The organism is Citrobacter sp. Ce006 (assembly GCF_030336535.1).
GTDB lineage: Bacteria > Pseudomonadota > Gammaproteobacteria > Enterobacterales > Enterobacteriaceae > Citrobacter > Citrobacter europaeus.
The window spans coordinates 591,132-647,796 of the sequence record NZ_JAOWDO010000073.1; the positions used below are offsets into that span (position 1 = coordinate 591,132).

Annotated in this window: 57 protein-coding genes and 1 pseudogene (1 of these 58 running past the window's edge); 16 read left to right on the top strand and 42 right to left on the bottom strand. The window is 53.5% G+C overall.

The window, feature by feature from the left end:
- The 9 genes from tuf to fkpA all read right to left on the bottom strand — a co-directional run.
- The coding region (gene tuf / locus OGV94_RS21470) for an elongation factor Tu (RefSeq protein ID WP_049014834.1) at positions 1-1,169 on the bottom strand (1,169 nt) is incomplete at its 3' end.
- Positions 1,170-1,238: 69 nt separating this feature from the next.
- The gene (gene fusA, locus OGV94_RS21475) at positions 1,239-3,353 is read right to left on the bottom strand and encodes an elongation factor G (RefSeq protein WP_003023659.1); all 2,115 of its coding nucleotides are present in this window, start codon (positions 3,351-3,353) and stop codon (positions 1,239-1,241) included.
- A gap of 96 nt (positions 3,354-3,449) precedes the next feature.
- Positions 3,450-3,920, bottom strand: coding sequence for a 30S ribosomal protein S7 (gene rpsG, locus OGV94_RS21480; protein ID WP_016154763.1), 471 nt, complete (start codon positions 3,918-3,920; stop codon positions 3,450-3,452).
- Between the two features lie 95 nt (positions 3,921-4,015).
- Positions 4,016-4,390, bottom strand: coding sequence for a 30S ribosomal protein S12 (gene rpsL / locus OGV94_RS21485; protein ID WP_003023654.1), 375 nt, complete (start codon positions 4,388-4,390; stop codon positions 4,016-4,018).
- Between the two features lie 125 nt (positions 4,391-4,515).
- Positions 4,516-4,803, bottom strand: coding sequence for a sulfurtransferase complex subunit TusB (gene tusB / locus OGV94_RS21490; protein ID WP_047408236.1), 288 nt, complete (start codon positions 4,801-4,803; stop codon positions 4,516-4,518).
- A 7-nt stretch (positions 4,804-4,810) separates the two neighbouring features.
- A complete protein-coding gene (gene tusC / locus OGV94_RS21495; RefSeq protein ID WP_047408233.1) occupies positions 4,811-5,170 on the bottom strand; it encodes a sulfurtransferase complex subunit TusC in 360 nt (119 codons plus the stop codon).
- Positions 5,170-5,556, bottom strand: coding sequence for a sulfurtransferase complex subunit TusD (gene tusD / locus OGV94_RS21500; RefSeq protein ID WP_003023646.1), 387 nt, complete (start codon positions 5,554-5,556; stop codon positions 5,170-5,172). The genes tusC and tusD overlap by 1 nt, the downstream gene beginning before the upstream one ends.
- The gene (locus OGV94_RS21505; RefSeq protein ID WP_003023643.1) at positions 5,556-6,278 is read right to left on the bottom strand and encodes a helix-turn-helix transcriptional regulator; all 723 of its coding nucleotides are present in this window, start codon (positions 6,276-6,278) and stop codon (positions 5,556-5,558) included. Before OGV94_RS21505 ends, tusD begins: the two co-directional genes overlap by 1 nt.
- 167 nt (positions 6,279-6,445) lie before the next feature.
- A complete protein-coding gene (gene fkpA / locus OGV94_RS21510) occupies positions 6,446-7,264 on the bottom strand; it encodes an FKBP-type peptidyl-prolyl cis-trans isomerase (RefSeq protein ID WP_003023641.1) in 819 nt (272 codons plus the stop codon).
- A gap of 232 nt (positions 7,265-7,496) precedes the next feature.
- On the opposite strand from fkpA, the gene OGV94_RS21515 reads away from it, so the two are divergent.
- The gene (locus OGV94_RS21515) at positions 7,497-7,715 is read left to right on the top strand and encodes a protein SlyX (RefSeq protein ID WP_003023639.1); all 219 of its coding nucleotides are present in this window, start codon (positions 7,497-7,499) and stop codon (positions 7,713-7,715) included.
- A gap of 198 nt (positions 7,716-7,913) precedes the next feature.
- On the opposite strand, the gene slyD is transcribed toward OGV94_RS21515, so the two are convergent.
- From slyD to kefG, 4 genes are all read right to left on the bottom strand, one after another.
- Positions 7,914-8,525 carry a peptidylprolyl isomerase gene (gene slyD, locus OGV94_RS21520; protein WP_008786294.1) on the bottom strand — a complete coding sequence of 204 codons (612 nt, stop codon included), beginning with the start codon at positions 8,523-8,525 and terminating at the stop codon, positions 7,914-7,916.
- A 94-nt stretch (positions 8,526-8,619) separates the two neighbouring features.
- The gene (locus OGV94_RS21525; protein ID WP_016154768.1) at positions 8,620-8,820 is read right to left on the bottom strand and encodes a YheV family putative zinc ribbon protein; all 201 of its coding nucleotides are present in this window, start codon (positions 8,818-8,820) and stop codon (positions 8,620-8,622) included.
- Between the two features lie 8 nt (positions 8,821-8,828).
- Positions 8,829-10,634, bottom strand: coding sequence for a glutathione-regulated potassium-efflux system protein KefB (kefB, locus tag OGV94_RS21530; RefSeq protein ID WP_286524353.1), 1,806 nt, complete (start codon positions 10,632-10,634; stop codon positions 8,829-8,831).
- On the bottom strand, positions 10,634-11,185 hold the full coding sequence (gene kefG / locus OGV94_RS21535) for a glutathione-regulated potassium-efflux system ancillary protein KefG (RefSeq protein ID WP_003023629.1): 552 nt from the start codon (positions 11,183-11,185) through the stop codon (positions 10,634-10,636). Before kefG ends, kefB begins: the two co-directional genes overlap by 1 nt.
- Positions 11,186-11,317: 132 nt before the next feature.
- Between kefG and OGV94_RS21540 the strand changes: the two genes are divergently transcribed.
- Positions 11,318-13,219, top strand: coding sequence for an ABC transporter ATP-binding protein (locus tag OGV94_RS21540; RefSeq protein WP_103276735.1), 1,902 nt, complete (start codon positions 11,318-11,320; stop codon positions 13,217-13,219).
- Positions 13,220-13,271: 52 nt separating this feature from the next.
- On the opposite strand, the gene OGV94_RS21545 is transcribed toward OGV94_RS21540, so the two are convergent.
- A complete protein-coding gene (locus OGV94_RS21545; RefSeq protein ID WP_043018833.1) occupies positions 13,272-14,762 on the bottom strand; it encodes a nicotinate phosphoribosyltransferase in 1,491 nt (496 codons plus the stop codon).
- Positions 14,763-14,776: 14 nt separating this feature from the next.
- Positions 14,777-15,637 (bottom strand): ribose-phosphate diphosphokinase, encoded by an 861-nt coding sequence (gene prs / locus OGV94_RS21550; protein WP_199995015.1) that lies wholly within the window; start codon positions 15,635-15,637, stop codon positions 14,777-14,779.
- A 191-nt stretch (positions 15,638-15,828) separates the two neighbouring features.
- Between prs and OGV94_RS21555 the strand changes: the two genes are divergently transcribed.
- The 4 genes and pseudogenes from OGV94_RS21555 to OGV94_RS21570 all read left to right on the top strand — a co-directional run bounded on the left by OGV94_RS21555 (position 15,829) and on the right by OGV94_RS21570 (position 18,790).
- Positions 15,829-16,548, top strand: coding sequence for an NUDIX domain-containing protein (locus tag OGV94_RS21555; RefSeq protein WP_043018549.1), 720 nt, complete (start codon positions 15,829-15,831; stop codon positions 16,546-16,548).
- Positions 16,549-16,583: 35 nt separating this feature from the next.
- A pseudogene (locus tag OGV94_RS21560) lies at positions 16,584-17,652 on the top strand (hydrolase).
- Entirely contained in the window at positions 17,649-17,867 is a 219-nt protein-coding gene (locus OGV94_RS21565; RefSeq protein ID WP_227093516.1) for a YheU family protein, read from the top strand. Before OGV94_RS21560 ends, OGV94_RS21565 begins: the two are co-directional and overlap by 4 nt.
- 53 nt (positions 17,868-17,920) lie before the next feature.
- Positions 17,921-18,790 (top strand): phosphoribulokinase, encoded by an 870-nt coding sequence (locus tag OGV94_RS21570; RefSeq protein ID WP_043018551.1) that lies wholly within the window; start codon positions 17,921-17,923, stop codon positions 18,788-18,790.
- A gap of 68 nt (positions 18,791-18,858) precedes the next feature.
- Here OGV94_RS21570 and OGV94_RS21575 read toward each other — a convergent pair whose 3' ends face one another.
- A complete protein-coding gene (locus OGV94_RS21575) occupies positions 18,859-19,263 on the bottom strand; it encodes an OsmC family protein (RefSeq protein ID WP_043018552.1) in 405 nt (134 codons plus the stop codon).
- Positions 19,264-19,571: 308 nt separating this feature from the next.
- Between OGV94_RS21575 and crp the strand changes: the two genes are divergently transcribed.
- On the top strand, positions 19,572-20,204 hold the full coding sequence (gene crp / locus OGV94_RS21580; protein ID WP_000242758.1) for a cAMP-activated global transcriptional regulator CRP: 633 nt from the start codon (positions 19,572-19,574) through the stop codon (positions 20,202-20,204).
- 51 nt (positions 20,205-20,255) lie between these two features.
- Complete coding sequence (locus OGV94_RS21585) at positions 20,256-22,343, top strand: YccS/YhfK family putative transporter (protein WP_200008192.1); 2,088 nt, start codon at positions 20,256-20,258, stop codon at positions 22,341-22,343.
- Between the two features lie 90 nt (positions 22,344-22,433).
- Here the strand turns inward: OGV94_RS21585 and argD are convergent, their stop codons facing one another.
- From argD to ppiA, 5 genes are all read right to left on the bottom strand, one after another.
- Complete coding sequence (gene argD, locus OGV94_RS21590; RefSeq protein WP_286524363.1) at positions 22,434-23,651, bottom strand: bifunctional acetylornithine/succinyldiaminopimelate transaminase; 1,218 nt, start codon at positions 23,649-23,651, stop codon at positions 22,434-22,436.
- A gap of 85 nt (positions 23,652-23,736) precedes the next feature.
- Positions 23,737-24,300: an aminodeoxychorismate synthase component 2 gene (gene pabA / locus OGV94_RS21595; RefSeq protein WP_043018554.1), complete on the bottom strand. Its 564-nt coding sequence runs from the start codon at positions 24,298-24,300 to the stop codon at positions 23,737-23,739.
- A 31-nt stretch (positions 24,301-24,331) separates the two neighbouring features.
- Entirely contained in the window at positions 24,332-24,934 is a 603-nt protein-coding gene (locus OGV94_RS21600; RefSeq protein ID WP_043018555.1) for a putative adenosine monophosphate-protein transferase Fic, read from the bottom strand.
- Positions 24,924-25,091, bottom strand: coding sequence for a FicA/YhfG family antitoxin (gene ficA, locus OGV94_RS21605; protein ID WP_003827708.1), 168 nt, complete (start codon positions 25,089-25,091; stop codon positions 24,924-24,926). Before ficA ends, OGV94_RS21600 begins: the two co-directional genes overlap by 11 nt.
- A 106-nt stretch (positions 25,092-25,197) precedes the next feature.
- Positions 25,198-25,770: a peptidylprolyl isomerase A gene (gene ppiA, locus OGV94_RS21610; protein ID WP_003023595.1), complete on the bottom strand. Its 573-nt coding sequence runs from the start codon at positions 25,768-25,770 to the stop codon at positions 25,198-25,200.
- Positions 25,771-26,034: 264 nt separating this feature from the next.
- On the opposite strand from ppiA, the gene tsgA reads away from it, so the two are divergent.
- From tsgA to OGV94_RS21640, 6 genes are all read left to right on the top strand, one after another.
- The gene (tsgA, locus tag OGV94_RS21615; protein WP_043018556.1) at positions 26,035-27,216 is read left to right on the top strand and encodes an MFS transporter TsgA; all 1,182 of its coding nucleotides are present in this window, start codon (positions 26,035-26,037) and stop codon (positions 27,214-27,216) included.
- Positions 27,217-27,487: 271 nt separating this feature from the next.
- Entirely contained in the window at positions 27,488-30,031 is a 2,544-nt protein-coding gene (nirB, locus tag OGV94_RS21620; RefSeq protein ID WP_286524366.1) for an NADPH-nitrite reductase large subunit, read from the top strand.
- On the top strand, positions 30,028-30,354 hold the full coding sequence (nirD, locus tag OGV94_RS21625; protein WP_043018558.1) for a nitrite reductase small subunit NirD: 327 nt from the start codon (positions 30,028-30,030) through the stop codon (positions 30,352-30,354). Before nirB ends, nirD begins: the two co-directional genes overlap by 4 nt.
- 183 nt (positions 30,355-30,537) lie before the next feature.
- A complete protein-coding gene (gene nirC / locus OGV94_RS21630) occupies positions 30,538-31,347 on the top strand; it encodes a nitrite transporter NirC (protein WP_043018835.1) in 810 nt (269 codons plus the stop codon).
- An 11-nt stretch (positions 31,348-31,358) separates the two neighbouring features.
- Positions 31,359-32,732, top strand: coding sequence for a siroheme synthase CysG (gene cysG / locus OGV94_RS21635; RefSeq protein WP_043018559.1), 1,374 nt, complete (start codon positions 31,359-31,361; stop codon positions 32,730-32,732).
- A 269-nt stretch (positions 32,733-33,001) separates the two neighbouring features.
- Entirely contained in the window at positions 33,002-33,172 is a 171-nt protein-coding gene (locus OGV94_RS21640; protein ID WP_003827690.1) for a YhfL family protein, read from the top strand.
- A gap of 69 nt (positions 33,173-33,241) precedes the next feature.
- On the opposite strand, the gene OGV94_RS21645 is transcribed toward OGV94_RS21640, so the two are convergent.
- From OGV94_RS21645 to OGV94_RS21740, 20 genes are all read right to left on the bottom strand, one after another.
- The gene (locus tag OGV94_RS21645; RefSeq protein ID WP_043018560.1) at positions 33,242-34,336 is read right to left on the bottom strand and encodes an aminotransferase class V-fold PLP-dependent enzyme; all 1,095 of its coding nucleotides are present in this window, start codon (positions 34,334-34,336) and stop codon (positions 33,242-33,244) included.
- A gap of 13 nt (positions 34,337-34,349) precedes the next feature.
- Positions 34,350-35,654 (bottom strand): YhfT family protein, encoded by a 1,305-nt coding sequence (locus OGV94_RS21650; RefSeq protein ID WP_075145553.1) that lies wholly within the window; start codon positions 35,652-35,654, stop codon positions 34,350-34,352.
- A gap of 11 nt (positions 35,655-35,665) precedes the next feature.
- Positions 35,666-36,019, bottom strand: coding sequence for a DUF2620 domain-containing protein (locus tag OGV94_RS21655; protein ID WP_047408212.1), 354 nt, complete (start codon positions 36,017-36,019; stop codon positions 35,666-35,668).
- Positions 36,020-36,029: 10 nt separating this feature from the next.
- Positions 36,030-36,908 (bottom strand): phosphotriesterase-related protein, encoded by an 879-nt coding sequence (locus OGV94_RS21660; RefSeq protein ID WP_087050817.1) that lies wholly within the window; start codon positions 36,906-36,908, stop codon positions 36,030-36,032.
- On the bottom strand, positions 36,905-38,131 hold the full coding sequence (locus tag OGV94_RS21665) for a phosphopentomutase (protein ID WP_227093520.1): 1,227 nt from the start codon (positions 38,129-38,131) through the stop codon (positions 36,905-36,907). Before OGV94_RS21665 ends, OGV94_RS21660 begins: the two co-directional genes overlap by 4 nt.
- Positions 38,131-39,294 (bottom strand): YhfX family PLP-dependent enzyme, encoded by a 1,164-nt coding sequence (locus OGV94_RS21670; RefSeq protein ID WP_199995018.1) that lies wholly within the window; start codon positions 39,292-39,294, stop codon positions 38,131-38,133. The genes OGV94_RS21665 and OGV94_RS21670 overlap by 1 nt, the downstream gene beginning before the upstream one ends.
- An 82-nt stretch (positions 39,295-39,376) precedes the next feature.
- Positions 39,377-39,739 carry a hypothetical protein gene (locus OGV94_RS21675; RefSeq protein ID WP_003847975.1) on the bottom strand — a complete coding sequence of 121 codons (363 nt, stop codon included), beginning with the start codon at positions 39,737-39,739 and terminating at the stop codon, positions 39,377-39,379.
- A 15-nt stretch (positions 39,740-39,754) separates the two neighbouring features.
- Positions 39,755-40,660 carry a GntR family transcriptional regulator YhfZ gene (yhfZ, locus tag OGV94_RS21680; protein WP_043018565.1) on the bottom strand — a complete coding sequence of 302 codons (906 nt, stop codon included), beginning with the start codon at positions 40,658-40,660 and terminating at the stop codon, positions 39,755-39,757.
- Positions 40,661-40,825: 165 nt separating this feature from the next.
- The gene (gene trpS / locus OGV94_RS21685; RefSeq protein ID WP_043018566.1) at positions 40,826-41,830 is read right to left on the bottom strand and encodes a tryptophan--tRNA ligase; all 1,005 of its coding nucleotides are present in this window, start codon (positions 41,828-41,830) and stop codon (positions 40,826-40,828) included.
- On the bottom strand, positions 41,823-42,581 hold the full coding sequence (gph, locus tag OGV94_RS21690) for a phosphoglycolate phosphatase (protein ID WP_047408202.1): 759 nt from the start codon (positions 42,579-42,581) through the stop codon (positions 41,823-41,825). The genes trpS and gph overlap by 8 nt, the downstream gene beginning before the upstream one ends.
- Positions 42,574-43,251: a ribulose-phosphate 3-epimerase gene (rpe, locus tag OGV94_RS21695; RefSeq protein ID WP_003023561.1), complete on the bottom strand. Its 678-nt coding sequence runs from the start codon at positions 43,249-43,251 to the stop codon at positions 42,574-42,576. Before rpe ends, gph begins: the two co-directional genes overlap by 8 nt.
- Before the next feature lie 17 nt (positions 43,252-43,268).
- Complete coding sequence (gene dam / locus OGV94_RS21700) at positions 43,269-44,105, bottom strand: adenine-specific DNA-methyltransferase (RefSeq protein ID WP_043018568.1); 837 nt, start codon at positions 44,103-44,105, stop codon at positions 43,269-43,271.
- 117 nt (positions 44,106-44,222) lie between these two features.
- Entirely contained in the window at positions 44,223-45,521 is a 1,299-nt protein-coding gene (gene damX, locus OGV94_RS21705; protein WP_075145549.1) for a cell division protein DamX, read from the bottom strand.
- Positions 45,522-45,617: 96 nt separating this feature from the next.
- A complete protein-coding gene (gene aroB, locus OGV94_RS21710; protein WP_043018570.1) occupies positions 45,618-46,706 on the bottom strand; it encodes a 3-dehydroquinate synthase in 1,089 nt (362 codons plus the stop codon).
- Between the two features lie 57 nt (positions 46,707-46,763).
- Entirely contained in the window at positions 46,764-47,285 is a 522-nt protein-coding gene (gene aroK, locus OGV94_RS21715) for a shikimate kinase AroK (RefSeq protein WP_003023552.1), read from the bottom strand.
- Positions 47,286-47,689: 404 nt separating this feature from the next.
- Positions 47,690-48,937, bottom strand: coding sequence for a DNA uptake porin HofQ (gene hofQ / locus OGV94_RS21720; RefSeq protein ID WP_172862456.1), 1,248 nt, complete (start codon positions 48,935-48,937; stop codon positions 47,690-47,692).
- Positions 48,840-49,253, bottom strand: coding sequence for a HofP DNA utilization family protein (locus tag OGV94_RS21725; RefSeq protein WP_047408192.1), 414 nt, complete (start codon positions 49,251-49,253; stop codon positions 48,840-48,842). Before OGV94_RS21725 ends, hofQ begins: the two co-directional genes overlap by 98 nt.
- Positions 49,243-49,698 carry a HofO family protein gene (locus OGV94_RS21730; protein ID WP_047408189.1) on the bottom strand — a complete coding sequence of 152 codons (456 nt, stop codon included), beginning with the start codon at positions 49,696-49,698 and terminating at the stop codon, positions 49,243-49,245. The genes OGV94_RS21725 and OGV94_RS21730 overlap by 11 nt, the downstream gene beginning before the upstream one ends.
- Positions 49,682-50,221: a PilN domain-containing protein gene (locus tag OGV94_RS21735; RefSeq protein WP_043018574.1), complete on the bottom strand. Its 540-nt coding sequence runs from the start codon at positions 50,219-50,221 to the stop codon at positions 49,682-49,684. The genes OGV94_RS21730 and OGV94_RS21735 overlap by 17 nt, the downstream gene beginning before the upstream one ends.
- Positions 50,221-51,000, bottom strand: coding sequence for a type IV pilus biogenesis protein PilM (locus OGV94_RS21740; RefSeq protein WP_181231007.1), 780 nt, complete (start codon positions 50,998-51,000; stop codon positions 50,221-50,223). Before OGV94_RS21740 ends, OGV94_RS21735 begins: the two co-directional genes overlap by 1 nt.
- Before the next feature lie 120 nt (positions 51,001-51,120).
- On the opposite strand from OGV94_RS21740, the gene mrcA reads away from it, so the two are divergent.
- Positions 51,121-53,673: a peptidoglycan glycosyltransferase/peptidoglycan DD-transpeptidase MrcA gene (mrcA, locus tag OGV94_RS21745; RefSeq protein ID WP_047408184.1), complete on the top strand. Its 2,553-nt coding sequence runs from the start codon at positions 51,121-51,123 to the stop codon at positions 53,671-53,673.
- Between the two features lie 55 nt (positions 53,674-53,728).
- On the opposite strand, the gene nudE is transcribed toward mrcA, so the two are convergent.
- Entirely contained in the window at positions 53,729-54,289 is a 561-nt protein-coding gene (nudE, locus tag OGV94_RS21750; protein ID WP_003827667.1) for an ADP compounds hydrolase NudE, read from the bottom strand.
- A 322-nt stretch (positions 54,290-54,611) separates the two neighbouring features.
- Here nudE and igaA point away from each other — a divergent pair, with 322 nt between their 5' ends.
- Positions 54,612-56,665, top strand: partial view of an intracellular growth attenuator protein IgaA gene (igaA, locus tag OGV94_RS21755; RefSeq protein WP_286524375.1) — the 5' portion only. The gene runs 82 nt beyond the window's last position; the window shows 2,054 of its 2,136 coding nt (coding positions 1-2,054); it begins with the start codon at positions 54,612-54,614; its stop codon lies beyond the right edge, outside the window.

Sequence of the window (56,665 nt, forward strand, 5' to 3'; positions counted from 1 at the left end):
GCAACAACGCCCGCACCAACAGTACGGCCGCCTTCACGGATTGCGAAACGCAGACCGTCGTCCATCGCGATTGGGTGGATCAGGGTAACAACCATTTTGATGTTGTCGCCCGGCATTACCATCTCAACGCCTTCCGGCAGTTCGATGGTACCAGTCACGTCAGTAGTACGGAAGTAGAACTGCGGACGGTAGCCTTTGAAGAACGGAGTATGACGGCCGCCTTCGTCTTTGGACAGAATGTACACTTCAGATTCGAACTTGGTGTGCGGCTTGATAGAGCCCGGCTTAGCCAGTACCTGACCACGTTCGATTTCTTCACGTTTGATACCACGCAGCAGAACACCAACGTTCTCACCAGCACGGCCTTCGTCCAGCAGTTTGCGGAACATTTCAACGCCAGTACAGGTAGACTTAGCAGTCTCTTTGATACCAACGATTTCAACTTCTTCACCAACTTTGATGATACCGCGCTCTACACGACCGGTAACAACGGTACCACGACCGGAGATGGAGAATACGTCTTCGATAGGCAGCAGGAACGGCTTGTCAATCGCACGCTCTGGTTCTGGGATGTAAGAATCCAGGAAGCCAGCCAGTTCGATGATTTTCGCTTCCCACTCTGCTTCGCCTTCCAGCGCTTTCAGAGCAGAACCACGAACGATCGGCGTGTCGTCGCCCGGGAAATCGTACTGAGACAGAAGTTCACGAACTTCCATTTCTACCAGTTCCAGCAGCTCTTCGTCATCAACCATGTCGCATTTGTTCAGGAACACGATGATGTACGGAACGCCTACCTGACGACCCAGCAGGATGTGCTCACGAGTCTGCGGCATCGGGCCGTCAGTCGCAGCAACAACCAGGATCGCGCCGTCCATCTGCGCAGCACCGGTGATCATGTTTTTAACATAGTCGGCGTGGCCCGGGCAGTCTACGTGTGCGTAGTGGCGAGTCGGGGTGTCATATTCAACGTGAGAAGTGTTGATGGTGATACCACGAGCTTTTTCTTCCGGCGCGTTATCGATCTGGTCGAATGCACGAGCAGCACCGCCGTAGGTTTTAGCCAGTACGGTAGTGATTGCAGCGGTCAGGGTAGTTTTACCGTGGTCAACGTGGCCGATGGTGCCGACGTTAACGTGCGGTTTTGTACGTTCAAATTTTTCTTTAGACACGGCTATATTCCTTACTATAGTGCTCTCCCCTTTGGAGAGAGCACGGGACTTAGGTTTTAATCCTGTGGATTATTTACCACGGGCTTCAATAACGGCCTGAGCAACGTTGTTCGGCGCATCGTCGTACTTCAGGAACTCCATGGAGTAAGAAGCACGGCCTTTGGTCAAAGAACGCAGCTGGGTTGCATATCCGAACATTTCAGACAGCGGAACTTCAGCATGGATAACAACGCCAGTGACGTTGGATTCCTGACCACGAAGCATACCACGACGACGGCTCAAGTCACCGATTACGTCACCGGTGTTCTCTTCCGGAGTCTCTACTTCAACCTTCATGATAGGCTCAAGCAGAACTGGTTTCGCTTTCTTAAAGCCATCTTTGAAGGCGATAGAAGCGGCCAGTTTAAACGCCAGCTCAGAGGAGTCAACGTCATGGTAAGAACCGAAGTGCAGACGCACGCCCAGATCAACAACCGGGTAACCAGCCAGTGGGCCGGATTTCAGCTGTTCCTGGATGCCTTTATCAACGGCCGGGATGTATTCGCCAGGAATTACACCACCTTTGATGTCGTTGATGAACTCGTAGCCTTTCGGGTTTGAACCCGGCTCCAGCGGGTACATGTCGATAACAACATGACCGTACTGACCGCGACCACCAGACTGCTTAGCGTGTTTACCTTCGATATCGGTAACTTTCGCGCGAATCGCTTCACGGTAAGCAACCTGAGGTTTACCGACGTTCGCTTCAACGTTGAATTCACGCTTCATACGGTCAACGATGATGTCGAGGTGCAGCTCACCCATACCGGCGATAATGGTCTGGTTAGATTCTTCGTCAGTCCAAACGCGGAATGACGGGTCTTCTTTAGCCAGACGGCCCAGAGCCAGACCCATTTTTTCCTGGTCAGCTTTGGTTTTCGGTTCTACCGCGATGGAAATTACCGGCTCAGGGAATTCCATACGTTCCAGAATGATCGGGTGATCCGGGTCACACAGAGTGTCACCAGTGGTCACGTCTTTCAGACCGATAGCAGCAGCGATATCGCCCGCGCGAACTTCTTTGATCTCTTCACGTTTGTTAGCGTGCATCTGTACGATACGGCCAAAACGCTCGCGTGCAGTTTTCACTGAGTTCAGGATGGTGTCACCGGAGTTAACCACACCAGAGTACACGCGGAAGAAGGTCAGGTTACCCACGAACGGGTCGGTAGCGATTTTGAATGCCAGAGCAGCAAACGGCTCATCATCGCTAGCGTGACGCTCAGCCGGAGTATCTTTACCGTCGTCCAGAATACCGTTGATCGCAGGTACGTCGACTGGGGATGGCAGGTAATCAATTACCGCATCCAGCATCGCCTGAACACCTTTGTTCTTGAACGCAGAACCACAGGTTACCAGGATGATTTCGTTGTTCAGAACGCGCTGACGCAGAGCTTTTTTGATCTCTTCTTCAGTCAGTTCTTCACCACCCAGGTATTTCTCCATCAGCTCTTCTGAAGCTTCTGCAGCGGACTCGATCAGGTTCTGGTGCCATTCTTCAGCCAGTTCCTGCATGTCAGCCGGGATATCTTCATAAGTGAAGGTTACGCCTGCATCTTCTTCGTTCCAGTTGATGGCTTTCATTTTCACCAGGTCAACAACACCGGTGAACGCTTCTTCAGCGCCAATTGCCAGCTGCAGCGGAACAGGGTTCGCGCCCAGACGGGTTTTGATCTGACCAACAACTTTCAGGAAGTTCGCACCCATACGGTCCATTTTGTTAACGAACGCAATGCGTGGAACTTTATATTTGTTTGCCTGACGCCATACGGTTTCAGACTGAGGCTGAACACCACCAACTGCGCAGTAAACCATTACTGCACCATCAAGCACACGCATGGAACGTTCTACTTCGATAGTGAAGTCAACGTGCCCCGGGGTGTCGATGATGTTTACGCGATGCGGTTCATACTGCTTAGCCATACCAGACCAGAATGCAGTAGTCGCTGCGGAGGTGATAGTAATACCACGCTCCTGCTCCTGTTCCATCCAGTCCATGGTGGCTGCGCCGTCATGAACTTCACCGATTTTGTGGTTTACACCGGTGTAGAACAGAATACGTTCGGTAGTAGTGGTTTTACCGGCGTCGATGTGCGCACTGATACCGATGTTACGGTAGCGCGCGATGGGTGTTGTACGAGCCATTTGATTCCTCGTTTATCTTTTAGGCGTTCAATTTAAGTAGCCCAAAGCGGGCTGCTTACTAGAAGCGCCCGCCTGGTGACTAAAACTCCGAAGGGATTACCAACGGTAGTGTGCGAACGCCTTGTTGGCTTCTGCCATACGGTGAACGTCTTCACGTTTCTTAACTGCAGTACCTTTGTTTTCTGCAGCATCAGAAAGTTCGTTCGCCAGGCGCAGAGCCATGGATTTATCACCGCGTTTACGAGCAGCTTCAACGATCCAACGCATTGCCAGGGCATTACGACGAACCGGACGGACTTCAACTGGAACCTGATAAGTAGAACCACCAACGCGGCGAGACTTAACTTCGACAGTCGGACGCACGTTTTCAAGGGCTACTTCAAAAGCTTCCAGGCCATCTTTACCAGAACGCTGAGCCAGGGTCTCCAGCGCGCTGTATACGATGGTTTCTGCAGTAGATTTTTTACCATCTACCATCAGGATATTTACAAATTTAGCCAGCAGCTCTGATCCGAACTTAGGATCCGGCAGAATTTTACGCTGACCAATGACGCGACGACGTGGCATGGGAATACTCCGTTGTTAATTCAGGATTGTCCAAAACTCTACGAGTTTAGTTTGACATTAATATAAAACGTTTGGCCTTACTTAACGGAGAACCATTAAGCCTTAGGACGTTTCACGCCATACTTGGAGCGTGATTGCTTACGGTCTTTAACGCCGGAGCAGTCAAGCGCACCGCGAACGGTGTGGTAACGAACACCCGGGAGGTCTTTTACACGACCGCCACGGATCAGGATCACGGAGTGCTCCTGCAGGTTGTGACCTTCACCACCGATGTAGGAAGTCACTTCAAAACCGTTAGTCAAACGCACACGGCATACTTTACGCAGTGCGGAGTTTGGTTTTTTAGGAGTGGTAGTATATACACGAGTACATACACCACGTTTCTGCGGGCATGCTTCCAGTGCAGGCACGTTGCTCTTTGCAACTTTGCGTGCGCGTGGTTTGCGTACCAGCTGGTTAACTGTTGCCATTAAATAGCTCCTGGTTGTAGCTTTCGCTTCGTAAACACGTAATAAAACGACCTCATACAATATGAGGACGCAGAATTTTAGGTCGGTGTCGAAAAGGTGTCAAGAAATATACAACGATCCCACAATTACCAGGACATCTGGCTGGGATGCTTCACCGTAAGTCTGACGAAGTCAGTATAGCTAACCCTGACGACACTGTCTGAAATTTGACCACATAAGCCGCGAGCTTGAATGTCTTCTTCCAGTACATAGACCTTAATGGAGGCATTTTGCAGACTTTCAAGGAAACGGCTTCCTTCTACTGCCGCGGTCACACCATCCTGGAGCAATAAAAGTTCATCGTCTTTATCAATCAGGCGGAGAAGAGAGGAGAAATCGGTAAGCCACGCAGAGCGATGTAATGTGTGCAGCATGAGTATCTCAAAACCTTAAAATGACGTCATAGTTGCCTAGCTCACGGCGTAAATCTTCCGGTTCTAACGCTGTCGCATCGACCACAAAATTAACACCCTGCTGAAGACCCCGCTCGCGTAAAGAGGCGGCACAAAGCCAACATTGCTCAATATCGTACAATTCCAACAGTTTGAAGGTTGCGATGTAGTCTCGCGCCAACACAACATCCGGCTGTTGTCCCTGAAGGATTTGAAAAACGCCATCGCCAATAAAAAATACGCCGAGGTCTTCCGTTAATGCCGATGTCGCCAGCAAGGCATCTAATCCTTCACGGCCAGACGCGCTGCCGTGCGGCACGGTAGAAAAGACAAAAGCAACACGTTTCATTAAAACTGCACCACGCGATCGCAGGTCAGGGACGCCTCAGCCAGCGAACCCAGCCCGCTGAGGTTAAAACCTGATTGTAAATTAGCGCCTGCCAGGCCCAGACGTTTCGCTTCAGTTTCATCAACTACGCCGCGACGCAACGCCGCCGCCACGCAAATATTCAGCGTCACGCCATGCTGCTGGTTCAGCTGTTGCCAGGCCCGTACCAGATCGTATTCATCACTGGCAGGCGAAGTCAGTAAGTTGGCGTTATACACACCTTCACGATAGAAAAAGACGCTACTTAGCTCATGCCCTTCTTTGAGTAGCGCATGAGCAAATTGCAACGCGCTGCTCGCCTGCTGCGTACCATAAGCCGGCCCCGTCACCATGATGGCAAAACGCATTACTTGTCTTGCCCCTGGAAATCGCCGCTTTTGAACTGACGAATATAGAGGTAGACCGTGTGCTTGGAGATGTTCAGCCGATCGGCAACCTGGTTGATGGCATCTTTAATATCGAAGATACCTTTCTCATACAGATTCAGGACAATCTGACGATTCTTGGCGTTGTTGGAAACATTGCGATCGGCGTTCACTTCTTCGATCGTGAATTCCAGCGTTTGGGTAACCAGGTCTTCCACCGAAGAAGCGAAGTTGACGGCAGAACCCACTTCCGGGGTTTCCGGTGGGATAAAGGTATTCATTATCTGCGAGAATGGGACATCAAGGTTCATATTGATGCACAGCAGACCAATCACGCGATGCTCACGGTTGCGAATAGCAATCGTCACCGACTTCATCAAGACACCGCTTTTCGCACGTGTGAAGTAACACTTCGACACGCTGCTATCCGCACCCGTCATATCATGCAGCATACGCAATGCAAGGTCGGTAATCGGCGAGCCAATTTTGCGGCCCGTGTGTTCACCGTTAGCAATGCGGATAGCCGAGCATTTCAAATCCTGCAAAGAGTGCAATACGATTTCACAATGGGAACCAATGAGCATCGCCAACCCGTCCACAACCGCTTCGTAGGATTTGAGGATATCGAAGTCAGTTTGATCGAAAGGACGTTGATCCAGTAAATCTAGCTCACTGGTTTCGTTGGTTAAAAGCGACCTGGACATGAAAAAAAGCACTCCTTTTCAGGAGCCTGTCGTTATGTTGTCAGGGCAGGCTCATCACTATTATAGGGGCATCTAAAGTAATACAGCGCACAAGGCGCTTTCCAGTATTAATTATATCCTGTCGATAATAAAAAACCGCCGCCCTGTGGGCGGCGGTTTCTGGTCACTTATTTTTTGCTGCTGTCTGCAGCTTTATCTGCCGGTGCAGCATCTGGCTGCGCATCGGCCTTCGGCGCCGGTTTGATGTCTAACAGTTCAACATCAAAGACCAGCGTAGAGTTGGCCGGAATGCCCGGTACGCCAGTTTTGCCGTAAGCCAGATCCGGTGGGATAACCAGCTGGATTTTGCCGCCTTTCTTGATGTTTTTCAGGCCTTCAGTCCAGCCCGGGATTACCCCGTCAAGACGGAAAGAGAGCGGCTCACCGCGGGTATAAGAGTTATCAAACTCTTTACCATCAATCAGCGTACCTTTGTAGTTGACTACCACGGTATCGCTGTCTTTCGGCGCAGCGCCAGTACCTTCTTTCTCTACTTTGTAGACCAGGCCAGTAGCAGAGGTTTTAACGCCTTTCTCTTTAGCAAATTTCTCGCGGTAAACTTTACCTTTGGCTTCGTTATCAGCCGCGTCTTTTTCCATTTTCGCCTGAGCGGAGCTCTTCACGCGCGCTTCAAACGCCTGCAGAGTTTGTTCGATTTCCTGGTCAGACAGCTTGCTCTTGTCTGCAAACGCATCCTGAACGCCAGCGATCAGCTGATCTTTATCCAGTTTGATGCCCAGTTTTTCCTGCTCTTTCAGAGAGTTTTCCATATAACGACCCAGGGACGCGCCCAGCGCGTAAGCGGCTTTTTGGTCGTCATTCTTGAATGCTGCTTTGCTGTCAGCAGTAGCGGCTGGTTTCGCAGCATCAGCAGCGAAGGTGATCGGGGCATGCAGAGCAACAGCCATTGTGGTCGCCAGCAGCGTTACTTTAAACAGTGATTTCATCCATATCTCCAGGGCCGGGGCATCTCACCCCAGGGTTAGCTAAAACAAAAATGTACTATAAAGCGTTGTAGAACAAATCAACATACGGGCACGCCCTATTATCACCACATTTCAGACTCTTTTTGTTTAAATTAGTTTCGTGACCGAAGATTGAGTGCTGTGCAAACAGGCAAAGTTAAGTAGAATTCGCCGCAGTCCGCGATCTGCCGGAGAAAAAAGAAAGAGGTGAATCATGCAGGATACAACAATGGAAACTCGCCTGGCTGAACTGGAAAGTCGCCTGGCATTTCAGGAGATAACCATTGAAGAGCTCAACGTGACGGTGACCGCGCATGAACTGGAAATGGCCAAACTCCGCGACCATCTGCGTTTACTGACAGAAAAGCTCAAAGCAACACAGCCGTCCCACATTGCGTCGCAGTCTGAAGAGACCCCGCCGCCACATTATTGAGACGTAAAAAAAGCGGGAATATCCCGCTTTTTTTGTGCCCGATGGCGCGAACGCTTATCGGATCTACTCACATATACCCAAAGGATTTCAAATCACAGCAAGGCGGCAAGCTTGGGGAATTCCCAGGAGCATAGATAACTATGTCACCGGGATTCGAAAGCGCAGCCAACACCGCTGTGGGTTGAAAGACGAAGGGTATTAGTGGCAACCGCAGCCGCCGCCGTTACCTTTACCGCCACCGCCGCAGCAGCCTTCGCCACCGTGCTCGTGACCATGGTCGTGACCGTGGCCATGACCACCGCAGCAACCGTCATGACCGTGGTCATGATCGTGGTCGTGACCGTGCGCGCCGTGAACGTGGCCGTGAGCCAGTTCTTCTTCGGTCGCTTCGCGGATAGCAACAACTTCTACGTTGAATTTCAGGTTCTGGCCAGCCAGCATGTGGTTACCGTCAACGACAACGTGATCGTCTTCCACTTCGGTAATTTCTACCGGTACTGGACCCTGATCGGTTTCAGCCAGGAAACGCATGCCAACCTGCAGTTCGTCAACGCCCATGAACACGTCTTTAGGAACGCGCTGCACCAGGTTTTCGTCGTACTGACCGTATGCGTCGTTTGCGCCAACAGCGACATCGAATTTGTCGCCAACTTCATGACCGTCCAGCGCTGTTTCCAGGCCAGAAATCAGGGAACCGTGACCATGCAGGTAGTCCAGCGGCGCACTCACCGGAGACTCATCAACCAACACACCGTCTTCTGTACGTACCTGATAGGCCAGGCTGACCACCAGGTCCTTTGCTACTTTCATGATATCTCCTGAGCATGGAAAGAATAGTGGCGCAGATTGTAGCGGAATTCTGCACCCGTGTACCCTCTAGCTTAAAAAAAGCTGCGCCATATCGCTAGTCCGGATGAAAAATCCCGATCACTTGCTCTTCTTTGCGAACGTGCTCGCGCGCCTCTTTATCCGCTTCCCGCATCTGATGGCCGCACTTAACACATTCAACAATATCGATATTATTTTCGCGCCACATTGCCAGCGTATCCTGCGCCTGGCAGGACGGACATTTTGCGCCTGCAATAAAACGTTTACGAATTGCCATGATTACCTCTACTCAAATTCATCCCAGCCATCCAGCTGACGCCGCTCTTGCTGCATCTCTCGTTGGAAAATTTCCTCCAGCTCGCGCCGGGCTTCCCTGGCTCGAGAGATTTGTACGGTATCCGTATGCATGGGGATCAGCTCCCGCAGCATGCGCATATCCAGCCGACGAAAATGCAGCTGAGCGCGCTGAGCCTGGTGCGGATGCATCCCCAGTGTAACCAGCGTTTTACGCCCCAACTCCAGCGCACTGGAGAACGTTTCGCGGGAAAACTGCGTCACACCAGCTTGTAATAACTCATGCGCCTCTACACGTCCGCGCGCACGCGCAAGAATATGCAAATGCGGAAAATACTGTTGGCACAGTTCCACCAGTTTCATGGTGTCTTCAGGCTCATTACAGGTAATAACAATAGACTGTGCCGCCTCCGCACCCGCAGAACGCAACAGATCCACCTGCGTGGCATCACCGTAGTAAACCTTATAGCCATATTTACGCATCAAATTCACCGCGCTGATATCCCGCTCCAGAACGGTAATCCGCATTTTATTGGCCATCAACAGGCGACCAATAACCTGACCAAAGCGCCCAAACCCCACGACAATCACCTGCGGTTTATCATCCTCCACCCAGGGTTTTTCATCTTCGTCATCCGGGCCGTTAAACTGACGGGAGAGCCATTTATCAATCAGCTTCATCACCAACGGCGTGGTCATCATCGACAGCGTGACGGTCACCAGTAGCAACGCCATTTGGTCGCCCTGAAACAGCCGTTGCGAGGATGCCGTTGAAAACAGCACGAAAGCGAATTCACCGCCCTGACTCAAAACCCCGGCAAACTGCATCCGTTCTGAGCTTCTCATGCCGTTAAGACGCGCCAGCACATACAGCACCAGCATTTTTACAACCACCAGTACTATCACGCTCGCCGCCACCCACAGAATATGGGTATAGAGCACGCCAAGATTGAGTGACATGCCTACGGAGATAAAAAACAGGCCGAGCAGCAGGCCTTTAAACGGATCGATTGCCGTTTCCAGCTCATGTCGGTACTCGCTTTCCGCCAGCAGCACGCCCGCGATAAACGTTCCCAGCGCCATCGACAGCCCCAGCGCATCCATAAATAAAGCCGACCCCAGCACCAGCAACAGCGTCGCGGCGGTAAATACTTCCCGTACGCCAGAGTCCGCAATAAAGCGGAAAACCGGACGCAGCAAATAGCGCCCGCCAATCAGCATGCCGGCAAAGGCCAGCACCTTCATTCCCACTTTGATCCAGTCAAAATGTTCGTCAGCAGACCCCGCCAGCAGTGGAACCAGCGCCAGGGCAGGGATCACCGCCAAATCCTGAAACAGCAGCACCGAAAAACCCAGTTGTCCGGATTCACTGCGGTTCATGCCTTTTTCGCGCATCAACTGTAGCGCCATGGCGGTCGATGACATCGCCAGACCAATGCCGCCAACCACTGCCGCCTGCCAGGAGAACGCAGTGAGCATCAATAATCCTGCCAGCACTACTGCGCTCAGCATTACCTGCGCGGCGCCGACGCCAAAAATTGAACGCCGCAACTGCCACAGCTTGGCTGGATTAAGCTCCAGCCCAATGATGAACATAAGAAAAACCACACCCAGCTCGGAAAAGTGCAGAATTTCATCCACATCGCTGATGAATCCTAATCCCCACGGGCCGATAGCAATACCCGCCAGCAAGTAACCCAGCACCGGACCGATACCCAGCTTTGAGGCCAGGGGGACTGCAGCCACCGCCGCGAAGAGGAACAACACTCCCGCCGTCAATAAATCAGAACCTTCCATCAGCGGCCTCCCACAGGGATCGGATTTGCCAGCCAGTCACCATACGCTTTCGCATGGCTGTCCAACTCCTGCTTCGTTTGCCGCCTGGCCCAGTAGACGATAATAGGGCTCATCCAGTGCATGCGGCACATACCGGCCGTTAGCTCAAAAGGGCGCAGTACATCGCTCATTGGATAACGATTTAGCGCGTCATAGCGGTAGGCGCTTTCCGGTTCTCCGGTCGTGATAACGCTCCGCCAGTACTTTCCCGCCAGTTGGTTCCCTCCAGGGCCGCTGGCAAATCCGCGGCTCAGTACGCGATCAAGCCATTCCTTTAACAGCGCCGGACAGCTATAGGTGTAGAGCGGATGCTGAAAAACAATCACATCATGCTCACGCAGTAGCGCCTGCTCATGCGGAATGTCGATAAAAAAATCAGGATAGTGCGCGTAAAGGTCGTGCACGGTAACATTGCTAAGCTGCATGGCCGGTTTAAGCAGAACCCGGTTCGCGACCGAGTCCTGAGATTCCGGATGGGCATACAGCAGCAAGACTTTCGCTGGCTGGAACATCATCCCCCTCCCGGTTTTGTCTTTTGTCTATTTTCGACGTTTTGGGCTACCATTGCGCCTCGGTGCGGCAAATGGCCCACACATTACATTATCATAATGATAAATTAACATAGTCTGAACATACGGCGCCTTATGATTGTTTTCTCATCGTTACAAATTCGTCGCGGCGTGCGCGTCTTGCTGGACAATGCCACGGCCACCATTAATCCAGGGCAGAAAGTTGGTCTGGTAGGTAAAAATGGCTGTGGTAAATCTACCCTGCTGGCATTGCTGAAAAATGAACTCAGCGCCGACGCCGGAGGATTTACCTATCCGGGAAACTGGCAGCTTGCGTGGGTGAATCAGGAAACGCCAGCATTGCCGCAGCCCGCGCTGGAGTACGTGATTGACGGCGACCGCGAGTATCGTCAACTGGAAGCGCAGTTGAACGATGCCAACGAACGTAACGATGGACACGCTATTGCCACCGTCCATGGCAAACTGGATGCCATCGACGCCTGGACCGTGCGCTCACGCGCCGCCAGCCTGCTGCATGGTCTCGGTTTCTCCAACGAACAGCTTGAGCGCCCGGTCAGCGACTTTTCCGGTGGCTGGCGTATGCGTCTCAACCTGGCCCAGGCGCTGATTTGCCGTTCAGACCTGCTGCTGCTTGATGAACCCACCAACCACCTCGATCTCGACGCGGTAATCTGGCTGGAAAGATGGCTGAAAAGCTACCAGGGCACGCTGATATTGATCTCCCACGACCGCGACTTCCTCGACCCGGTGGTGGACAAAATTATTCATATCGAACAGCAAACCATGTTCGAGTACACCGGCAACTACAGCGCGTTTGAAATCCAGCGTGCGACCCGCCTTGCGCAGCAACAGGCAATGTACGAAAGCCAGCAGGAGCGCGTGGCGCATCTGCAAAGCTATATCGATCGTTTCCGCGCTAAAGCAACCAAAGCAAAGCAGGCGCAAAGCCGTATCAAAATGCTGGAACGCATGGAGCTGATTGCCCCGGCACACGTGGACAACCCGTTCCACTTCAGCTTTCGTGAACCAGAAAGCCTGCCGAATCCACTGCTGAAGATGGAAAAGGTCAGCGCTGGCTACGGCGATCGCGTCATTCTCGATTCGATCAAACTGAATCTGGTGCCGGGTTCCCGCATCGGCCTGCTCGGTCGCAACGGCGCGGGTAAATCGACGCTGATCAAGCTGCTGGCCGGCGAATTGCCCCCCATTAGCGGCGAGATTGGCCTGGCGAAAGGTATCAAGCTGGGCTACTTCGCGCAGCACCAGTTGGAGTTTTTACGCGCCGATGAATCGCCTATTCAGCACCTGGCGCGCATGGCGCCGCAGGAGCTGGAGCAGAAACTGCGGGACTACCTCGGTGGATTCGGCTTCCAGGGCGATAAAGTCAGCGAAGAGACTCGCCGCTTCTCCGGTGGTGAAAAAGCGCGTCTGGTGCTGGCGTTGATCGTCTGGCAGCGCCCGAACCTGCTCCTGCTTGATGAACCGACCAACCACCTGGACCTTGATATGCGCCAGGCGCTGACCGAAGCGTTGATCGATTTCGAAGGCGCGCTGGTCGTGGTCTCGCACGACCGTCACCTGATTCGCTCCACCACCGATGACCTCTATCTGGTGCACGACAAAAAAGTCGAGCCGTTTGACGGCGATCTGGAGGATTATCAGCAGTGGCTGAGCGATGTGCAAAAACAAGAAAACCAGAGCGACGAACCGGCAAAAGAGAGCGTTAACAGCGCCCAGGCGCGTAAAGACCAGAAGCGTCGCGAAGCTGAATTGCGCACCCTGACGCAGCCGCTGCGTAAAGAGATTACCCGTCTGGAAAAAGAGATGGAGAAACTGCACGCACAGCTGGCGCAGGCGGAAGAAAAACTCGGCGATAGCGAACTGTACGACCAAAGCCGCAAAGCCGAACTCACCGCATGCCTGCAGCAGCAGGCCAGTGCAAAATCCGGACTGGAAGAGTGCGAGATGGCCTGGCTGGAAGCGCAGGAACAGCTTGAGCAGATGCTGGCCGAATAGTCATGGGTGCCTGATAAGGCGCTTGTGCGTCTTATCAGGCATTTTTGTTGAATTATCTCTGCATCGCCAGACGCTGGCGGATATCTTCAAAATGTTCACGGTTAAACAGCTTGCCGTTAAGAAAACGGGTTTTCAGTTCTCCTTCCTGCTCTTGCTCCCACGTTTGTTCATCATGCAGGCGCAATTCCCCCAGCTCATCACGTGCTACTCGAAGCAAACCACGGGCAGAGCGCTTTAAGCCATTATCGGTTTTCGGCTCTTTGAAAATCGTCCGGCCTTTGCCATCGACTTCTCCCCACGTCGCTTTCATTGCAAAACCGAAGGTGTCACGCGTGTTGTACTGATAGGTAAAGGAACCCACGCCAAACACCACATTTGAACTGGCAAATCCTTTCGCTTCAAGACGACGCAGGATCTCATTCGCCCGCTCAAGGGTGATGGAATCGCCATAAATCAGCCCCACATGTGGGTCGAGCACCTTGTAGCCTTTAGCGTTAACCGTGCCGCCAAAAATCTCCCACAGCACCTCCACAGAGCCTTTCTCCTGTGCCGTACGATCGGCTCGGGTATCCTCATCCGCACCTGTACCGCACAGAATCTCAACCGGATTACCGCTATCCGGACGGAATACCACCCGCCCTTCACGGGTCAGAATGATGTTCTTCAGTTCGCGGGTGTATTCCGTCAGCACCTGCCAGTAGTCCCAGGTATCGGAGACTATCGATACAAATCCCTGCGGATAGAGATCGGCAATCAGGCGGCGGAAGGTTTCAATCTCATGCTCGCGCTCACCCATACACATCACGCTGTGTTCGGTAGCCGGAATACTGGCGCCGATAAAATAGGGTTCGCCGTCGGTGTAGTAATCGCGGGCGTACAGCAGAGATGGAATACTGTCGGTCCCTTTAAAGCTTAACAAATGCCCACTGCCCGCCTGCATGGTGTCCTGTAATCCGGACATGCCGCGAAAGGAAAAGTCATGACACTGGAAGTCAAGGTGTGCCAGGTCGCTACAGGTTTTCTCTGCCCACCGCGCGCAGATTTTGCGGTAGTGGTGAGCTATCGTGGCGTTGGTTGACGCTTTCCACAGCTCTGCCGACAGCACGGTTTCCAGGTAATTCACCAGCCAGAAAAACTCGGGTTTGGTGTTGATAATGGTTAAGACCGGTACCGCCATCGGAACTTTGCTGCCTTCATCCAGCGCTTTGATGTGCAACGGCAGATAGCCCAACTGATGCAGGGCGCGGATATGATCCACCGCCACCGCATCTTTGCCGAGATAGCTGTCCATGACCTGTTTATATTCGCTGACCACCTCATCTTCCGGACGGGCAAAAAACGCCTCATTAAACAGGTCGACTAAAAACCACTGCAAAAAACCCTGCAGGCCAAAAAATACCAGTTTGCCATCCGCCAACGGCGAGGAAAAAAAGCGATCGCTGCGCGGAGTAAAGTTGGAATACACGCGACGGGTTCCCTGCGGATATTGCACGCGGTGAGAAACTTTGTAGCCGTCGATAGCCAGAATTGGGTTCATTTTCATAATCAGCATCTCCCTCAGGCGCGGTAAATCGCGTCAATGTCGATAAGCTCAAGCTGCGGATGCTCCAGCGTCGGGGCAGCAAAAGAGGTGGTGGTGTAGATAGCATCAATGCCGTTGGCAAACAGGTGTTCGACGCCCTTAGAAAAAATACCGTGGGTGACATACAGACTGACGCTGTGGGCACCGGCCTCACGTAGTACCTGCGCGGAACCAATGAACGTACCGCCTGCGTCGCACAGATCGTCAACAATCAGCATATCCCTGCCCCTCACGTCTCCGGCCATTAACGAAAATCCCGTCAGCTTGCCGCTTGCTACATCGCGCTTTTTGCTCAGGATGGCGTACTCCTCCACGCCGGCAGCTCTGGCAACAGCATCAATTTTCTTCAAAGCTCCGGCGTCGGGGGCAACCAGCATCAGCGCGTTTTGCTGAAATAAATGCGGTAAGGTCGCGCTCTGCAACAGGCATCGTTCTTGCCCAATCGCCACCAGGTTTTCGATTGCCGCAGCTGCCGCGTCGCTGTGCGGGTCGAGCACATTGACCTTGTCGAATTTCAATGTGTTGAGGTGACTGGCGAAGACTTTCAGCGTAAAGCTATCACCCGCCACCATATGTCTGTCCTGACGCGCCCACGGCAACCAGGGGAGGTCGAGATGGCTGACCAGTACATCCGTCTGATGACGGACCGCCTCAACCAGTTGCGCCAGCAGCATAAAATCGTTCATGTCGCGCATTGCCACCGCGCGGATGCGCATCAGGCGAGCAAACGATGGCAGTGCATCAGTGACTTTCAACCAGCCGGCGCCATCAGGAAAAATACCACTGGCAACTGCGTAGGTCTGGTCGTCCAAAGTTAATGTCAGTTTTACGCTCATCGCTCTCACCCCTTAATTGTGTCCCTTCGACACAATTAATAATGTCCTTAAGACACATATTAAGCAAGTATAAAATGCATTATTTTTAGAACAAGAGATAATCCACTGATAAGTAATGATAAAAAACGAACCTTGCCCCCCAGTGCCGGGCTGGTACACTTGTCAGCGTTACAAATCATCGTGAGTACCTTATGACCACCGAAGCCGACTACCTGAATCAGTACGACGCCAGCCGCTTCCCTTCACCTCTGGTGACGGTAGATAGCGTGTTATTTACCCTGCATCAGCAGGCGCTGTGCGTATTACTGGTCGAGCGGGCAAACCAGCCGCAAAAAGGACGTTGGGGATTACCTGGCGGTTTTATTGATATCGAAAACGATGATTCAACCCGCGCCACCGCGCTACGCAAACTCACTGAAAAAACGGGCGTTTCGCCTTCGTGGCTTGAACAATTGGATACCTTTTCCGGGCCAGAACGAGACCCGCGCGGCTGGAGCCTGACGGTCACCTGGTTTGCGCTAATCGCCTGGGTAGACTGCGCGCCGCATATTGCCAGCGTCAGTAACGCCCGTTGGGTACCGGTTGACGAGTTGAAAAACCATTCACTCGCGTTCGATCACGAGAAAATCATTACGGCGGCACTGCATCGCTTACGGCAAAAAACGATGTACTCGCTACTGCCCGTATACTGCCTGCCGGAGACATTTACCCATGGACAACTGCTTGAAGCCACCGAGGTTATCCTTGGTCAGTCGATCCAGCGTAAAAGTCTGATTCGCCGCTTTGAAGCGTCAGGAATGTTTGAAGATACCGGAGAAAGCATGGCGACAGGGACGCGTAAAGCTCGCCTGTGGCGACGTAAACCCGACGTCGATTTTCATCTTTTCTCGCGTAACCTGCTTGCTGACTAGCGACAAAATCACATATTGGCTAACCCGCACGCGCTGTGCGCGGTATAGTTATTCTTTCCGATTATTAATTGCTCTGGTGTTATGGTTGAAATCACGTCCACAGAAATGACCCCACCTACCGACGATTCGCGAGAATTCCGCCCGATGCGCTGTATCAGTAACCGCCATCTGCAGACGATGCTGCCGCGCTTAATTCGCCGCAAGGTGAAGTTCGACGCCCACTGGCAGCGTCTGGAATTGCCCGATGGTGATTTTGTCGATCTGGCGTGGAGTGAAGATCCGCAACAGGCGAAACACAAACCGCGCCTGGTGGTTTTTCACGGTCTGGAAGGTAGTCTGAACAGCCCGTACGCACATGGCCTGATTGAAGCGGCGCAAAAGCGCGGCTGGCTGGGCGTGGTAATGCATTTTCGCGGCTGCAGCGGTGAACCCAATCGTCTGAACCGAATTTATCATTCGGGCGAAACAGAAGATGGCACCTGGTTTTTACACTGGCTGGAGCGTGAGTTCGGTCGCGTGCCGACCGCAGCGGTGGGCTATTCGCTCGGTGGGAACATGCTAGCCTGCCTGCTGGCCAAAGAAGGCAACGAGATTCCAATTGATGCCGCCGTTATCGTCTCCGCGCCTTTCGTGCTGGAAGCCTGTAGTTACCATATGGACAAGGGATTCTCCCGGGTCTATCAGCGCTACCTGCTCAATCTGTTGAAAGCCAATGCCTCGCGTAAGCTTGAGGCCTATCCAGGCTCGCTGCCGGTGAGTCTGTCCCAATTGAAATCTCTGCGTCGCATTCGCGATTTTGACGATCTGATCACCGCCAAAATCCACGGTTTCGCCGATGCTATAGACTATTATCGTCAGTGTAGCGCCATGCCGTTGCTCAACCAGATAGCCAAACCCACGCTGATTATCCATGCCAAGGACGATCCGTTTATGGATCATCACGTGATCCCGAAACCGGAAAACCTGCCTTCGCAGGTGGAGTATCAGTTGACTGAACACGGTGGCCACGTCGGATTCATTGGCGGCACGGTACGCCATCCTGAGATGTGGCTGGAATCCAGAATCCCCGACTGGCTGACAACGTATCTGGAGGTCTCATCATGATCATCCCCTGGCAAGATATCTCCCCGGAAGCGCTGGACAATCTGATTGAAAGCTTTGTCTTGCGTGAAGGCACCGATTATGGTGAACATGAACGTTCGCTCGAACAAAAAGTCGCCGACGTCAAACGCCAACTACAATCAGGTGAAGCCGTGCTGGTGTGGTCTGAACTGCATGAAACGGTCAATATTATGCCGAGGAAGCAGATTCACGAGTAATCCGTAGCCGCCGGCCGACTTTACTATAATTATAACCATTTCATGGAGTTGTTATGTCTGCCAAACATCCGGTGATTGCGGTAACAGGATCCAGCGGCGCGGGGACCACCACCACCAGCCTCGCGTTTCGTAAAATTTTCGCGCAGTTAAATCTGCGTGCCGCCGAGGTGGAAGGTGACAGTTTTCATCGCTATACCCGTCCGGAAATGGACATGGCGATTCGCAAAGCGCGCGATGCCGGGCGGCATATCAGCTATTTCGGCCCCGAAGCGAATGACTTCGGTCTGCTGGAACAAACTTTCATCGAATACGGTCAGACGGGCAAAGGCCAGTCGCGAAAATATCTGCACACTTACGATGAGGCCGTACCGTGGAACCAGGTGCCAGGGACTTTCACGCCCTGGCAGCCGCTGCCTGAACCGACGGATGTCCTGTTTTATGAAGGACTGCACGGCGGCGTCGTCACCCCACAGCAAAACGTGGCCCGGCATGTCGATCTGCTGGTTGGCGTGGTGCCGATCGTAAACCTGGAATGGATCCAGAAACTGACTCGCGATACCAGCGAGCGTGGACACTCGCGTGAAGCGGTGATGGACTCGGTGGTGCGATCAATGGACGATTACATCAATTACATCACGCCGCAGTTTTCCCGGACGCATATTAACTTCCAGCGCGTACCGACCGTCGATACCTCTAACCCCTTTGCCGCCAAGAGTATCCCGTCTCTGGATGAAAGCTTTGTCGTGATTCATTTTCGTAACCTGGAAGGGATCGACTTCCCGTGGCTACTGGCCATGCTGCAGGGCTCATTCATTTCCCATATCAATACATTGGTCGTGCCGGGCGGCAAGATGGGCCTGGCGATGGAATTGATTATGCTGCCGCTGGTCCAGCGACTGATGGAAGGCAAAAAGATAGGGTGAGGCGTGGAAAGTGCCCGATGGCGCTTCGCTTATCGGGCCTACGAATCAACATTATCCGGCGTCAGGGATTACGCGGCAACCACTTCATAGGAGTGGGTAATGTTCACCGCCTTTTCCAGCATCAGTGCCACGGAGCAATATTTTTCCGCTGAAAGGTCGACTGCGCGTGAGACTGATGCATCTTTCAGATCGTTACCCGTTACGATGAAATGCAGGTTGATGTGGGTAAACAGGCGCGGCGCTTCATCACGACGCTCTGAGGTCAGTTTCACTTCGCAGTTGGTCACATCCTGACGACCCTTTTGCAGGATCGAAACCACATCAATTGCGCTACAACCGCCCGCCGCCATTAATACCATTTCCATCGGGCTCGGCGCTTTATCACCGGAGTTACCGTCCATCAGAATTTGGTGGCCAGAGGCGGACTCACCGAGGAAGGTTAACCCTTCAACCCACTTTACACGCGCTTGCATATTTCGTAACTCCAATGTTTCAATTTTCCTGACAGATTACGCGCACATAACAATTCTCGCAATGGAAGGCGACCTGCGTCATGCTGAAGCGAGACACCAGGAGACACACGGCGAAAGCTATGCTAAAACAGTCGGGATGCTACAGTAATACATTGACGTACTGCATGTATGCAGAGGACATCACATTACAGGCTGCAGTATATTTTTAGTAGCCCCCTTCCCAGGTAGCGGGAAGCACATTTTTGCAAACCCAGAGGCAGCGTCGTTTTCTGGCTCTGGAGACAGCTTATAACAGAGGATAACCGCGCATGGTGCTTGGCAAACCGCAAACAGACCCGACTCTCGAATGGTTCTTGTCTCATTGCCATATTCATAAGTACCCATCGAAGAGCACGCTGATTCACCAGGGTGAAAAAGCGGAAACGTTGTATTACATCGTTAAAGGCTCAGTGGCAGTGCTGATCAAAGATGAAGAAGGGAAAGAAATGATCCTTTCTTATCTGAATCAGGGCGATTTTATTGGTGAATTAGGCCTCTTCGAAGAAGGTCAGGAACGTAGCGCCTGGGTACGTGCCAAAACCGCATGTGAAGTCGCTGAAATTTCCTACAAAAAATTTCGCCAATTAATCCAGGTCAACCCGGATATTCTGATGCGCCTGTCTTCTCAGATGGCTCGTCGTCTGCAAGTCACGTCTGAAAAAGTCGGCAACCTCGCCTTCCTCGACGTAACTGGTCGTATCGCGCAGACTCTGCTGAATCTGGCGAAACAGCCTGATGCGATGACCCACCCGGACGGCATGCAGATTAAAATCACCCGTCAGGAAATCGGCCAGATCGTTGGCTGCTCCCGTGAGACCGTCGGCCGTATTCTGAAGATGCTGGAAGATCAGAACCTGATCTCCGCACACGGTAAGACTATCGTCGTCTACGGCACCCGTTAACCCCATCGAAGTGGCGCGTTACCCAGTAATGCGCCACTTTTGTTTGCACCGATGTGGCGAAGACTGATATACCACCCAGAGATCAACTACGCACTACGGCAGACGCTGGTGCTATGTTTACCTGTGGCTGTTGGTCTGATCATCGGTCAGCTTCATCTGGGCCTCCTCTTCTCCCTGGTCCCTGCCTGCTGCAACATTGCCGGTCTTGATACCCCGCATAAGCGCTTTTTCAAACGTTTAGCTATTGGCGCGTCTTTGTTTGCCGGATGCAGTTTGATCATGCAATTACTGCTGGCAAAAGATATACCACTGCCGCTTATCCTCACCGGCCTGACGCTAATTCTTGGTGTAACCGCCGAGTTGAGCCCTTTGCATGCGCGACTATTGCCTGCCTCACTTATCGCAGCGATTTTCACGCTAAGCCTGGCCGGCAACATGCCCGTCTGGGAGCCGCTGCTGATCTACGCGCTGGGCACGTTATGGTATGGCCTGTTCAACTGGTTCTGGTTTTGGATGTGGCGCGAGCAGCCGCTCCGTGAATCGCTCAGCCTGTTGTATCGTGAATTAGCCGATTACTGTGAAGCTAAGTACAGCATGCTGACCCAGCATGCCGACCCAGAAAAAGCGCTGCCTCCCCTGCTGGTTCGCCAACAAAAGGCAGTGGATCTGATTACCCAGTGTTATCAGCAAATGCATATGCTGTCGGCGCATCGCAACAACGATTACAAGCGCCTGCTGCGTGCCTTTCAGGAGGCGCTCGATTTACAAGAGCATATTTCCGTTAGCCTCCACCAGCCGGAAGAGGTGCAAAAGCTGGTCGAGCGTAGCCATGCGGAGCAGGTGATTCGCTGGAATGCGCGTACCGTAGCCGAACGCCTTCGGGTACTGGCCGATGATATTTTGTATCACCGTTTGCCGACCCGTTTCTCGATGGAAAAACAGATTGGCACACTGGAGAAAATCGCCAGGCAGCATCCGGACAACCCGGTGGGACAATTTTGCTACTGGCACTTTAGCCGTATTGCCCGCGTGCTACGCACCCAGCGCCCGTTGTATGCCCGTGACTTGATGGCTGACAAGCAGCGTCGGTTGCCGTTGATCCCAGCCCTGAAAAACTATCTGTCGTTGAAATCTCCAGCGCTGCGCAATGCCGGACGCATCTGCGTTATGTTGAGTATCGCCAGCCTGATGGGCAGCGCCTTACACCTGCCAAAGCCCTACTGGATTTTAATGACTATTCTGTTCGTCACGCAAAATGGCTACGGGGCGACCCGGGTACGCATCTTACATCGGTCGGTCGGTACGCTCGTTGGGCTGGTGATTGCCGGCGTCACGCTGCACTTTCATATTCCGGAAGGTTTCACGCTGGCAGCCATGCTGCTGATAACCCTGGTGAGCTATCTGATCATCCGTAAAAATTACGGCTGGGCTACCGTCGGCTTTACGGTCACGGCAGTTTACACCCTGCAACTGCTGACGCTGAACGGGGAACAGTTTATCGTGCCGCGGTTTGTCGATACGGTCATTGGCTGCCTAATCGCCTTTGGTGGTACGCTCTGGCTGTGGCCACAGTGGCAGAGCGGTCTGTTGCGTAAGAACGCCCACGACGCGTTAGAAGCCGACCAGGAGGCCATTCGCCTGATCCTCAGCAACGATCCGCAGGCCACGCCGCTGGCGTATCAACGCATGCGGGTTAACCAGGCGCAGAACACGCTGTTCAACTCACTGAACCAGGCGATGCAGGAGCCAGGATTCAACTCGCACTACCTTGCGGACATGAAACTGTGGGTCACGCACAGCCAGTTCATCGTCGAACACATTAACGCGATGACCACGCTGGCAAGGGAACATACGATGCTGACGCCGGATTTGGCGCAGCGGTATCTGGAATCCTGTGAAATTGCGCTTCAGCGCTGTCAGCAGCGGCTGGAGTATGACGGACCGGGAAGCTCGGGCGATGTGAATATTCTCGAAGCGCCGGAGATGCTGTCCCACGGTCCGTTAAGCACTCTTGAGCAGCATCTGCAACGGGTTCTTGGGCATCTGAACACCATGCATACCATTTCGTCGGTAGCATGGCGTCAGCGACCGCACCACGGGATCTGGCTGAGCCGCCGACTACGGGACATGAAGGGTTAAAAGATTTGCCGGATGCGCTACGCTTATCCGGCCTACGAATCACACCTTACCCTGTAGGCCGGATAAGGCGCTCGCGCCGCCATCCGGCAATCAGCCCACCACCTTCGCGACAGCCTGCGCGAAACGCTGCATCCCTTCATCGATATCCGCCTGCTCTACCACCAGCGACGGCGCGAAACGCATTACGTCCGGCCCGGCGTTCAGCACCATCACCCCTTCGTGCGCGGCGGCATAGAGGAAATCGCGCGCCCGGCCTTTAAACTGCGGCTTCAACTCGGCGCCAATCAGCAGCCCCATCCCGCGAATATCGCTGAAAATGTCGAACTGTTGATCAATCTTGTGCAAATGCTGGACAAACGTCTGACGTTTGGCCTGAATGCCTCCCAGCACTTCCGGCGTGTTGATGATATCAAACGCTGCACCCGCTACCGCGCAGGCCAGCGGGTTACCGCCGTACGTGGAACCGTGCGACCCCACGTGGAACGCGGAGGCAATCTCCTGAGTGGTCAGCACCGCGCTCACCGGGAAACCGCCGCCGAGCGCCTTCGCGCTGGTGAGGATATCCGGCGTCACGCCGTAGTGCATATAGGCAAACAAATCGCCGGTACGCCCCATCCCGCTCTGCACTTCATCAAATACCAACAGCGCCTGGTGCTGGTCACAGAGTTCGCGCAAACCTTGCAGGAATTCCGGCGTAGCCGCAGTGACGCCGCCTTCTCCCTGAATTGGCTCAACCACCACCGCGCAGGTGTGATCGTCTATCACCGCTTTTACCGCATGCAGATCGTTAAACGGGACATGGATGATATCTGCCGGCTTTGGTCCAAAGCCGTCGGAGTATTTCGGCTGCCCGCCAACAGAAACGGTAAACAGCGAACGGCCGTGAAACGCATTATGGAAGGCAATGATTTTGGTTTTGAACGGGCTATGACGCACACAGGCATAGTGGCGCGCCAGCTTAAAGGCGGTTTCGTTGGCTTCCGTACCTGAATTCATGAACAGCACGCGCTCGGCGAAGGACGCATCAATGATTTTACGGCCTAAACGCAGCGCAGGTTCATTGGTGAAAACGTTGCTGGTATGCCACAGGGTTTCCCCCTGGGTTTTTAACGCCTCAACCAGTGCCGGATGGCAATGCCCTAGCGCGGTAACTGCAATGCCGCCCGCGAAATCAACATACTCTTTGCCCTGTTGATCCCAGACTCGACTCCCTTTTCCTTTTACCGGGATAAACTCAGCCGGTGCATAAATCGGCAGAATCACTTCATCGAATGTCGCGCGTGTAATAGCAGTTTGTTCAGTTGCCATGTCATTACCACCCTGTTAAGCAGAAATGCTAGTGAAATTATAATCACAAAATATGAATAAAAAATCACTGAATAGCAACCACAATTCAGCGATTGAGGAAATTAGCCAGCAGCTGATGCCCCTGTTCGCTGAGAATACTCTCCGGGTGAAACTGCACCCCTTCCATATCCCACTCACGGTGACGAATGCCCATAATCTCCTGCGTTTCACTCCAGGCCGTCACTTCAAAGCAGTCAGGAAGCGTTTCGGGGGCAACCACCAGAGAATGGTAGCGCGTCACCGTTAATGGGTTGGCGAGTCCCTGAAAAACGCCCTGCCCGTTATGCGTAATCGGCGAGGTTTTACCGTGCATCACTTTTGCCGCCCGAACCACGCTCGCGCCAAAGGCCTGCGCCATCGCCTGGTGACCGAGACACACGCCCAGCAGAGGGATGTTGCCCGCGAAATGGCGAATTACATCCAGCGAGATACCGGCGTCATCCGGCGTGCAGGGTCCTGGGGAAATCACGATTTTTTGCGGGCTCAACGCATCGATTTGCGCCAGCGTCAGCTCGTCGTTACGCCTGACAAGGACATCAGCGCCCAGTTCGCAGAAGTATTGGTACAGGTTCCAGGTAAAAGAATCATAGTTATCAATAAGCAGGATCATGGCGGCTCCGGTACATAAGAACCGCGCTATTCTACTCAGTTTCCGGGGCTTCGCTTACCACTTTACGAAATATCGCCTGCAGCGCAGACAAGTCACCCATCGCCCCGCTCTGATTAGCCAGATTCCACTCCTCAACCGGGATGTCATCCCAGCTCAGCATATACCCGGCATGAATCGCTAATTGTTCGAAGAAAATACGCTGCGCCAGGCCGCTGCCAATACGAAACGGATGCAGCACGTTGATTTCGCAATAATAGTGTGCAAGACGATCGACAAACTTGTCTTCCGGCAACCCCACCAGCCAGGACTCATCTTCCAGGTCCTGCATCAACGCATTGCCCTCTTTCTCGATATAAGCGAAATGGCAAAAACGGGTATCGCCCTGGTAGATATCGACTTCCCGCAGATGTCCCGCCCAGTCAAAAATATCCCGATACAGCTGGCGATGAATGGCGCACAGATGCGGCAATCCCCGTTTAAGCGGGCCCAGCTCGATAGTGGCCGCACGCAGCGCCGTCAGTTCATAGGCCGCCTGCGTCAGTCGTTGCGCCTGATGGATCCCCAGACGGTTACGCATGACATTCAGGCCCGGATACAAATAGGGGTCGCGTCCATCACCGAATTTATCGCTCATAGTGCCTCCTCAACTCTTCAAGACGCGCCAGGGCGTCTTCAGCACTCAGAGTAACCCGTGGAATATCCACACCTTCCAGCCGCCGACTGGCCTGGAAATTGGCATTTCGTCGTTGTTCCCAGAGCCGGGACTTTTGTTTATCGGTGAGTTTTTTCACATGACCTCCCTGAATGAGCCGACACTTGCCACAAGTATAAGCAGCAATTTCGGGTTACGCAGAGAAGGGAGAGAACGCGGGCGAGAACTGCCCGCGCAAAATACGGTTATGGCAGGACTTTAGCAGACAGGATAACAATCGGTTTTGACGGAACATTCTGGTAAGGACCGACATCATGGGTCTGTACCTGAGAGATCTTATCCGCGACATCCATACCTTTCACAACTTTACCGAAGACAGCATAGCCAAAGTCGCGCTGGCCGTGATCGAGGAACGCATTGTCCGCAATGTTGATAAAGAACTGGCTGGTCGCGCTGTCTTTATCCGCTGTACGCGCCATAGCAATCGTGCCGCGGGTGTTACGCAGTCCGTTATCGGCTTCATTCTTGATTGGCGGGTTAGGTTTCTTCTGCTGCATCTGCTCGGTAAAACCGCCGCCCTGCACCATGAAGCCAGGGATCACGCGGTGGAACGTAGTGTTGTTATAGAAACCGCTGTTGACATAATCGACAAAGTTTTGCACTGAAACCGGGGCTTTCTGACTGTTCAGCTCCAGCTCAATGTTACCGGCAGAGGTTGTCAGCAGGACATGCGGGTCACCTTTTGCTGCCAGTGCTGCGGGAGAAAGAGCAGAAAGAGCGAGAACAGCTGCAACAGCCGCCAGAGTCGATTTGAGCATGAGAATTCCTTAACAAGAGCAGAAATGAAGCAAGTGAATTGATTCTAAAGAGCCTTCAAGAACAAGGCCATCCCTTTACTTAATTTTACGTACTTGAAACAAATGTAACCTTATAGCCCCAAGCCTCAATGCGATCTAGATCACATAAAAAAATGTAACGGAGCTGGTAATTGCCAATAAACATTTAAATGCATCACTAAAACGCCTAAAATCTGCCCGCTCACGGCGCAGTCAATGCGCCTCCCACTTCTATACAGGCCAGTCATGACTAACAGCAATCGCATCAAGCTCACATGGATTAGCTTTCTCTCCTACGCCCTGACAGGCGCGTTGGTAATTGTCACCGGGATGGTGATGGGAAACATCGCAGAGTACTTCCATTTGCCCGTTTCCAGTATGAGTAACACCTTCACCTTTCTGAATGCCGGCATTCTGATCTCTATCTTCCTGAATGCCTGGCTGATGGAAATTGTGCCCCTGAAAACCCAATTGCGCTTTGGCTTTATCCTGATGGTTCTGGCGGTCGCCGGACTGATGCTCAGCCATAGCCTGGCCTTGTTCTCAGCCGCCATGTTTGTACTGGGTCTGGTGAGCGGTATCACCATGTCGATTGGTACGTTTCTGGTGACTCAGATGTACGAAGGCCGCCAGCGCGGTTCTCGTCTGCTGTTTACTGACTCCTTCTTCAGCATGGCTGGCATGATTTTCCCGATGGTGGCCGCGTTCCTGTTAGCGCGCAGCATCGAATGGTATTGGGTCTATGCCTGTATCGGCCTGGTATACGTCGCCATTTTCCTGCTGACCTTCGGCTGCGAATTCCCGGCGCTGGGCAAACACGCGCAGCAACCGGACGCGCCGGTAGTGAAAGAAAAATGGGGTATTGGCGTGCTGTTCCTGGCGATCGCCGCACTGTGCTACATCCTCGGTCAGTTGGGCTTTATCTCCTGGGTGCCGGAATACGCCAAAAGCCTTGGCATGAGCCTGAACGACGCAGGTAAACTGGTCAGCGACTTCTGGATGTCTTACATGGTTGGCATGTGGGCGTTTAGCTTTATCCTGCGTTTCTTCGATTTGCAGCGCATCCTGACCGTACTGGCGGGTCTGGCCACCGTCCTGATGTATCTGTTCATCACCGGTACGCCGGAGCATATGCCGTGGTTTATTCTGACACTGGGCTTCTTCTCCAGCGCGATTTATACCACCATTATTACTCTCGGCTCCCAGCAGACGAAGGTCGCATCACCTAAACTGGTTAACTTCGTTCTGACCTGCGGCACCATTGGTACTATGCTCACTTTCGTGGTAACCGGCCCTATCGTGGCGCACAGCGGACCGCTGGCAGCATTACAGACGGCCAACGGCTTGTATGCCGTAGTATTCGTGATGTGCTTCATCCTTGGGTTCGTCACGCGCCATCGCCAACATAACGTGCCAGCAACGCATTAATCTCACTGCCGGATGGTATCTGCGCTATCCGGCACATTCTCACTCCCTCTGCCTTTCACTGGTCATGTAGGCCAATTCTTACAAAAGCCCCTTAAATTGTATGCTTTTTATACAAACACGAAAAGTCAGTTAATTCCGTCACTTATAAAAATGCTGACAAATCAGTTATATACCTCTTAAGGAGTATATAAAGGCGAATTTGATTTGCATCAATAAGCGGGGTTGCTGAATCGTTAAGGTAGGCAGTAATAGAAAAGAAATCGAGGCAAAAATGAGCAAAGTCAGACTCGCTATTATCGGTAATGGTATGGTCGGCCATCGCTTTATTGAGGATCTTCTTGATAAATCCGACGCTGCCAATTTTGATATTACCGTCTTCTGTGAAGAACCCCGCAAAGCGTACGACCGTGTACACCTGTCCTCCTACTTCTCCCACCACACCGCCGAAGAGCTTTCTCTGGTGCGTGAAGGATTCTACGAGAAGCACGGCGTTAAGGTGTTAGTGGGCGAGCGCGCAATTACCATCAACCGCCAGGAGAAGGTGATCCACTCCAGCGCGGGTCGTACGGTCTATTACGATAAGTTGATCATGGCGACGGGCTCTTACCCGTGGATCCCGCCGATTAAAGGTTCGGAAACCCAGGACTGCTTCGTTTACCGTACCATCGAAGACCTCAACGCCATTGAGTCTTGCGCACGCCGGAGCAAACGCGGCGCCGTCGTCGGGGGTGGCCTGCTGGGCCTGGAAGCCGCCGGCGCGCTGAAAAGCCTCGGCGTTGAAACCCACGTGATTGAATTCGCCCCAATGCTGATGGCTGAACAGCTGGATCATATGGGTGGCGAGCAGTTACGTCGCAAAATTGAAAGCATGGGCGTGCGCGTGCACACCAGCAAAAACACCAAAGAGATCGTCCAGGAAGGCACCGAAGCGCGCAAAACCATGCGTTTTGCCGACGGTAGCGAACTGGAAGTCGATTTCATCGTCTTCTCTACCGGTATTCGTCCACGCGACAAACTGGCCACCCAATGCGGCCTGGACGTCGCTCCGCGCGGTGGTATCGTGATTAACGACACCTGCCAGACTTCTGACCCGGATATCTATGCCATCGGCGAATGCGCCAGCTGGAACAACCGCGTGTATGGTCTGGTCGCTCCAGGCTACAAAATGGCGCAGGTTGCCGTTGACCATATTCTCGAAACCGAAAACGCCTTTGAAGGCGCGGATCTGAGCGCCAAGCTGAAGCTGCTCGGCGTTGACGTCGGCGGGATTGGCGACGCACATGCGCGTACGCCGGGTGCCCGTAGCTACGTCTATCTCGACGAAAGCAAAGAAGTCTACAAACGCCTGATCGTTAGCGAAGATAACAAAACCCTGCTCGGCGCAGTTTTAGTCGGCGACACCAGCGATTACGGCAACCTGCTGCAGCTGGTGCTGAACGCCATCGAACTGCCGGAAAACCCGGATTCACTGATTCTGCCAGCACACGCGGGTAGCGGTAAGCCGTCTATCGGTGTCGATAAACTGCCGGACAGCGCGCAGATTTGCTCCTGCTTTGATGTCACCAAAGGCATGCTGATTGCCGCTATCAACAAAGGCTGCCACACCCTTGCAGCGCTGAAAGCTGAAACCAAAGCCGGTACCGGCTGTGGCGGGTGTATCCCGCTGGTAACGCAGGTCCTGAACGCCGAACTGGCGAAACAGGGTATCGAAGTTAACAACAACCTGTGCGAACACTTCCCGTACTCACGTCAGGAACTGTTCCATCTCATCCGCGTAGAAGGCATCAAAACCTTCGAAGAGTTACTGGCAAAACACGGGAAAGGCTACGGCTGTGAAGTGTGTAAGCCGACCGTCGGTTCTCTGCTGGCTTCCTGCTGGAATGAGTACATCCTCAAACCGCAGCACACGCCTCTGCAGGACACCAACGACAACTTCCTGGCGAACATCCAGAAAGACGGTACCTACTCCGTGATCCCGCGCTCTGCGGGTGGTGAGATTACCCCTGAAGGGCTGGTGGCCGTGGGCCGTATCGCGCGTGAATTTAACCTGTACACCAAAATCACCGGTTCTCAGCGTATCGGCCTGTTCGGCGCGCAAAAAGACGACCTGCCGGAAATCTGGCGTCAGCTGATTGAAGCGGGCTTCGAAACCGGCCACGCGTACGCCAAAGCGTTGCGTATGGCAAAAACCTGCGTGGGCAGCACCTGGTGCCGTTACGGCGTCGGCGATAGCGTCGGCTTCGGCGTAGAACTGGAAAATCGCTACAAAGGCATTCGTACCCCGCACAAAATGAAATTCGGCGTCTCCGGCTGTACCCGTGAATGTGCCGAAGCACAGGGTAAAGACGTGGGTATCATCGCCACAGAGAAAGGCTGGAACCTGTACGTTTGCGGTAACGGCGGGATGAAACCTCGTCATGCGGATCTGCTGGCGGCGGATATCGATCGCGACACGCTGCTCAAGTACCTTGACCGTTTCATGATGTTCTACATCCGTACCGCCGACAAACTGACCCGTACCGCACCGTGGTTAGACAATCTGGAAGGCGGTATCGAGTATCTGAAATCTGTCATCATCGACGACAAGTTGGGTCTGAACCAGCACCTGGAAGAAGAGATGACCCGTCTGCGTGAAGCGGTGGTCTGCGAATGGACAGAAACGGTTAACACCCCATCCGCGCAGGTTCGCTTCAAACACTTTATCAACAGCGAAAAACGCGATCCAAATGTCCAGGTTGTGCCTGAACGTGAACAACATCGTCCGGCCACGCCTTATGAGCGTATTCCGGTGACTCTGGTGGAGGAAAACGCATGAGCCAGTGGCAAAACATCTGCAAAATCGATGACATTCTGCCTGCAACAGGCGTCTGCGCCCTGTTAGGTAGCGAGCAAGTTGCGATTTTCCGCCCGTATCACAGCGACCAGGTGTTTGCGATCAGCAACATCGACCCGTTCTTTGAGTCCAGCGTACTTTCTCGTGGGCTGATTGCTGAACATCAGGGCGAACTGTGGGTCGCCAGCCCGTTGAAAAAACAGCGCTTTCGTTTAAGCGACGGCCTGTGCATGGAAGACGAACAGTTCTCCGTGAAACATTACGAAGCGCGAGTGAAAGACGGCACGGTACAACTGCGCGGTTAATAAATTTTTGGGAGGCGCAACGCCTCCCCTTTTTTGACGTATTTGCAGGTCTTTTATTGGTAGGCCTGATAAGCGTAGCGCCATCAGGCAATTGCAAAAGCACATTGCCGGATGGCGGCATAAATGCCTTATCCGGCCTACGGTTACGATTTTTTTTATTTTTTGTACTTCAAGGATAATCAAATGTTTACTGACACTATTAATAAGTGTGCGGCTAATGCTGCGCGCATCGCACGCCTGTCGGCTAATAATCCGCTCGGATTCTGGGTCAGTTCGGCAATGGCAGGGGCTTATGTCGGTCTCGGCATCATCCTTATTTTCACCCTCGGCAATCTGCTCGACCCGTCCGTACGTCCTCTGGTGATGGGGGCAACCTTTGGCATCGCTTTAACGCTGGTCATTATCGCCGGTTCGGAATTGTTTACCGGTCACACCATGTTCCTGACGCTCGGCGTCAAAGCGGGTACCATCAGCCACGGCCAGATGTGGGCTATCCTGCCGCAAACCTGGCTGGGTAACCTGGTCGGCTCCGTGTTTGTCGCCCTGCTTTACAGCTGGGGCGGCGGCAGCCTGCTGCCGGTTGATACCAGCATCGTCCATTCGGTTGCGCTGGCGAAAACGACCGCGCCTGCAACGGTGCTGTTCTTCAAAGGCGCGCTGTGTAACTGGTTGGTTTGTCTGGCAATCTGGATGGCAATCCGTACCGAAGGCGCGGCAAAATTCCTCGCTATCTGGTGGTGTCTGCTGGCGTTTATTGCTTCCGGCTACGAGCACTCGGTTGCCAACATGACGCTGTTTGCCCTCTCCTGGTTCGGTCACCACAGCGAAGCTTATACCCTGTCAGGAATTGGTCATAACCTGCTGTGGGTGACACTCGGTAATACTTTGTCCGGTGTCGTATTCATGGGATTGGGTTATTGGTATGCTACGCCAAAATCGGAGCGTCCTGTTCCGGCAAAAATCAACCAGCCAGAGGCTGCTGCCAATAATTAAGGGGTAATGTCGTGGATCATTTGCCTATATTTTGTCAACTACGTGACCGCGACTGCTTGATCGTCGGCGGTGGTGATGTCGCAGAACGCAAAGCGCGCTTACTGCTGGAAGCGGGCGCACGTTTAACGGTTAATGCGCTGGCGTTTATTCCGCAGTTCAAAGTATGGGCAGATGAAGGCATGCTGACGCTGGTTGAAGGGCCATTCGATGAGTCTCTGCTCGACGCCTGCTGGCTGGCTATCGCCGCCACCGATGACGATACCGTCAACCAAAGCGTCAGTACCGCCGCAGAATCACGCCGTATATTCTGCAACGTGGTCGATGCGCCAAAAGCAGCCAGTTTTATCATGCCCTCCATTATCGACCGCTCGCCGCTGATGGTGGCGGTCTCCTCCGGCGGGACATCGCCGGTGCTTGCCCGTCTACTGCGTGAAAGACTTGAATCCGTATTGCCTCAGCATCTGGGCCAGGTCGCGCAGTATGCCGGCAAGTTGCGTTCCCGAGTGAAGCAACAGTTTGCCAGCATGGGAGAGCGTCGTCGCTTCTGGGAAAAATTGTTCGTGAATGACCGCCTGGCGCAGTCGCTGGCGAACAGTGACCAGAAAGCCGTCGAGGAAACCACCGAGCAGTTGCTTAGCGAACCGTTGGATCATCGCGGGGAAGTGGTGCTGGTTGGCGCCGGTCCTGGCGATGCCGGACTGCTGACGTTGAAAGGACTACAGCAGATCCAGCAAGCAGATGTCGTGGTCTATGACCGTCTGGTGTCCGACGACATCATGAACCTTGTACGCCGCGATGCGGACCGGGTCTTCGTCGGTAAACGCGCGGGCTACCACTGCGTACCGCAGGAAGAGATTAACCAGATCCTGCTGCGTGAAGCGCAACAGGGTAAACGCGTCGTGAGACTGAAAGGTGGCGATCCGTTCATCTTTGGCCGCGGCGGCGAAGAGCTGGAAACCCTGTGCCACGCCGGTATTCCATTCTCCGTTGTGCCGGGTATTACCGCTGCTTCCGGGTGTTCCGCCTATTCCGGCATTCCGCTGACCCATCGTGATTACGCCCAGAGCGTACGCCTGGTTACCGGACACCTGAAAACCGGCGGAGAGCTGGACTGGGAAAACCTGGCGGCAGAGAAACAGACGCTGGTGTTCTACATGGGTCTGAACCAGGCGGCCACCATTCAGGAAAAACTGATCGAATTTGGTATGCAGCCCGATATGACTGTCGCGTTGGTAGAAAACGGTACTTCTGTGAAGCAACGCGTTGTCAACGGGGTACTGACGCAGCTCGGCGAACTGGCGCAGCAGGTTGAAAGCCCGGCGCTGATTATCGTCGGTCGTGTGGTAGGCCTTCGCGATAAGCTGAACTGGTTCTCGAACCATTAATCTAGTTTCTGAAGATGCCCTGATATTCAGGGCATCTATTTATCCCCCAGCAGAAATAAATAAAAAACGAACCGCGCTATATACTCTCCTCAATAATCCGACTATTAATCATTAATTAAAATATAAGCATCCAGCAATCTAATTCATTAATTATATAAAGCTTATCATGTCCTTATCCGGACTACTTAAAGTTTATTTTAGTTGATATCTTAACCGCCGAGAAATGGATTTCATCCATTTAAAAATAGATATCTTACAAGGATTTTAACATGCTGAAATTTGCAAAAATCACCCTCGTTGCTGGTGTTCTGGCTACGCTGACCGCGTGTACTGGCCATATCGAAAATACAAAAAATAACTGCAGCTACGATTACTTCCTGCATCCAGCGATTTCAATTTCTAAAATTATTGGTGGCTGTGGTCCGGCTGCAAACCAGTAATAAAAGCGATTGCGCAGATACAAAAAAAACCGGGAATTTCCCGGTTTTTTGTATTTATAGATTAGATGCTCATTCACATGCTATCGCACTCACGCTCTCGCGCAGAATACGTAGCACGGTCTGTTCTCCACTTCGGTTTGGATTAATACGAATCGCATAATCACCCAGCAACGGATTCGCTTCGCGAAACGTCCCCGAAAGGCGATAGAACAGCGGAGGGATCTCATACTTCGACTCAGCTCCCACCGGGTATGGCAGCGCGCCTCTCTCTTGCGCCGCTTTCAGCACGCGGGCGGCAATCGGCTGATGAAACTCCACGATCAGCACCTTCGACTGGGCATTGGCGATGACGGCCTTTTTCACCTCGGGTAGCGCTCCGCTATTAAGCATCGTCAGCAACCGTTCAGCAACGCCAGCCTGTACCGCATGCATCACCGGCGCGAAAACCAGACCACGAAGCACCTCCAGCGCCTGCGCCCCCTGAATCTGGCTGCCGCCGGAATAAAGCGTCGCGCGGATTTTCGCGATAGCCTCCGCCTTGCCGACCACCGCCCCGACGCCCTCCGGGCCGAAGAGTTTAAAGCACGAAAAAGTAGACAGCGTCGCCCCAAATTCACAGCCAATACCGTCAACTTTCATCACCGCGTAGTTGTCATCGGTTAACGTCGGTACGCCGCACCGCGCGATTTCCGCCAGCACCTCGGCTAACACGTAACAATCCTGCGGTTGCTGACGCGTATGCTGCACCAGCGCGGCGTCAGGACGATGCTGCGTAATCGCCAGGGTGATTGCCGGGAGGCAGTTAAAATCCGCCCTCACCAGGGTAATGCCCATCTGCTCGACAAGCACCTGGGTTGTAGGATACACAGGCGCATCGTGAACTAACAGCCGCTGGCCGGGTTTGAGCAGCGCAGCCAGCCCGGCGCGAATAGCCCCGGTGCCTGCGCCCTGAACCAACGCTGCGGCCTCAGCATGAAACGCCTCGGCCAGCACCTTTTCCACGCGTTGCGTCACCCGAGGCTGATTCAGCCCCGGGGCCAGCCCTATATCACCACCGGCCAGAAAATCAGCGCCAGGAAAGTGACGGCAAAGCGTATCCACCAGCGCAAACTGCTTTTGCTGTGCCTGCGCAAGCGTCAGGCTTTGCAGAGGGAACGTCTTCATGTTTTACGCCTCCTCAAGCCGGAACAAACAGACCAAACCAGTAGAGAATATTCAGCACAATACCGGTGATCATTACCGCTACGACCGGAGCCGCCATCTTCTGAACCGGACGCCCTATCGATTCGTTGAGGAAGTAAATCGCTACCGCAATTGAGAAACCTGTGTAGCCTGCCATCTTGATGGCGGCAAAAATCGAGCCTACCAGCAGCGCCATTTCCATCAGCATATTCATCGCATTACGAATATTGTCCGATGCGTTACGCACTGACGGATAACGTCCCAGCCATTTGCCAATAGAGCGCAGCAGCAACACTTCCGCTGAAATCACGATAGCGCCAAGGATTGCCGCTATCCACGGGTTCGGCGCCAGGTAACCTACGGAGAACACGAAGGTAAAACCCGCTACCGCATACACGCCCGTCGCCAGCGCGGTTGTCGCAATCATCGGTACAAAACCCAGCCCGCGCATAAACTCCGCCAGGGCCGCCTGATTCACCAGCGTCTGCGACTGCTCCGGCGAAATCCCAGCCGAATACGCTTTTTCCAGCGTAAAAATTGAAACCTCGCTGCCAGCGAAAATCTTCATACTGGCGACGGCGGCAATCAACGCGCCGACAATGGCGATATACGGCAGGTTTTTAATAATCCGCGAGGTTCGTTCTTCAAAGACCGATAGCCCGCTGGCATCCATCTCGTCATCGCCGCGGTGGCGAATATCATGCGTAATGGCGATCGCCAGCAGCATCATCATCCCCACAAAAATCTCAATTGATTCCGGGTTCAGGTGTGGGAAGTAACGCACCACCACCACGCGGGTCATCAGTACCACCACCGCCGCGATAATGCTGTGCTTCCAGCCAAACTGGTAGAAAATCGCCACCAGCGGGAAGAGTGCGAATGCGGAAACCACCGGAGAACTCAGTTCTCCGAGGCTACCCAGTACATCAACCGGCAGCGCCGTGAGCAGATGGTTCACCGGCAGCAGGCAGGTCAGAATCAATACGCCCCAGATAGCGCCCAGACCGAACGCCAGCAGGCTGTTCATCGCCAGCACGCCGAGAATATCCGTCGGCAGGAACAGCAGCCAGGCGTTGAGCAAGCCGGTTTTCAGGGTAAATGAGATCCCCACCGACGCCACAAAGCCGATACTCAGACCAAACGCGATACTCCCCGCCTCACGGCGATTCATGTACCCCTCGATCAGCTGCGGCAGAATCGGGCGGATACCGTCATGAAAGACGGCCGCCGAGCGATGTGCCAGAAGTGACGTCATGCCGGTCAGGCAGGCCACCACCACAATCTGAATATACAGATCCATAGTCATGCCTTTTATTTCAAATGGTTAACCAGCATCGGAATCGCATGTTCAACATGTTCGACGGAGAGACCAAAAGCCACTTTCCCTTCCGCAACCATTTTTGCGATATGTTCGTCTTTCGCCTTAATACCCGGCCTGGCGATAGTGCAGCTTTTGTTGTAGCCAATCACCGCGATGGCAATCGACAGCGCCGCGCCCGCGCCGGTGTTACAAGCGCCGATGTAGTAATCCAGCTGTCCGGATTTCACTTTCATCGCCGCTTCCATGTCGTTATGAATGGATACTTCAAAGCAACCCGGAGCTGCGGTTTCGATGGTCTTTTTAATCTGCTCACGCTGTAAGCCAGCAACGCCAATCTTTTTCATGATTCTGTCCTTATTGGAAAAATTTTGAGGGGTTATCACGTAACATCGTGTCCACATCGGCCTGGCTGAATCCTGACTGGCGCAACTGTGGGATAAAAGTGGTTAACAGATAGTCGTAGCCATTGCCGCCATTGGCCTTTAAATGCGAGCGGCGGGTAATGTCCATGGAAAGCATCACGCGATTAAGCAGCCCGCGATTGCGCAGCGCATGCAGCATGCCAATGCGTTTCTCGTCCGGGTAATAGTTGTTTTTACCGATGGTATCGAACTGCACATACGCGCCGAGATCGATCATGCGTAAGATATTGTCGAGATTATCTTTCAGGTCGCAGTGACCAACGGTTACGCGAGAAAGGTCAACGCCGTGCGCCTGCAGCAACACCAGCTGTTCCAGGCCCATGGTGCTAAACGAGGTGTGGGTGGAGATGGGACGTCCGGTTTCGATGTGCGCCCGCGCCGCGGCGATAAACACCTTCTCTTCAAGCGGCGTAATCACCCCTTCGCTGGAGCCAATTTCCGCAATAATTCCGGCCTTCAATTCAGTACCATCAATACCGATGACTATCTCATCGACCATCTCCTGCGCGAGCTGTTCCACGCTGCGAGCCGCGACATGTTCAGGGAAAAACGCATCCTGGTAATAGCCAGTGCAGGCCATGACGTTGATACCGGTATCGCGCATCAGGTCGAGCATGAATTGTGGATTACGCCCCATATAGCGGTTGGTCATCTCAATAATATTGCTGACGCCTGACGCCCGGAGATCCTTCATCTCCTGACAAATCAGATCGTACTGATCTAACCGGCAGTCGAGGTTATTTTTGAACCCAGAGAGATCGATATGCAGATGTTCGTGGACCCAGGTATAGCCCGTCGGATCAAAGTTCATAAGGTGTCTCCTGTAAGGCGCAATGCCGAGAGAAAAGAGCAGCCATTTTGTGGCGCCGCCGCGCCGAAAAATTCACACACCGTCGCGCCAACATCGGATAACGTCGCCCGGATGCCTAATTGCGCAGGCTCCAGCCCCTGTTGATACACCAGTACCGGCACAACTTCCCGGGTATGATGGCTGTGACCGATGGTCGGATCGTTGCCGTGATCGGCCATGACCACCAGACAGTCACTTGGATCCATAGCGGCCAAAAGGCGCGAAAGATTAAGATCGACAAGCTGCAACCGTTCGGCATACCGCGCTACGTCTTCAGCGTGCCCGGCAAGATCGGTTTCCTGAATGTTGGTACAGATAAATACCGTCGGCTCAGCGTTAAATTCGTTAAGCGTGATATCCATGATCTGCTGGCTATCCACCAGGTTTTGCCAGCTGCGCCCGTGCGGATTGGCAACGATGTCCGCCACTTTACCGACCAGCACGGTAGGGATTCCGACGTCATGCAGTTTTTGTGGCACCTGTACCTGCTCATCTACGCCAAAACCCATATGCCTGACCTGGAAGCCATTTTCATAGGCACCGGAGCGTGGAGCGTTAATGCCGATAAAGCGTCCTTCTTTGGTCTCGGCTGCATCCAGAATGCGCTGGCTGTCTTTAAGCTGACCGCCAAACGCGATCACGCGCCCGACCTGAACCTGCTCACGCACCACACGGCCTATTTTTAGCACCTCATCAAATGGGATAACGGCAAGATTGGCGGTAATGTTGTAGACCTGACCTAAATCCGCTTCGAGGTTATCGCCCACTGCGACCGCATTGTTGACCCAAAGAAACGCCAGATCGCCGCCGCGGCGTTCCACCTGCCAGCCCGCGGCTTTCAGCGCTTGCTCAACGCCATTGATGACGTCGCTAAATGGCATCCGCAGCGGAGCCTGAGGTCGTGTGCCTAAAATCTCCTGATGGCCCATAAAGGTATCTCCCCCTTCATGCTGCAGCTCTGCAACGCCCCAAACCGCCGATGCTGAAGGTTTCATCACGCCAGGCGCAAAGCCCAGAGCGTTAATCAGCCCCAACTTTTCCAGCGTTGGCAACCGTAACTGCGGGAGTTCGCCCAGGATATGGCCGCAGGTATTCGCTCCCGCATCCTGCGGCCTGACCAACGTGACGTCTTTCATTGCGCCAACACCAAAACTGTCGATCACCAACACGACGAATCGAGCCATTAGTCCTCCAGAATATTGCCGAGACTGTCATAACGCGCGACGATTTCAGCCGCGCCGCGCTGAATGCCCGACACCAGCACCACGTCGCTACGCGTCACGAAGATCTGGGTGCGAAAACAGAAGATCACCGCGCTGCTCACCGGAAATTCGCCGGCTACAGGCAGGTAGTAGTCAATGCTGCTGTCGTCCACGGGTTTAAGCTTTGCGGCTATTGGGGCGCCATTTTCCGGCGTAAAGACCAGCGCGTTTTGCGCGTGACCACGACGGTAATAGCCCCCGCCATAGCAATAACTGTCCCCACGAAACGTGTGCGAAACCTCGCTTAACCACAGCATCGCAATGCGTTCCGGCTGGTCGCCTTTTTGATTACAAGGAATGGTGCCGGTCAGCGCATGACCCGGCTCAGCATGGGTGACGCCATATTCCGCCAACAGGGGGAGTGACGCGCAGCTACTGGCTGACGGCGCATTAAGCTGCTCAATGGCAATCCCGGCTTCCGCCAACTGACGTCGGGCGCTCACCAGCGTGTGCAGATTAGGCGTCGGCATCGTCTGCGCTGATTTTTCATCCCATAACAGGCAGGGGAAATGGGTTAACCCGCACAGACGCAGGCCCGGCAGGCTGCGGATTTCATTGACCACATCCGTCAGATACTTCAGCGGAAATCCGCTTTCCTGCCCCGGATAGAGAAAATCATCCTTGTCATACACCTTCAGCATCACGTTCTGTTCACAGCCGGCCTTCACCGCCGCAGCCGAAACTTCGCGCGCTTTCTCCAGCGAGAACAATGTGATGACCTCAGTGCCTTGCGCCACTGCCTCATTGACCAGCCGCGACGGGATCTGCACCAGATGTCCCTGATGCGCAACCGGTAACCCGGCGCGGCGCATGACGCGGCTCTCCTTGTAATCGACAACCACGATACCTTCATAGCCAAGCTGCAACAGTTTCTCTGCCAGCCACGGGTTACGTCCTACCTGTTTGGTCATCAGATATAGCGAGATGCCATGTTGCCTGGCGACATCCAGCAGGCGTTTGCCATTCTCAATGACCTGATCAACATCAATGACCCAACTGTCAGGCGCGATCTTCCCTTGCTGCCACAACGCGATAGCGGCCGAGATAAGTGCGGGGTTCTGGCGTTTCAATGCATCTATAAACATTTCTCTGCCTCGTTCTAATCCTTCAGTTAAATATTCATTTTTTTGAATATTTAGGATGCAATAAGCTCATTGCCCATTGATTTCAGACGCCTTCGTTCGCCGCCATCCACAATCCGTACAGGTTAGCCAACATATAGCCTTCTTCATTCGCGTGCGGCGTCACCGTGAACTCTTTCAGCAGCGCCTGATGTACCAATAAAATAGTTGGCCACAGATGAGATTGCGCCAACTCCTCCAACAGCTCACCATCCAGTGCTTCAATCACTTCCCCCTGGCGACTGCGCATTAACGCGCTCGCCATATGGGTCATCGCCATGGTCCCTTGCTCGCTATAAACCGGCAAACACCACTCTTCATCCAGCCGCCTGACCACCTGCAGCATGCCGCTACAAATATCCTTGTCGATAACGCCCGCTTCACACAGCAGGTTAAGCCTGTTTTCCATATCGTTCGCCTTCACTTAATAACTGGGTTCCTGTTCACCGTTCGCCACACGCTGTTGGTGGGCAAGCAGCGCCTCTTTATTGACGACCGCTCGTAGTAGCTGTTGCATCGGATAATCCTCAGCCCGGGTCAGCACTACCGCCTCCGTGGCCTGCAGAAATCGCGGATCGTTGGTGAGCGGCGTGGCTTCTAATCCCAGTACCGCCAACTCGGCCTCTGCAACCACGTTCCAGATAACCGCATCCACATCCCCTCTCGCGATACGCTGCAAGCTTTCGTGATAAGGCATATCGATCAATTCAACGTCACGGTCGCCAAAACAGGCCTCGGTCATGATTTTCTGATCCGCCGAACGGTTATCGAGCCCGACACGTTTTACATCTGCGGATTCGCCCTTGCGACAAATCAGCTGATGCTCGCCGACGTAGGTATGCGGTCCCAGCGCTAACGTAATGCGCAATCCATCCTGGGCAAGGTAACTTTCCGCCGCCAGGCGGGAAACTACCGCCATGTCATAGACGCCGTTCAGCAGGCATTCCACGCGAATATCAGCCCCACGCATGTGTGCGTAATAAAACGGGATCCCATCGAATTGAGCCTTAAGCCCACTCGCCAGTCCTTCATATAAACGGGTGTAGGGCAGCGGCATCGCACAGACCACGTTATTAATATCCACATGCTTTAGCAGCGTACGGTTATCCATCTCCACCAGATAGCTACCGTTACGCCCGCGGCGCTCAATACGGATCGCCCCGGAGGATTCCAGCGTTTTCAACGCGGCCTGGGTTAACCCTACCGATGAGTGACACTCGGCAGCCAGTTCATCGATAGTTTTCAGTCTGTTACCACACTTCTCACCGAGCAGGTAACGGGCCAGGGTTGTCAGCACAACCCCCTCTTTCTTGATAAATGTCCGACGCATTTTATATTTTCAGTAAAGTGAATATTTATATCTTCATTAAAGTGAAGATATAACGCAATGAGGAAATGTGCAAACGGCGAGGCGCCTCACATTTTTTGAGATTTACCAACGAACAGGCGAAAAAAAACCGGGCGTAACCCGGTTTCTTCAACAACGCAGAGCGCATTACGGCTTGGCCACAAAACCAATCGCTTCGTAAACGGCTTTCAGCGTAACAGACGCGCGGGCGCTGGCTTTCTCCGCACCGTCTTTCATCACTTTCTGCAGGAAAGCTTCATCGTTACGGAAACGGTGATACCGCGCCTGAAGCTCGGTCAGCATGCCGGAAACGGCCTCTGCGACTTCACCTTTCAGATGACCATACATTTTGCCTTCGAAGTGCTGTTCCAGCTCCGGAATGCTCTGGCCAGTGACGGCAGAGAGGATATCCAGCAGGTTGGAAACACCTGCTTTGTTCTGCACGTCGTAGCGAACAACCGGCGGCTCTTCGGAGTCGGTCATCGCTCGTTTGATTTTCTTAACCACGGATTTCGGATCTTCCAGCAGGCCGATCACGTTGTTGCGGTTGTCATCCGACTTGGACATTTTCTTCGTCGGCTCCAGCAGCGACATCACGCGCGCACCGGATTTAGGAATGAACGGCTCAGGCACTTTGAAGATATCGCCATACAGGGCGTTGAAGCGCTGGGCAATATCGCGGCTCAGTTCCAGATGCTGTTTCTGATCTTCGCCAACCGGCACCTGGTTGGTCTGATACAGCAGGATGTCTGCCGCCATCAGCACCGGATAATCAAACAGACCGGCGTTGATGTTCTCCGCATAGCGCGCGGATTTGTCTTTGAACTGGGTCATACGGCTCAGTTCGCCGAAGTAGGTGTAGCAGTTCAGCGCCCAACCTAGCTGGGCATGTTCCGGTACGTGAGACTGCACGAAAATGGTGCTTTTTTCAGGATCGATTCCGCATGCCAGATACAACGCCAGCGTATCCAGCGTTGCTTTACGCAGTTGCTGAGCATCCTGACGAACGGTGATGGCATGTTGGTCTACGATGCAGTAGATGCAATGGTAGTCATCCTGCATGCTCACCCACTGACGCAGCGCACCCATATAGTTGCCAATGGTCAATTCACCTGAGGGCTGTGCGCCACTAAAAACGATGGGCTTAGTCATTTTTTAATTCCTGATTTTCGCTATGCGGAAGCCCGAGAGCGGGCAGTAGTTCATTAATACGGTCGTAAATAACGTCGGGCTGGCTCAGCGCGATCGACTCGCCGTAGTTGTAGCCATAGGTCAGGCCAACGGACGGACAGCCAGCAGCTTTTGCCGCCTGAATATCATTGCGTGAATCCCCTACGAAGAGCATTTGCTCGGGCTTGATGCCAAGCTTGCTTGCCACCAACAGCAGCGGATCCGGATGCGGTTTTTTATTCTGCACATCGTCACCACCGATGACCACGCTAAAGTATTTGGCGATATCCAACGCCTCGAGCAATGGCGCGACAAACGGGGTCGGTTTATTGGTCACCAGACCCAGCGGCAATCCTTTCGCATGCAGCGCGCCCAGCGTATCGGCAACATCAGGAAACAGGAATGTTCCCTCTTCTGCGACATCGCCGTAGTATCTGTCGAACAGCTTACGCAAAATACGTACCTGTTCCTCGGCGGGAATATCATCATCAACGGGGGGTTTACCCATCGTTTTGCGTAAAGTTGCGCGCTCCTGACGAGACCACGCCAGCGCGCGCTCCATCAGTACATCTGCACCGTTACCAATCCAGGTGATAACACGTTCTTCACCGGCAACCGGCAGTTCCAGCGCATACAGCGCCATATCCACCGCAGCGGCTAATCCCGGCGCGCTGTCGACCAGCGTGCCGTCGAGGTCAAATGCAGCGCCCCGAATATCCTGAAACTTATCCATGACTTACCTTCGCCAGTTCATTGCGCATTTCATCAATGACTTTTTTGTAATCTGGTTGGTCGAAAATAGCTGAGCCTGCGACAAACATATCTGCGCCTGCCGCGGCGATTTCACCAATGTTGTTCACTTTGACGCCGCCGTCCACTTCCAGACGAATGTCATAGCCAGATTCATCAATGCGGCGACGCACTTCGCGCAGCTTATCCAATGTTTGCGGAATGAAGGACTGCCCGCCAAAGCCTGGGTTAACGGACATCAGCAGGATCACGTCGAGCTTGTCCATGACGTAATCCAGATAGCTCAGCGGCGTTGCCGGGTTGAACACCAGGCCCGCTTTACAACCATGCTCTTTGATCAGCTGTAAAGTGCGATCGACATGCTCGGAGGCTTCCGGATGAAAAGTAATGATGCTGGCGCCAGCGGCGGCGAAGTCCGGGACAATACGATCGACCGGTTTCACCATCAGGTGAACATCAATCGGGGCGGTGATGCCATATTTACGCAGCGATTTCAGGACCATCGGTCCGATGGTCAGATTCGGTACGTAGTGATTGTCCATGACGTCGAAGTGCACAACGTCGGCACCGGCAGTCAGCGCTCTCGCGGTGTCCTCACCCAGGCGGGCAAAATCAGCCGACAGAATTGAGGGGGCGATCAAATACTGTTTCATCCGCTTCTCCTTGAGAATTATTTCTTCGCAGGCGTTACAACTCCTGGTTTATACAGTGCCAGCAGTTCGTTCACCTTTTTACGCGTGCCGCCATTGCTGCTAATGCTGCGCCGCACTTTGACCTGAAAATGTTTCGCCGATCGGTACCACTCACGGGTATCGGGCGTGTCATGATTCGAAATTAACACCGGGATCTGCTTACTGACCAGCTTTTCTGCCATTTCGGCCAGATGCGCCTGCTCTTTTGGGCTGAAGCTGTTGGTATGATACGCGGTGAAATTTGCCGTCGCCGAAAGCGGTGCATAAGGCGGGTCACAATAGACCACAGAGTTGCTATCCGCACGATCCATGCACTCTTCATAGGAGAGGCAATGAAACTCCGCATTCTGCGCTTTTTCAGCAAAATGGTACAACTCGGCTTCCGGGAAATACGGTTTTTTATAACGACCAAACGGCACGTTAAACTCGCCGCGCAGGTTATAGCGACACAATCCGTTGTAACCGAAGCGGTTCAGATACAAGAACAGCACTGCACGGCGGAAGGGGTCCTGGCTGGCATTAAATTCTTCTCTGAACCGATAGTACACCTCAGCCTGATTGGTTTCAGGCATAAACAGCTCACGTGAAGCCTGCACATACTCATCGGTACGCGTCTTCACGATGTTATAGAGACTGATGAGGTCGCTGTTGATATCGGCAAGAATATAACGAGAAAAGTCGGTGTTAAGAAACACCGACCCGGCACCCACGAAAGGTTCAATCAGGCATTCACCCTTAGGTAAATGCCGTTTGATATCATCAAGCAGGGGGTATTTTCCCCCTGCCCATTTCAAAAAAGCGCGATTTTTTTTCATGCTGACTAACTAATTACACCTTCTCCGGCTGTGGAGAAAGCTCCGACAGCATCCTGCGCTTTAGTCTTTGTCCCGCAATTGGGCGAAACAGCAAACCATTGCAGAACATATCCTATCTTACTTCAAATCGGCCTGAACCTGGTGCAGCGGTTTTGCCCACGGGTTTTTCGCCTGAATATCGGCGGGTAACGTAGACACTGCACGTTTAGCATCTTCTTTAGACGCATACACGCCCGTCACCAGAACATACCACGGTTGACCGTTACGCGTCGTCTGATACACCACGTAGTTCTTCAGGTTTTCTTTCTTCGCCCAACCGTTCAAGTTGTCGTAGTTAGAAGAACTGCTGAGCTGCAGCGTGTAATGACTGGACGGCGCAGATTTTAACGCTCCAACATTTCCTGTACTTTTCGCTCCGCCAGCAACAGGCGTTGACGCTGTTGCGGTTGGCGCAGGCGTTGCGGTCTGAGCAGGCGTGGTAGTCGCGGTTGCTTTCGGCTCAGCCGTCGCCTTCGGCGTAGCGGTAACCACAGGTGCTTTGGTTGTGGTCGTCGGCGCAGTTGCGGTTGGTTTTGCCTGAGCAACAGGTTTCGGCTCTGTCGGCGTCGCTTTCACCGTAGTTTGCGGTTTGCTCTTCGGTTCAATGACGGCCTGTTTACGTTCCTGATGCGTAGCCACAGGACGTTCAGTCGTTTCCGTTTTCGCAGTCTGGCGCGCAGCATTACCATTACGCATCGGCGCAACGGTCGCAGGCTCGGTCGGCAGCGTAGAGTTAACCACGACGTTGTTAACCTGCTCCTGACCTTGCGGTTGCGTCAGAGCGTTGTTCAGATCGCCCTGCACTTCAACACGCTGCTGGCCTTCAGTTGCCGCAGGCGTCTGACCTTGAGTTGGGGTTGAGGAAATCGGCGGCAGGGAAACATCCTGCTGGGTATTGCCAGCGGTCTGCTCAGCGCCCGTTGCAGGCGTAGTCGTACCCGCCTGATCCGTCGCGTTGCTGCCAGAAAGATCGATGCTCTTCTCGCCAGATGCAGTAGGCTCACTGGAAGAGGATGAGGGGGCTTTCAGCGCAGAACCGATACCGATGATCAGCAGCAACAGCACCAGAACACCGACACCCATCATCATATACTGACGAGAGGCAGGCTTACTGGCGGCTTTCTTACGCTTGCGCGGACGACGTTCTACACGCTCTTCATCCACGCCATCGTCATCAGATTCATACTCTTCTTCAATGTCCCGCTCTTCTTCACGCTCTTTACGCGTGCGCGCAGGACGGCGATCGTCAGCATCCAGATCAACATCATCAAAATTGATTTGCGGCTCATTATCGCGTTCAGACGATTGACGAGAACGACCAGTACGACGATCGCTGGGATCGGGTTTCAGCTCGTCTTCTGGTTTGAATTCATCCATTTAACACCCCACTCAAAGGTTAATGCTTACGACTTTGCACATAACCTGAAGCTAAAAGACCTACGTTTTGCAACGTAAGCCAGACCTTTCTTGTTGTTACGCCTGCTGGCAATCAGCAATAGCGTTAAGAACCACCTCGTGCGACACTCCGCCGCGCACTTCACTCTTCCCTATGGCCCGCGGAAGCACTAAACGAATCTCTCCCGCTAACACTTTTTTATCTCGCAGCATATGCGGCAGATAAGCTTCAACAGACATCTCACGCGGCCCATTAACCGGTAAGCCCGCTCGCTGCAGTAGCGTAATGATGCGCTGCGTATCTGCGGAGGTAAACTGCCCAAGGCGTTCTGACGTACGAGCAGCCATTACCATACCTGCTGCGACTGCTTCACCATGTAACCAATTGCCATAACCCATTTCAGCTTCGATCGCATGGCCAAACGTGTGTCCCAGATTCAGTAAAGCACGTAAGCCCATTTCGCGCTCGTCTGCTGCAACAACTTCTGCTTTCAGCTCACAACAACGGCGAATACAGTACGCCATCGCCGGACCGTCCAGACGCAGTAACGCATCCAGATTGTCTTCCAGCCAGCTGAAAAATTCACCGTCAAGAATGATGCCGTATTTGATCACTTCCGCCAGCCCCGATGCCAGCTCACGCGCAGGAAGCGTTTTCAGACAATCGAGATCCACCACCACGGAGGCCGGTTGGTAAAACGCGCCAATCATGTTTTTACCGAGGGGATGGTTTACGGCGGTTTTGCCGCCAACGGAGGAGTCGACCTGTGACAACAGGGTTGTCGGGACTTGAATAAAACGCACACCACGCTGATAACTGGCTGCCGCAAAACCGGTCAGATCGCCAATCACGCCGCCGCCAAGTGCGACTAACGTGGTATCACGACCGTGCGGTTTTTGCAGTAACGCGGTGAAAACCGTATCCAGAACCGTCAGGCTTTTATACTGCTCGCCATCGGGAAGGATAACGCTATCAACGTTAACACCCGCCTGTTCAAGTACGCCGCGAACCTTATCGAGATAAAGGGGAGCCAGGGTTTCGTTGGTCACCAACATAACCTGATCGCCCGATTTCAGCGGTAAGAATGAAGCTGGCTCATTGAACAAACCAGCCGCGATGGTGATAGGGTAACTACGTTCCCCGAGAGTGACTGTGATCCTCTCCATTACGCGACATCCACCTTAGTTACTTGTACCCGCAGACGAGTGTGTATTCAGCCAGAATTAGTTGCTTTCCAACATATGAATAATCTGGTTTGCTACGACTTTTGCGCTCTGATCGTCGGTGCGAATGGTCACGTCAGCAATCTCTTCGTACAGAGGATTGCGTTCGTCAGCCAACGCTTCCAGAACTTCACGAGGCGGTGATTCTACCTGCAGCAGCGGGCGTTTCTTGTCGCGTTGAGTACGCGCAAGTTGTTTTTCAATTGTCGTTTCAAGATAGACCACGACGCCACGCGCGGAGAGACGGTTACGTGTTTCACGTGATTTTACAGAGCCACCGCCAGTTGCCAGCACAATACCCTGTTTTTCCGTCAACTCGTTGATGACTTTTTCTTCGCGATCACGGAAGCCGTCTTCACCTTCTACATCGAAGACCCAGCCCACATCAGCTCCGGTTCGTTTCTCAATCTCTTGATCAGAATCGTAAAATTCCATATTGAGTTGTTGAGCTAACTGGCGCCCAATAGTGCTTTTTCCGGCACCCATAGGCCCAACCAGAAAGATATTGCGTTTCTCTGCCATTTTTTCGGTACTACTAAGACTATTCGTTAATGATAAACCCGCTTCGCAGACACCCAGCGCAGCAGGACATGAACTGAAACCTCATAAGATATTGCGAGAGTCAGACTGAAAATTATCTCAATACTCAAGCGGGTTTGGCAACTGAATAAATCACCAAACCTTACGCATTTCTGGTCGTGGCAGGCATGCTACCCTGCAAACATCAGACCTGGCGACGTATCGCGCAGCCAAATGACACCAAATAAGCCTATGACACACCACCAGAAAGGCAAAGCGTATTTACTGCCGCATAAGTAAAGAAAAGCACCGACGCTCAAATCGGTACTCCTTGTATGCTAAATACACCCGCACGTCAAATCCCTGAAACGTGTTCAGTGCAAAAACAACGGCTTTTCATGCATAAGTTATTGCGCTGAAACCAGTCTGGGCGTAATAAAAACCACTAATTCGCGCCGTTCGTCTTCTTTACCATCATGGCGAAAGAAAGTGCCAAGCCAGGGAATGTCGCCTAACAACGGCACGCTGTCGGCTGCGGATTTATTCTTATGTGAAAAAATCCCGCCCAGCGCAATCGTCTCGCCGCTTTTTACCTCGACCTGGGTTTCAATCTCCTGCTTATCAATAGCCAGAACCTCGCCATCCGCCTGCTGCAGCACCTGCCCGGGAACATTCTGGCTGATATGCAGTTTCAGTCTGATGCGCCCTTTCTGCAATACGGTGGGCGTTACCTCCATCCCCAGTACCGCTTCCTTAAACTCGACGGATGTCGCGCCGCTTTCACCGCTGGAGACCTGATAAGGGATCTCGCTACCCTGCTTAATACTGGCAGGTTGCAGGTGAGAAGCCAGTAAGCGAGGACTGGCAATGATATCCAGTTGCTGTTTTTGCTCCAGCGCAGACAGCTCCAGCTCAAGTAAACGGCCGTTAATACGGCCAATGTTAAATCCCACACGTGATGTGGCGGCGGATACAGAGAGATCGCTGGCAAGCGTTGTGACGTTCCCTACCGCCCCCGGTTGCTGTGCGTCAGCCAGCGACCACTTAACCCCCAGCTCACGCAAACTTTTTTCATTAATCGTGACGATATGCGCCGCCAGTTCGACCTGGGCAACCGGCAAATCCATTTGCGCCACCCATTTTTCCAGTGCATTAAGCGCAACGCTATTGTCACGCAGCAGTAAGCGGTTGGTTCGTTTATCCACCGTCATGCTTCCTTTGGCGCTAAGCAGCTTTTCTCCGGCTTTGGCCAGCTCGGTGGCATCGGCATATTGCAAAATAATGCTGCGCTGCTCCAGTGGCAAACTGGCCTGAATCCGTGCCTGTTCATTGTCCTGGCGGGCCGCATTTTCACTCTGCCATTGGACAGAATGTACATGCAGAATATTGCCCTCCTGACGTAATACCAGCCCGGCGCTTTTCACCACCGTTTGCAATGCCTGTTTCCAGGGGACATCCGTCAAATGCAGCGACAGCACGCCGCTCACATCCGGTGAAACGACCAGGTTTTTCTGCTCCTGTTCAGCCAGCGCCTGCAATACCTGTGCAACCGGTACATCATCGACCACCAGCGTCACGTTTTGTGGTTTTCCCGCCAGCGCGCTCGTTATTCCAACCGCCAACGCGAAGAGTATCCACGCTATCCATCGCTTCATTTACCGCTCCTTGTCGTTGCCACTGCCACCGCGGCGGCTCGCAGTTTTTCCCTGTGTCGAGCGTTACGCTCAGGGCCGTTATCTGTGTAATCGTCCAACCGTTTTTCAGGAGGTCATTTCGCTCAATCCGTCGCCATTTTTTCTGGCTATCCTGAACAATGCCGATAGGTCGTGCGCCCTGGCTCACCATGCCCTGAAAACGCCATGTCGGCAGCTCAGCAATTTGGCAACGGTCCTCCGGCGGCAGAAAGGGATTACGCATACCAGTGAGCATCAGTACGCTTACGCATACCAACAGCCAACGTTCAACCGTCATTCAGGCGCTCCAGTTGTAGCGTTAGCAGCAGCTCCGAACCTTCAGCGCTAAGCGAAAACCGGCTGACGTTCATCCCCTGATCCGCCAGTTGGGCAAACATCGGCGGGATGGCATCCCAGGCGGGCTTCAGCGTCATCTCTCCGCCCTGTGCAGAGGGCTGCCAGTGGAGAAGACGTGCCAGAGGAGTCTGAAACCGCAGCGGGGAAAACGGAATCAACGTCTCTTCAGGCTCTCCTGGCGATGCCGCCAACAGATATAAATTTCGCCATTGCGCCTGAATGGCCGCGCGTTGCTGGCTTAGCGCCTCTTGCTGCATAATCCGTTTCTGCCAGGGGGAGTTGAGGCATAGCAAGACGGCGATGAGCAGTCCCAACATCCAGGCGCACCAGCAGAAAACTCGAAAACGTGGCGACTGCGCTAACCAGCTATCACAGAGCGTTATCATGCGCACCGCTCCGCGTCAGTCGATAGTGGAATTGCCAGCGTCCCTGCGCATCCTGCAGCGTTTCACCAGGACTGCCCAATGTAAACAGCGGTTGCTGGCGTAATTGCGCTTCCAGCGCCCTCAGCGCGGTAAAGTTCAGCGTGTTTCCCGTCAGTTCCAGCGTCTCCTGCTGCCAGGTGATTTTTGTTAGCCACGCCTGCTCCGGCAGTAATTCCGCCAGTCCTTGCAAAACCTGCTGCCAGTTTCGGGTCTGCTCGCGCTGTTTGTTCCGCGCCTGAACCTGTAGCCATCGTTGCTGGCGCTGCTGCATATGCGGCTTTAGCGCCATTAAGGCCTCGGCCCGCGTCTTTTCGGCATCTGCCAGCAGTAATTCAGCCCGGTTTTCGACGTTTATCATGCTGTAACCGCGCAATAACACGCCGATACTGAGCAGGATTGAAGCGCTAAATAAAACACACCAGAAGCGCAGGCAGGCGCGGCGTCGCGTTTGGCGCCAGGGCAGAAGGTTGATAGTCGCTATCATTAGCATGCGCCTCCCATAGCGAGTCCCAGAGCAATAGCGAAGCGATGGCCTGGCGTTGGAATTGGCGGCTGGCGTACAGACACCACGCTTAACGGATCGAAGCCGCCGGGACCGCATAGCGCAATGGCTGTCGTGGGAAGCGACAATGTCGCGGCAAGCTCGTCGATACTGTCAATATCGCCTGTTGATTTACGTCCCCATGCCGAACGGGTCGCCCATAGCCACTGGGCGTCATCACGCCATGCCAGACACTGATGATGTTCGGGCAGGTAGGGCATAAATCGCTGTAATGCGCTGGCATCCGGCGTAATCGCCGTAACGTGTACCTTCAACGTTTGGATAAGCGTCAGAAGCGCTGAAATCTCTTTGCTTTGCGCAGCCGTGACGTTAAACGCCGGGCTCAACGTGTCTTCGCTATAATCAAAATGCAGCGCATCCGGCGCCATATCCAGCTCTCGCGCCATCGAGCCGGACAACCAGGCGGTTTGCTCCGGCTCACGCAACGTCATTTCCGGACGAGGGTACTTTTTTTGTAACGTCCTGTTGGCAGGAAAGGAGAGATGAATATGGTGTCGGCGAGGAAGCTCCCGGCTCCACGGCAATAGCGCTGCGACAAGCTGTTCAGGCTCGCGAATGTGGCCATCGACGATAACCTGGGGCGTCAGCGGTATACGCCACCAGCGCTGGAGAAACCAACCGGATGCGTCGTGAACAGCGGCGACAGCCAGCGCTTCATGTTGCTGAATATGCAAACCAATTTTCCAGATATTGAAAGCCATTGCTGATGATCTCCTTATCACCCGTTGCTTTAACGGGTATATCAATGCGTCTGGCTTGCCTTTATACTACCGCGCGTTTGTTTATAAACTGCCCAAATGCCACTAAATGGGAAATCTCCAGTGAAGTTCGTAAAGTATTTATTAATCCTTGCAGTATGTTGCATCCTGCTGGGAGCAGGCTCGATTTATGGCCTCTATCGCTATATTGAGCCGCAATTACCTGACGTCGCGACGCTCAAAGATGTGCGTTTACAGATCCCGATGCAGGTTTACAGCGCTGACGGCGAGCTGATCGCGCAATATGGCGAGAAACGTCGAATTCCGGTTACGCTGGATCAAATGCCGCCGGTGATGGTTAAAGCCTTTATCGCCACAGAAGACAGTCGCTTTTATGAGCACCATGGGGTAGACCCGGTGGGGATCTTCCGTGCAGCCAGCGTCGCGTTGTTTTCCGGCCACGCATCGCAAGGGGCGAGTACCATTACCCAACAGTTGGCGAGAAACTTCTTCCTCAGCCCGGAACGTACGCTGATGCGTAAGATCAAGGAAGTGTTCCTGGCGATCCGCATTGAACAACTGCTGAGTAAAGATGAGATCCTCGAACTGTATCTGAACAAGATCTATCTGGGGTATCGCGCCTATGGCGTGGGTGCTGCCGCTCAGGTCTATTTCGGTAAGACCGTAGATCAGCTGAGCTTAAGTGAAATTGCGGTGATTGCCGGTCTGCCAAAAGCGCCGTCAACCTTCAACCCCCTCTATTCGATGGACCGGGCAACCGCGCGACGTAACGTCGTGCTGTCGCGTATGCTGAGCGAAAACTACATCACGCAGGCCCAGTACGATCAGGCACGCGGCGAGGCCATTGACGCCAACTACCATGCGCCGGAAATCGCCTTCTCCGCGCCGTATCTGTCTGAAATGGTGCGCCAGGAGATGTATAACCGTTATGGCGAGAAAGCCTATGAAGACGGGTATCGCATCACCACCACCATTACGCGCAAAGTACAGCAAGCAGCCCAGCAGGCGGTACGTAACAACGTGATGGATTACGACATGCGCCACGGCTACCGCGGCCCGTCGAACGTGCTGTGGAAAGTGGGCGAAAGCAGTTGGGACAGCAAGAAAATCACCGATACGCTGAAAGCACTGCCGACTTATGGCCCATTGCTTCCGGCGGTTGTTACCAGCGCTAATCCGCAGGAAGCCATTGCCACGCTGGCGGATGGTACCTCCGTGTCATTACGAATGGATGGTATGCGCTGGGCGCGTCCTTACCGCTCGGATACCCAGCAAGGCCCAACGCCGCGTAAAGTGACCGACGTAGTACAGACCGGCCAGCAAATCTGGGTACGCCAGGTTGGCGATGCCTGGTGGCTGGCGCAAGTGCCGGACGTCAACTCCGCACTGGTGTCCATCAATCCGCAAAACGGCGCGGTGCTGGCGCTGGTCGGTGGTTTTGACTTCAACCAGAGCAAGTTTAACCGTGCAACCCAGGCGCTACGCCAGGTGGGTTCCAACATCAAACCCTTCCTGTATACCGCTGCGATGGATAAAGGTCTGACGCTGGCGAGTATGCTCAACGACGTACCGATCTCCCGCTGGGATGCCGGTGCCGGTTCCGACTGGCAGCCGAAGAACTCACCGCCGCAGTATGCTGGTCCTATTCGCTTACGTCAGGGGCTGGGCCAGTCGAAAAACGTGGTGATGGTACGCGCCATGCGCGCCATGGGCGTGGATTACGCGGCAGAGTATCTACAACGTTTTGGTTTCCCGGCACAGAACATTGTGCACACCGAGTCGCTGGCGCTGGGTTCGGCCTCGTTCACGCCGTTGCAGGTGGCGCGCGGTTACGCGGTGATGTCTAACGGCGGCTTCCTGGTCGACCCGTATTTCATCAGTAAGATCGAAAGCGATATGGGCGGCGTTATCTTCGAAGCGAAGCCGAAAATTGCCTGTCCGGAATGCGATATTCCGGTGATTTACGGCGATACCCAGAAATCTAACGTGCTGGAAAACAGTAACGTAGAAGATGTTGCCGTCTCGCAGGAACAGCAAAATGCCGCCGTGCCAATGCCGCAGCTTGAGCAGGCCAACCAGGCGCTGGTCGCACAAAGTGGAACGCAGGAGTACGCCCCACACGTGATCAACACGCCGCTGGCCTTCCTGATTAAAAGCGCACTGAACACCAATATCTTTGGTGAGCCAGGCTGGATGGGAACCGGTTGGCGCGCAGGTCGTGATTTACAACGTCACGATATCGGCGGGAAAACCGGGACCACCAACAGCTCTAAAGATGCGTGGTTCTCCGGCTACGGGCCAGGGGTGGTGACGTCAGTATGGATCGGCTTTGATGACCATCGTCGCAACCTTGGCCACACGACTGCTTCCGGGGCGATCAAAGACCAAATCTCCGGCTACGAAGGCGGCGCGAAGAGTGCGCAGCCTGCATGGGATGCCTACATGAAGTCCGTGCTGGAAGGCGTGCCTGAGCAGCCGCTGACGCCGCCGCCGGGTATCGTGACGGTCAACATCGATCGCAGCACCGGTCAACTGGCAAACGGCGGCAACAGCCGCGCAGAGTACTTCATTGAAGGCACACAGCCGACGCAACAGGCGGTGCATGAGGTGGGGACTACCATTATCGATAATGGTGAGACGCACGAATTGTTCTGATCAAAAAAAGGCGCTTCGGTGCCTTTTTTATTGTTGTGTATTTGTGGGATAGAAATTAAAGCCGCCCCTGCCCTTTCAGCCATTCGCGTACGAGGAACAGCGCACTGACATTACGCGCTTCGTGAAAATCAGGATCTTCCAGCAGGTCCATCAGATGCGCCAGCGGCCAGCGTACCTGCGGTAATGGCTCAGGTTCATCACCCTCCAGCGATTCAGGATATAAGTCCTCTGCCACCACGATGTTCATCTTGCTGGAGAAATAAGATGGCGCCATGCTGAGTTTCTTTAAAAAAGTCAGATCCTTTGCGCCAAACCCCACTTCTTCTTTTAACTCCCGATTCGCCGCCTCAAACACGCTTTCGCCAGGATCGATTAATCCCTTGGAAAAACCCAGTTCGTAAGATTCGGTCCCAACCGCGTATTCGCGGATGAGGATCAGGTGGTCGTCCACAATCGGCACAATCATTACCGCTTCACGCGTGGACGGACGCATACGTTCATAAACGCGGCGCACGCCATTGCTGAACTCAAGGTCCACGCTTTCGACTTTAAACAGCCGGGATTGGGCGACGGTTTCCACTTTCAAAATCGTGGGTTTCTGTAATGATTTGCTCATTGTGAGGATCTTTGCTGTGAAATCTGGGGTTATTGTGCGATATACCGCACGGTTTCGGCAATGTGAATTGCCGTTTATTTACATTTATGTAACGTACTAAAAGTTAATCCCTATTTCAAATTAAAAGTCAATAGGTTGAAATAACTCCAGGAATTTGCTGATATTCCATTTTTGGTGATTTTGCTATGATTCGCATTTACTGGGCTGTACTTAAAGATGCTCAAGTTCGACTCCACACTTGCCGATAGCCAACCACAGAATCACGAATATTGAACAGGGTGCGACTGGCCACGCCTGACAGACTAAGTAAGATGGGGAAAGCATGAGCACCATTCTGATTTTTTTAGCTGCTTTGCTGGCCTGCTCATTGCTTGCAGGATGGCTACTCAGAACGAAATCCAGACGGAAAAATTTACCCTTGAGCAACGTCTTCTCAGACGCCTCAAAGCGTAAACTCACGCCTGAAGAGCGCAGTGCAGTTGAAAACTATCTCGAAAGCCTTAGTCAAATTCAGCAGGTGCCGAGTCCAACGGGCGCCAGCTCCGCGCCGGTATCGTTAACGCTGAATGCCCAAAGTAATAGCGTCATCGTACTGACGCACGCGATTACACGTTACGGCATTACTACCGACGCTCCTAACAAATGGCGTTACTATCTCGATTCCGTTGAGGTGCATCTTCCCCCTTTCTGGGAACAATACATCAATGACGAAAACAGCGTTGAGTTAATCCACACCAATACGATACCGCTGGTTATCTCTCTGAACGGCCACACGCTGCAGGAATATATGCAGGAAGCGCGTGGCTATGCGCTACAGCATACCACCTCTACCCAGGCGTCCATTCGCGGTGAAGAAAGCGAGCAGATCGAACTGCTGAATATTCGCCAGGAAACCCATGAAGAATACGCACTCAGCCGCCCGTCGGGATTGCGCGAAGCGCTGCTGATTGCCGCATCATTCCTGCTGTTCTTTTTCTGCTTAATCATTCCGGATACGTTTGCTCCGTGGGCCGTTGGTAGCGCGGTGCTGCTGCTGGCGGCAGGTCTGTGGGGACTGTTCGCCCCGCCGTCTAAAACCGCCCTGCGGGAAATTCATTGTCTGCGCGGTACGCCGCGTCGCTGGGGACTGTTTGGCGAAAACGATCAGGAGCAAATCAATAATATCTCGCTAGGCATTATTGATCTTATTTATCCCCCTCACTGGCAGCCTTACATCGCACAGGATCTTGGCCAGCAAACGGATATCGATATTTATCTCGATCGCCATGTTGTCCGCCAGGGGCGTTTTTTATCCCTGCATGATGAAGTGAAAAACTTCCCGTTACAGCACTGGCTGCGCAACGCCGTCATCGCGGGCGGCTCATTGCTGGTACTGCTGATGCTGCTGTTTTGGATCCCTCTGGATATGCCGATAAAGCTAACGCTTTCCTGGATGAAGGGCGCGCAGACTATCGAAGCCACCAGCGTTAAACAGCTCGAAAACGCGGGCGTTCGCGTGGGTGACACGCTGCACCTGAGCGGTACGGGTATGTGTAACATTCATACCCAGGGGAGCTGGAATGCGCAGCCTGCCACGCCGTTTATGCCTTTCGATTGCACGCAAATTATCTGGAATGACGCGCGCGCATTGCCGCTGCCTGAGTCCGATCTGGTAAATAAAGCTACCGCGCTCACGCAGGCCGTGAACCGCCAGCTGCATCCCAAAGCTGATGATGACTCTCGCGTCAGCGCATCGTTACGCTCGGCCATCCAAAAGTCCGGCATGGTGTTACTTGACGATTTTGGCGAGATTGTCCTGAAAACGGCCGATCTGTGCGCAGCCAAAGATGAATGTGTACGTTTAAAAAATGCGCTGGTAAACCTTGGTAACAGTAAAGACTGGACCGCGCTGGTGAAACGAGCAAACGCAGGCAAACTGGATGGCGTGAACGTGCTGCTGCGTCCGGTAAGCGCGGAGTCGCTGGATAATCTGGTGAATACCTCTACGGCGCCGTTTATTTCACGCGAGACTGCGCGAGCGGCCCAGGCGCTGAATAGCCCTGCTCCCGGCGGTTTCCTGATTATCAGCGACGAAGGCAGCGATCTGGTCGATCAGCCGTGGCCGACGACCTCGTTATATGACTATCCTCCCCAGGAACAGTGGAACGCCTTTCAGCGCCTGGCGCAGATGCTGATGCAGACGCCGTTTCGCGCGGAGGGGATCGTCACCAATATTTCGACTGACGCCAATGGCACCCAGCACATTGGTCTGCACCGTATTCCGGATCGTTCAGGATTATGGCGCTACCTTGGCACAACGCTGCTGATGTTCTCCATGCTCGGATGCGCTGTCTACAACAGCATACAGGCATTCAGACGCTATCAGCGTAACCGCAC

Bases quoted from the DNA above. Each gene is read 5' to 3' on its own strand.
- OGV94_RS21525 (WP_016154768.1), bottom strand. From the start codon at position 8,820: ATGGCAATTCGTAAACGTTTTATTGCAGGCGCAAAATGTCCGTCCTGC.
- nirB (WP_286524366.1), top strand. From the start codon at position 27,488: ATGAGCAAAGTCAGACTCGCTATTATCGGTAATGGTATGGTCGGCCAT.
- aroK (WP_003023552.1), bottom strand. From the start codon at position 47,285: ATGGCAGAGAAACGCAATATCTTTCTGGTTGGGCCTATGGGTGCCGGA.
- OGV94_RS21600 (WP_043018555.1), bottom strand. From the start codon at position 24,934: ATGAGCGATAAATTCGGTGATGGACGCGACCCCTATTTGTATCCGGGC.
- OGV94_RS21505 (WP_003023643.1), bottom strand. From the start codon at position 6,278: ATGTCCAGGTCGCTTTTAACCAACGAAACCAGTGAGCTAGATTTACTG.
- OGV94_RS21740 (WP_181231007.1), bottom strand. From the start codon at position 51,000: ATGGCTTTCAATATCTGGAAAATTGGTTTGCATATTCAGCAACATGAA.
- OGV94_RS21515 (WP_003023639.1), top strand. From the start codon at position 7,497: ATGCAGGATACAACAATGGAAACTCGCCTGGCTGAACTGGAAAGTCGC.
- OGV94_RS21575 (WP_043018552.1), bottom strand. From the start codon at position 19,263: ATGCAAGCGCGTGTAAAGTGGGTTGAAGGGTTAACCTTCCTCGGTGAG.
- kefG (WP_003023629.1), bottom strand. From the start codon at position 11,185: ATGTTCCAGCCAGCGAAAGTCTTGCTGCTGTATGCCCATCCGGAATCT.
- OGV94_RS21555 (WP_043018549.1), top strand. From the start codon at position 15,829: ATGACCACCGAAGCCGACTACCTGAATCAGTACGACGCCAGCCGCTTC.
- OGV94_RS21670 (WP_199995018.1), bottom strand. From the start codon at position 39,294: ATGTTTATAGATGCATTGAAACGCCAGAACCCCGCACTTATCTCGGCC.
- argD (WP_286524363.1), bottom strand. From the start codon at position 23,651: ATGGCAACTGAACAAACTGCTATTACACGCGCGACATTCGATGAAGTG.
- nudE (WP_003827667.1), bottom strand. From the start codon at position 54,289: ATGAGCAAATCATTACAGAAACCCACGATTTTGAAAGTGGAAACCGTC.
- tusC (WP_047408233.1), bottom strand. From the start codon at position 5,170: ATGAAACGTGTTGCTTTTGTCTTTTCTACCGTGCCGCACGGCAGCGCG.
- hofQ (WP_172862456.1), bottom strand. From the start codon at position 48,937: ATGAAGCGATGGATAGCGTGGATACTCTTCGCGTTGGCGGTTGGAATA.
- OGV94_RS21565 (WP_227093516.1), top strand. From the start codon at position 17,649: ATGATCATCCCCTGGCAAGATATCTCCCCGGAAGCGCTGGACAATCTG.
- OGV94_RS21650 (WP_075145553.1), bottom strand. From the start codon at position 35,654: ATGGATCTGTATATTCAGATTGTGGTGGTGGCCTGCCTGACCGGCATG.
- OGV94_RS21540 (WP_103276735.1), top strand. From the start codon at position 11,318: ATGATTGTTTTCTCATCGTTACAAATTCGTCGCGGCGTGCGCGTCTTG.
- nirD (WP_043018558.1), top strand. From the start codon at position 30,028: ATGAGCCAGTGGCAAAACATCTGCAAAATCGATGACATTCTGCCTGCA.
- OGV94_RS21585 (WP_200008192.1), top strand. From the start codon at position 20,256: ATGTGGCGAAGACTGATATACCACCCAGAGATCAACTACGCACTACGG.
- ppiA (WP_003023595.1), bottom strand. From the start codon at position 25,770: ATGCTCAAATCGACTCTGGCGGCTGTTGCAGCTGTTCTCGCTCTTTCT.
- OGV94_RS21660 (WP_087050817.1), bottom strand. From the start codon at position 36,908: ATGAACTTTGATCCGACGGGCTATACCTGGGTCCACGAACATCTGCAT.
- rpsG (WP_016154763.1), bottom strand. From the start codon at position 3,920: ATGCCACGTCGTCGCGTCATTGGTCAGCGTAAAATTCTGCCGGATCCT.
- kefB (WP_286524353.1), bottom strand. From the start codon at position 10,634: ATGGAAGGTTCTGATTTATTGACGGCGGGAGTGTTGTTCCTCTTCGCG.
- OGV94_RS21645 (WP_043018560.1), bottom strand. From the start codon at position 34,336: ATGAAGACGTTCCCTCTGCAAAGCCTGACGCTTGCGCAGGCACAGCAA.
- OGV94_RS21675 (WP_003847975.1), bottom strand. From the start codon at position 39,739: ATGGAAAACAGGCTTAACCTGCTGTGTGAAGCGGGCGTTATCGACAAG.
- pabA (WP_043018554.1), bottom strand. From the start codon at position 24,300: ATGATCCTGCTTATTGATAACTATGATTCTTTTACCTGGAACCTGTAC.
- tsgA (WP_043018556.1), top strand. From the start codon at position 26,035: ATGACTAACAGCAATCGCATCAAGCTCACATGGATTAGCTTTCTCTCC.
- OGV94_RS21665 (WP_227093520.1), bottom strand. From the start codon at position 38,131: ATGGCTCGATTCGTCGTGTTGGTGATCGACAGTTTTGGTGTTGGCGCA.
- dam (WP_043018568.1), bottom strand. From the start codon at position 44,105: ATGAAAAAAAATCGCGCTTTTTTGAAATGGGCAGGGGGAAAATACCCC.
- gph (WP_047408202.1), bottom strand. From the start codon at position 42,581: ATGGATAAGTTTCAGGATATTCGGGGCGCTGCATTTGACCTCGACGGC.
- rpe (WP_003023561.1), bottom strand. From the start codon at position 43,251: ATGAAACAGTATTTGATCGCCCCCTCAATTCTGTCGGCTGATTTTGCC.
- damX (WP_075145549.1), bottom strand. From the start codon at position 45,521: ATGGATGAATTCAAACCAGAAGACGAGCTGAAACCCGATCCCAGCGAT.
- OGV94_RS21730 (WP_047408189.1), bottom strand. From the start codon at position 49,698: ATGATAACGCTCTGTGATAGCTGGTTAGCGCAGTCGCCACGTTTTCGA.
- OGV94_RS21735 (WP_043018574.1), bottom strand. From the start codon at position 50,221: ATGATAGCGACTATCAACCTTCTGCCCTGGCGCCAAACGCGACGCCGC.
- OGV94_RS21725 (WP_047408192.1), bottom strand. From the start codon at position 49,253: ATGACGGTTGAACGTTGGCTGTTGGTATGCGTAAGCGTACTGATGCTC.
- OGV94_RS21570 (WP_043018551.1), top strand. From the start codon at position 17,921: ATGTCTGCCAAACATCCGGTGATTGCGGTAACAGGATCCAGCGGCGCG.
- prs (WP_199995015.1), bottom strand. From the start codon at position 15,637: ATGAGCGTAAAACTGACATTAACTTTGGACGACCAGACCTACGCAGTT.
- tusD (WP_003023646.1), bottom strand. From the start codon at position 5,556: ATGCGTTTTGCCATCATGGTGACGGGGCCGGCTTATGGTACGCAGCAG.
- tusB (WP_047408236.1), bottom strand. From the start codon at position 4,803: ATGCTGCACACATTACATCGCTCTGCGTGGCTTACCGATTTCTCCTCT.
- aroB (WP_043018570.1), bottom strand. From the start codon at position 46,706: ATGGAGAGGATCACAGTCACTCTCGGGGAACGTAGTTACCCTATCACC.
- yhfZ (WP_043018565.1), bottom strand. From the start codon at position 40,660: ATGCGTCGGACATTTATCAAGAAAGAGGGGGTTGTGCTGACAACCCTG.
- fusA (WP_003023659.1), bottom strand. From the start codon at position 3,353: ATGGCTCGTACAACACCCATCGCGCGCTACCGTAACATCGGTATCAGT.
- trpS (WP_043018566.1), bottom strand. From the start codon at position 41,830: ATGACTAAGCCCATCGTTTTTAGTGGCGCACAGCCCTCAGGTGAATTG.
- nirC (WP_043018835.1), top strand. From the start codon at position 30,538: ATGTTTACTGACACTATTAATAAGTGTGCGGCTAATGCTGCGCGCATC.
- fkpA (WP_003023641.1), bottom strand. From the start codon at position 7,264: ATGAAATCACTGTTTAAAGTAACGCTGCTGGCGACCACAATGGCTGTT.
- rpsL (WP_003023654.1), bottom strand. From the start codon at position 4,390: ATGGCAACAGTTAACCAGCTGGTACGCAAACCACGCGCACGCAAAGTT.
- slyD (WP_008786294.1), bottom strand. From the start codon at position 8,525: ATGAAAGTAGCAAAGGACCTGGTGGTCAGCCTGGCCTATCAGGTACGT.
- OGV94_RS21655 (WP_047408212.1), bottom strand. From the start codon at position 36,019: ATGAAAAAGATTGGCGTTGCTGGCTTACAGCGTGAGCAGATTAAAAAG.
- OGV94_RS21545 (WP_043018833.1), bottom strand. From the start codon at position 14,762: ATGAAAATGAACCCAATTCTGGCTATCGACGGCTACAAAGTTTCTCAC.
- OGV94_RS21640 (WP_003827690.1), top strand. From the start codon at position 33,002: ATGCTGAAATTTGCAAAAATCACCCTCGTTGCTGGTGTTCTGGCTACG.
- crp (WP_000242758.1), top strand. From the start codon at position 19,572: ATGGTGCTTGGCAAACCGCAAACAGACCCGACTCTCGAATGGTTCTTG.